Annotated in this window: 51 protein-coding genes and 2 tRNA genes (1 of these 53 only partly in view); 40 read left to right on the plus strand and 13 right to left on the minus strand. The window is 71.9% G+C overall.

The features are described 5' to 3' along the window. Window positions 1-157: the 3' end of a hypothetical protein gene (locus tag ACFZAX_RS20015; RefSeq protein WP_390963129.1), read on the plus strand. The gene continues 965 nt to the left of window position 1, outside the view; only the last 157 of its 1122 coding nucleotides appear in the window; its start codon lies beyond the left edge, outside the window; the stop codon is at window positions 155-157. Between the two features lie 9 nt (window positions 158-166). Here ACFZAX_RS20015 and ACFZAX_RS20020 read toward each other — a convergent pair whose 3' ends face one another. Continuing rightward, entirely contained in the window at window positions 167-1228 is a 1062-nt protein-coding gene (locus ACFZAX_RS20020) for a M48 family metalloprotease (RefSeq protein WP_390963131.1), read from the minus strand. 111 nt (window positions 1229-1339) lie between these two features. Here ACFZAX_RS20020 and ACFZAX_RS20025 point away from each other — a divergent pair, with 111 nt between their 5' ends. From ACFZAX_RS20025 to ACFZAX_RS20095, 15 genes are all read left to right on the plus strand, one after another. Then, window positions 1340-1492: a hypothetical protein gene (locus ACFZAX_RS20025; RefSeq protein WP_327175789.1), complete on the plus strand. Its 153-nt coding sequence runs from the start codon at window positions 1340-1342 to the stop codon at window positions 1490-1492. An 84-nt stretch (window positions 1493-1576) separates the two neighbouring features. Further along, complete coding sequence (locus ACFZAX_RS20030; RefSeq protein WP_327175788.1) at window positions 1577-1738, plus strand: hypothetical protein; 162 nt, start codon at window positions 1577-1579, stop codon at window positions 1736-1738. A 32-nt stretch (window positions 1739-1770) separates the two neighbouring features. Next, window positions 1771-2388, plus strand: coding sequence for a nicotinate-nucleotide adenylyltransferase (nadD, locus tag ACFZAX_RS20035; protein ID WP_327175787.1), 618 nt, complete (start codon window positions 1771-1773; stop codon window positions 2386-2388). 22 nt (window positions 2389-2410) lie between these two features. Continuing rightward, a complete protein-coding gene (locus ACFZAX_RS20040) occupies window positions 2411-4204 on the plus strand; it encodes a LytR C-terminal domain-containing protein (protein ID WP_390963314.1) in 1794 nt (597 codons plus the stop codon). A gap of 268 nt (window positions 4205-4472) precedes the next feature. Then, window positions 4473-4904, plus strand: a complete 432-nt coding sequence (rsfS, locus tag ACFZAX_RS20045) for a ribosome silencing factor (RefSeq protein WP_327175786.1) — start codon at window positions 4473-4475, stop codon at window positions 4902-4904. Then, window positions 4901-5554 carry a histidine phosphatase family protein gene (locus ACFZAX_RS20050; protein WP_390963315.1) on the plus strand — a complete coding sequence of 218 codons (654 nt, stop codon included), beginning with the start codon at window positions 4901-4903 and terminating at the stop codon, window positions 5552-5554. Before rsfS ends, ACFZAX_RS20050 begins: the two co-directional genes overlap by 4 nt. 146 nt (window positions 5555-5700) lie before the next feature. Then, window positions 5701-5773 (plus strand) — tRNA-Ala (locus ACFZAX_RS20055). 583 nt (window positions 5774-6356) lie between these two features. Further along, window positions 6357-6590 (plus strand): hypothetical protein, encoded by a 234-nt coding sequence (locus ACFZAX_RS20060; protein WP_275494237.1) that lies wholly within the window; start codon window positions 6357-6359, stop codon window positions 6588-6590. A 161-nt stretch (window positions 6591-6751) separates the two neighbouring features. Beyond that, window positions 6752-6824, plus strand: a tRNA-Ala gene (locus tag ACFZAX_RS20065). A gap of 408 nt (window positions 6825-7232) precedes the next feature. Further along, entirely contained in the window at window positions 7233-10106 is a 2874-nt protein-coding gene (leuS, locus tag ACFZAX_RS20070) for a leucine--tRNA ligase (protein WP_390963135.1), read from the plus strand. 252 nt (window positions 10107-10358) lie between these two features. Beyond that, on the plus strand, window positions 10359-11117 hold the full coding sequence (locus ACFZAX_RS20075; RefSeq protein ID WP_390963137.1) for a hypothetical protein: 759 nt from the start codon (window positions 10359-10361) through the stop codon (window positions 11115-11117). Between the two features lie 176 nt (window positions 11118-11293). Then, a complete protein-coding gene (locus tag ACFZAX_RS20080) occupies window positions 11294-12139 on the plus strand; it encodes a DegV family protein (protein ID WP_390963139.1) in 846 nt (281 codons plus the stop codon). 453 nt (window positions 12140-12592) lie between these two features. Continuing rightward, window positions 12593-13324 (plus strand): helix-hairpin-helix domain-containing protein, encoded by a 732-nt coding sequence (locus ACFZAX_RS20085; RefSeq protein ID WP_390963141.1) that lies wholly within the window; start codon window positions 12593-12595, stop codon window positions 13322-13324. After that, entirely contained in the window at window positions 13321-15897 is a 2577-nt protein-coding gene (locus ACFZAX_RS20090; RefSeq protein ID WP_390963143.1) for a ComEC/Rec2 family competence protein, read from the plus strand. Before ACFZAX_RS20085 ends, ACFZAX_RS20090 begins: the two co-directional genes overlap by 4 nt. A 344-nt stretch (window positions 15898-16241) precedes the next feature. Continuing rightward, the gene (locus ACFZAX_RS20095) at window positions 16242-17126 is read left to right on the plus strand and encodes a YceI family protein (protein WP_390963145.1); all 885 of its coding nucleotides are present in this window, start codon (window positions 16242-16244) and stop codon (window positions 17124-17126) included. A gap of 86 nt (window positions 17127-17212) precedes the next feature. Here the strand turns inward: ACFZAX_RS20095 and ACFZAX_RS20100 are convergent, their stop codons facing one another. Continuing rightward, the gene (locus tag ACFZAX_RS20100) at window positions 17213-17458 is read right to left on the minus strand and encodes a hypothetical protein (RefSeq protein ID WP_390963146.1); all 246 of its coding nucleotides are present in this window, start codon (window positions 17456-17458) and stop codon (window positions 17213-17215) included. Window positions 17459-17692: 234 nt separating this feature from the next. Here ACFZAX_RS20100 and holA point away from each other — a divergent pair, with 234 nt between their 5' ends. Continuing rightward, window positions 17693-18679: a DNA polymerase III subunit delta gene (gene holA, locus ACFZAX_RS20105; RefSeq protein ID WP_390963147.1), complete on the plus strand. Its 987-nt coding sequence runs from the start codon at window positions 17693-17695 to the stop codon at window positions 18677-18679. A gap of 412 nt (window positions 18680-19091) precedes the next feature. On the opposite strand, the gene rpsT is transcribed toward holA, so the two are convergent. Then, window positions 19092-19358 (minus strand): 30S ribosomal protein S20, encoded by a 267-nt coding sequence (rpsT, locus tag ACFZAX_RS20110; RefSeq protein ID WP_327175777.1) that lies wholly within the window; start codon window positions 19356-19358, stop codon window positions 19092-19094. 227 nt (window positions 19359-19585) lie between these two features. Between rpsT and lepA the strand changes: the two genes are divergently transcribed. The 3 genes from lepA (at window position 19586) to ACFZAX_RS20125 (ending at window position 26088) form a co-directional block, all read left to right on the plus strand. After that, complete coding sequence (lepA, locus tag ACFZAX_RS20115; RefSeq protein ID WP_390963148.1) at window positions 19586-21460, plus strand: translation elongation factor 4; 1875 nt, start codon at window positions 19586-19588, stop codon at window positions 21458-21460. 377 nt (window positions 21461-21837) lie between these two features. Then, window positions 21838-23730, plus strand: a complete 1893-nt coding sequence (locus ACFZAX_RS20120) for an AMP-binding protein (RefSeq protein ID WP_390963149.1) — start codon at window positions 21838-21840, stop codon at window positions 23728-23730. Window positions 23731-24021: 291 nt separating this feature from the next. Then, entirely contained in the window at window positions 24022-26088 is a 2067-nt protein-coding gene (locus ACFZAX_RS20125; protein ID WP_390963150.1) for a SpoIIE family protein phosphatase, read from the plus strand. 36 nt (window positions 26089-26124) lie between these two features. On the opposite strand, the gene ACFZAX_RS20130 is transcribed toward ACFZAX_RS20125, so the two are convergent. After that, window positions 26125-27597, minus strand: coding sequence for an MFS transporter (locus tag ACFZAX_RS20130; protein WP_390963151.1), 1473 nt, complete (start codon window positions 27595-27597; stop codon window positions 26125-26127). Between the two features lie 188 nt (window positions 27598-27785). Between ACFZAX_RS20130 and ACFZAX_RS20135 the strand changes: the two genes are divergently transcribed. Both ACFZAX_RS20135 and hemW read left to right on the plus strand, forming a co-directional pair. Continuing rightward, complete coding sequence (locus ACFZAX_RS20135; protein ID WP_390963152.1) at window positions 27786-28421, plus strand: TetR family transcriptional regulator; 636 nt, start codon at window positions 27786-27788, stop codon at window positions 28419-28421. A gap of 87 nt (window positions 28422-28508) precedes the next feature. Continuing rightward, entirely contained in the window at window positions 28509-29741 is a 1233-nt protein-coding gene (gene hemW / locus ACFZAX_RS20140; protein ID WP_390963153.1) for a radical SAM family heme chaperone HemW, read from the plus strand. Between the two features lie 81 nt (window positions 29742-29822). Here hemW and ACFZAX_RS20145 read toward each other — a convergent pair whose 3' ends face one another. The 3 genes from ACFZAX_RS20145 to ACFZAX_RS20155 form a co-directional block, all read right to left on the minus strand. After that, window positions 29823-32696: a hypothetical protein gene (locus ACFZAX_RS20145; RefSeq protein WP_390963154.1), complete on the minus strand. Its 2874-nt coding sequence runs from the start codon at window positions 32694-32696 to the stop codon at window positions 29823-29825. Window positions 32697-32831: 135 nt separating this feature from the next. Then, window positions 32832-33650 carry a DUF3097 family protein gene (locus tag ACFZAX_RS20150; protein WP_390963155.1) on the minus strand — a complete coding sequence of 273 codons (819 nt, stop codon included), beginning with the start codon at window positions 33648-33650 and terminating at the stop codon, window positions 32832-32834. A gap of 70 nt (window positions 33651-33720) precedes the next feature. Beyond that, the gene (locus tag ACFZAX_RS20155; protein ID WP_390963157.1) at window positions 33721-34455 is read right to left on the minus strand and encodes an MBL fold metallo-hydrolase; all 735 of its coding nucleotides are present in this window, start codon (window positions 34453-34455) and stop codon (window positions 33721-33723) included. A 165-nt stretch (window positions 34456-34620) separates the two neighbouring features. Between ACFZAX_RS20155 and hrcA the strand changes: the two genes are divergently transcribed. The 7 genes from hrcA (at window position 34621) to ACFZAX_RS20190 (ending at window position 41292) form a co-directional block, all read left to right on the plus strand. Further along, the gene (gene hrcA / locus ACFZAX_RS20160; RefSeq protein WP_390963316.1) at window positions 34621-35637 is read left to right on the plus strand and encodes a heat-inducible transcriptional repressor HrcA; all 1017 of its coding nucleotides are present in this window, start codon (window positions 34621-34623) and stop codon (window positions 35635-35637) included. Further along, entirely contained in the window at window positions 35638-36777 is a 1140-nt protein-coding gene (dnaJ, locus tag ACFZAX_RS20165; protein ID WP_390963158.1) for a molecular chaperone DnaJ, read from the plus strand. Between the two features lie 129 nt (window positions 36778-36906). Next, a complete protein-coding gene (locus ACFZAX_RS20170; RefSeq protein WP_390963159.1) occupies window positions 36907-37989 on the plus strand; it encodes a nitronate monooxygenase in 1083 nt (360 codons plus the stop codon). Then, window positions 37986-38729: a 16S rRNA (uracil(1498)-N(3))-methyltransferase gene (locus tag ACFZAX_RS20175; protein WP_390963161.1), complete on the plus strand. Its 744-nt coding sequence runs from the start codon at window positions 37986-37988 to the stop codon at window positions 38727-38729. Before ACFZAX_RS20170 ends, ACFZAX_RS20175 begins: the two co-directional genes overlap by 4 nt. A gap of 113 nt (window positions 38730-38842) precedes the next feature. After that, the gene (locus ACFZAX_RS20180; RefSeq protein ID WP_390963162.1) at window positions 38843-39202 is read left to right on the plus strand and encodes an HIT domain-containing protein; all 360 of its coding nucleotides are present in this window, start codon (window positions 38843-38845) and stop codon (window positions 39200-39202) included. A 14-nt stretch (window positions 39203-39216) separates the two neighbouring features. Beyond that, a complete protein-coding gene (locus tag ACFZAX_RS20185) occupies window positions 39217-40125 on the plus strand; it encodes a ribonuclease Z (protein WP_390963163.1) in 909 nt (302 codons plus the stop codon). A gap of 174 nt (window positions 40126-40299) precedes the next feature. After that, entirely contained in the window at window positions 40300-41292 is a 993-nt protein-coding gene (locus ACFZAX_RS20190) for an adenosine deaminase (RefSeq protein ID WP_390963164.1), read from the plus strand. On the opposite strand, the gene ACFZAX_RS20195 is transcribed toward ACFZAX_RS20190, so the two are convergent. Further along, window positions 41256-42614: an MFS transporter gene (locus tag ACFZAX_RS20195; RefSeq protein WP_390963165.1), complete on the minus strand. Its 1359-nt coding sequence runs from the start codon at window positions 42612-42614 to the stop codon at window positions 41256-41258. The two genes, ACFZAX_RS20190 and ACFZAX_RS20195, sit on opposite strands and share 37 nt — an antisense overlap. Window positions 42615-43070: 456 nt before the next feature. Here ACFZAX_RS20195 and ACFZAX_RS20200 point away from each other — a divergent pair, with 456 nt between their 5' ends. From ACFZAX_RS20200 to ACFZAX_RS20220, 5 genes are all read left to right on the plus strand, one after another. After that, on the plus strand, window positions 43071-44183 hold the full coding sequence (locus ACFZAX_RS20200) for a PfkB family carbohydrate kinase (RefSeq protein ID WP_390963167.1): 1113 nt from the start codon (window positions 43071-43073) through the stop codon (window positions 44181-44183). Window positions 44184-44331: 148 nt separating this feature from the next. Then, on the plus strand, window positions 44332-45348 hold the full coding sequence (locus ACFZAX_RS20205) for a PhoH family protein (RefSeq protein WP_390963168.1): 1017 nt from the start codon (window positions 44332-44334) through the stop codon (window positions 45346-45348). Between the two features lie 12 nt (window positions 45349-45360). Next, window positions 45361-45858 carry an rRNA maturation RNase YbeY gene (gene ybeY / locus ACFZAX_RS20210; RefSeq protein WP_327175758.1) on the plus strand — a complete coding sequence of 166 codons (498 nt, stop codon included), beginning with the start codon at window positions 45361-45363 and terminating at the stop codon, window positions 45856-45858. Beyond that, entirely contained in the window at window positions 45855-47168 is a 1314-nt protein-coding gene (locus ACFZAX_RS20215) for a CNNM domain-containing protein (protein WP_390963169.1), read from the plus strand. Before ybeY ends, ACFZAX_RS20215 begins: the two co-directional genes overlap by 4 nt. Window positions 47169-47211: 43 nt before the next feature. Next, a complete protein-coding gene (locus tag ACFZAX_RS20220) occupies window positions 47212-47565 on the plus strand; it encodes an MmcQ/YjbR family DNA-binding protein (RefSeq protein WP_390963170.1) in 354 nt (117 codons plus the stop codon). Window positions 47566-47633: 68 nt separating this feature from the next. On the opposite strand, the gene ACFZAX_RS20225 is transcribed toward ACFZAX_RS20220, so the two are convergent. Then, window positions 47634-47999: a hypothetical protein gene (locus ACFZAX_RS20225; RefSeq protein WP_390963171.1), complete on the minus strand. Its 366-nt coding sequence runs from the start codon at window positions 47997-47999 to the stop codon at window positions 47634-47636. 231 nt (window positions 48000-48230) lie between these two features. Between ACFZAX_RS20225 and ACFZAX_RS20230 the strand changes: the two genes are divergently transcribed. Then, complete coding sequence (locus ACFZAX_RS20230; protein ID WP_390963172.1) at window positions 48231-48764, plus strand: NUDIX domain-containing protein; 534 nt, start codon at window positions 48231-48233, stop codon at window positions 48762-48764. Here the strand turns inward: ACFZAX_RS20230 and ACFZAX_RS20235 are convergent. Continuing rightward, window positions 48742-50088 carry a helix-turn-helix domain-containing protein gene (locus tag ACFZAX_RS20235; RefSeq protein ID WP_390963174.1) on the minus strand — a complete coding sequence of 449 codons (1347 nt, stop codon included), beginning with the start codon at window positions 50086-50088 and terminating at the stop codon, window positions 48742-48744. The genes ACFZAX_RS20230 and ACFZAX_RS20235 overlap by 23 nt on opposite strands. A 416-nt stretch (window positions 50089-50504) precedes the next feature. On the opposite strand from ACFZAX_RS20235, the gene ACFZAX_RS20240 reads away from it, so the two are divergent. Together ACFZAX_RS20240 and ACFZAX_RS20245 are read left to right on the plus strand one after the other, a co-directional pair. Beyond that, window positions 50505-50735 (plus strand): hypothetical protein, encoded by a 231-nt coding sequence (locus ACFZAX_RS20240; RefSeq protein WP_390963175.1) that lies wholly within the window; start codon window positions 50505-50507, stop codon window positions 50733-50735. 132 nt (window positions 50736-50867) lie between these two features. Then, window positions 50868-51341 carry a hypothetical protein gene (locus ACFZAX_RS20245; RefSeq protein WP_390963176.1) on the plus strand — a complete coding sequence of 158 codons (474 nt, stop codon included), beginning with the start codon at window positions 50868-50870 and terminating at the stop codon, window positions 51339-51341. A 52-nt stretch (window positions 51342-51393) separates the two neighbouring features. Here the strand turns inward: ACFZAX_RS20245 and ACFZAX_RS20250 are convergent, their stop codons facing one another. Together ACFZAX_RS20250 and ACFZAX_RS20255 are read right to left on the minus strand one after the other, a co-directional pair. Beyond that, the gene (locus ACFZAX_RS20250) at window positions 51394-51870 is read right to left on the minus strand and encodes a GNAT family N-acetyltransferase (RefSeq protein WP_390963177.1); all 477 of its coding nucleotides are present in this window, start codon (window positions 51868-51870) and stop codon (window positions 51394-51396) included. A gap of 114 nt (window positions 51871-51984) precedes the next feature. Further along, on the minus strand, window positions 51985-53418 hold the full coding sequence (locus ACFZAX_RS20255; protein ID WP_390963178.1) for an MFS transporter: 1434 nt from the start codon (window positions 53416-53418) through the stop codon (window positions 51985-51987). Window positions 53419-53588: 170 nt separating this feature from the next. Between ACFZAX_RS20255 and ACFZAX_RS20260 the strand changes: the two genes are divergently transcribed. Both ACFZAX_RS20260 and ACFZAX_RS20265 read left to right on the plus strand, forming a co-directional pair. Continuing rightward, window positions 53589-54482, plus strand: coding sequence for a helix-turn-helix domain-containing protein (locus ACFZAX_RS20260; RefSeq protein WP_390963179.1), 894 nt, complete (start codon window positions 53589-53591; stop codon window positions 54480-54482). A gap of 32 nt (window positions 54483-54514) precedes the next feature. Further along, complete coding sequence (locus tag ACFZAX_RS20265) at window positions 54515-54868, plus strand: cytidine deaminase (protein WP_390963180.1); 354 nt, start codon at window positions 54515-54517, stop codon at window positions 54866-54868. A 75-nt stretch (window positions 54869-54943) separates the two neighbouring features. On the opposite strand, the gene ACFZAX_RS20270 is transcribed toward ACFZAX_RS20265, so the two are convergent. Beyond that, window positions 54944-55279, minus strand: coding sequence for a YnfA family protein (locus tag ACFZAX_RS20270; protein WP_390963181.1), 336 nt, complete (start codon window positions 55277-55279; stop codon window positions 54944-54946). A 113-nt stretch (window positions 55280-55392) separates the two neighbouring features. Here ACFZAX_RS20270 and era point away from each other — a divergent pair, with 113 nt between their 5' ends. Beyond that, complete coding sequence (gene era, locus ACFZAX_RS20275) at window positions 55393-56367, plus strand: GTPase Era (RefSeq protein WP_390963182.1); 975 nt, start codon at window positions 55393-55395, stop codon at window positions 56365-56367. Window positions 56368-56389 lie beyond the last annotated feature (22 nt).

The following is a 56389-nucleotide window of genomic DNA, read 5'->3' on the forward strand; positions in this document are numbered from 1 at the left end:
GGAGCGCGCCGACCCCGCCGGACCCGGGGGCACCGATCCGTACGCGACCGGGACCCCCGCGGGAGGGCTCTGCGGAACGCTGGAGATCAGCCCCCCGCTCGGCCAGGCCCCGCCGGCCCTCAGGGCCCCGGTGCACCAGAGGCCGGGGCTCACGTAGCGCCGGGTTCTACTCCGTACCGGCGGCCGGGTCCGGTGCGCCGCCGCGAGCGCCGCCGGTGAACCTGTTCCGGAGCTTGCCGCCCAGGTCCCCGGCGCCGCCCGCGACGTCGCCGACGAGCTTCATCAGCGGGTCCTTGCTGGTGCGGACCGTGTCGGCGTAGTGCGCGGCGGACTCACGGAAGGAATCCGTCACCGAGGTGTCCTTGTCCTCCTCGCGGCGCGGGTAGTGGCCGTCCATGATGCGCTGGTAGTCCCGGGTCTCCGCCCAGCTCTTCAGCTCGGCCGCCCGCACGGTGGTGAAGGGGTGCGAACGGGGGAGCACATTGAGGATCTTCAGCACGGAGTCCCGGAGATCGCCCGCCTTCTCGTACTCCTCGGCCTGGGCGAGGAACGCGTCGACGTTCATCTCGTGGAGGTGATTGCCACCGGCGATCTTCATCAGGCCGCGCATGGAGGCCCGGAGATCCTGCCCCACCAGCAGCCCGGCCCGGTCGGCCGACAGCTCCGACTTGCGGAACCACTCGCGCAGCGCCGTCACGATGGCGAGCACCGCCACATTGCCCAGCGGTATCCAGGCCACCTTCACCGCGAGGCCCGTCAGGAAAAGCAGGACCGTGCGGTAGACGGAGTGGCCGGAGAGGGCGTGCCCCACCTCGTGGCCCACGACGGCCCGCATCTCCTCCTCGTCCAGCAGCTCCACCAGACCGGTGGTGACCACGATGATCGGCTCGTCGAGTCCGATGCACATCGCGTTGGGCTGGGGATTCTGCGTGACGTACATCGCCGGAACCTTCTCCAGGTCCAGGATGTAGCAGGCGTCACGCAGCATCGTGTGCAGATGGGTGAACTGCTCCTCGCCCACCCGCACCGAGTCGGAGAGGTAGAGAAGCCGCAGGCTCCGCTCGGGCAGCAGGCCGCTGAGCGCCTTGAAAACAGTGTCGAACCCGGACAGTTTGCGCAGCGCCACCAGCGCCGAGCGGTCCGTCGGGTGCTCGTACGCCCGGGAGGAGATTCCCGGGAAACGCCTGCGTCGCCTGCTGGGTTCGTTCGTACGGGTGTCGCCGGTCATCCGATCCCCCTGGTCGCTGCGGGACGCCGCCCGTCCCCCTGACACCGGTCAGCCTAGGTGCTGGCGCTACGGTGTGCGGGGGGCTGTGGACAACCAAGAGGAGCACCCGGAATGCCGCACACCGTCGCACTGCTTGCCGCCGCCGCGGACGACCAGGGACCGGGCAACACGGTGCGCATCGTGTTGCTCGTCTCGCTCGTCGGAGCGGCCCTGATGGCCTGGCTGCTGCTGCGTGGCTACCGCAACAACGACTCCAACGACTGAGTCGCCGTGAGCGTGCCCGACGGACCCGCATACGATGTGCCCGACGTCTTCCTTCCGACTCCCGATCGATAGGTCCTGCCGAAGATGAGCCTCACGAGCACCGCCCACCAGCTGGTCCTTCTCGCCTCCGAAGGCGGAGAGGGCGGCAACCACGAAAGCCTCAACCCGTACGTGACCGGCGGCGGTGCCTTCATCGCCCTGCTGCTCCTGCTCTTCGTCACCACCCGTTTCAACCGCGACCGCTGAGCGGTGACGCCGTGCCAGTAGGGTCTGCACGCATGGGAGAGCAGGAAGTGCCTACCGGCCGCGGCAAGCGCCGAATCGGCGTCATGGGCGGGACGTTCGACCCGATCCATCACGGACACCTGGTGGCGGCCAGTGAAGTGGCCGCCCAGTTCCACCTGGACGAGGTCGTGTTCGTGCCGACCGGGCAGCCGTGGCAGAAGAGCCACAAGGAAGTCTCGCCGGCCGAGGACCGCTACCTGATGACGGTCATCGCCACGGCGTCGAACCCGCAGTTCTCGGTGAGCCGCAGCGACATCGACCGCGGGGGACCGACGTACACGATCGACACCCTGCGGGACCTGCGGGAGACCCACGGGGACGCGGACCTCTTCTTCATCACCGGCGCCGACGCGTTGTCCCAGATCCTCACCTGGCGAAACGCCGAGGAACTCTTCTCGCTCTCCCATTTCATCGGTGTGACCCGGCCGGGCCACGTGCTCACCGACGCGGGGCTGCCCGCCGGCGGTGTCTCCCTGGTGGAGGTCCCCGCCCTGGCCATCTCGTCGACGGACTGCCGGTGGAGGGTCGCGCAGGGCGATCCGGTCTGGTATCTGGTGCCCGACGGTGTGGTCCGTTACATCGACAAACGCCAGCTGTACCGAGGCGAATGAGCCACGGAGAGGGGCACCGGTGGTGAACGACCGACAGAACCCGTACGACCCGTACGGACAGCAGCCGCAGATCATCGGCTACGACGCGTACGGGCAGCCGGTGTACCAGCAGCAGCCCGAACAGCAAGGCTACGACCCGTACACCTCCCCGCAGGACCCGTACGCCTACGGGCAGCCGACGCAGGGTCAGCAGCAGGGCCGGCAGGTGGACCACGGCTACGACCCGTACGCCCAGCAGCAGCCGCAGCAGCTCTACGACCCGTACACCGGCGAGCCGATGCAGCCGCAGCAGCCGCACCAGGGCGAGCAGGGGTACGGCTACGGCGGAGGCTACGGTTACGACACCGGGCAGCAGCCCGTGGTGGTCGACGCGACGGCCCAGCAGTGGAACGTCCCGCAGCAGAACACGACGGCACCCCAGGCCGCATCCCAGGCCGCTGCCCCGGCGCGCGCGCCCCAGCCGGAGCCGGGGGCCCGGAGCGGGGCCCAGGGGGCCGGAGTCCAGGATCCCGGAGCCCAGGATCCCGGGGTTCCGGAGCAGCGCCGCTCCTCCCAGGACTACCGCACCGGCCAGTTCTCGTTCATCGAGGAGCCGGACGAGGACTCCGAGGACGTCATCGACTGGCTGGCGTTCACCGAGAGCCGCAGCGAACGGCGTGAGGAGGCCCGGCGCAAGGGCCGCAACCGGCTGATCGGGCTGATCGTGGTGGTGGCGCTCGTCGTCGTGGCCGGGGTGGGCTACCTCTGGTCGGCCGGCAAGCTTCCCGGCTCCTCCAACGAGGACGGCAAGGCCGCCACCGCCGGCGGCCCGCAGCAGCGCGACGTCATCGTCGTGCATCTGCACAACACCAAGGGCGGCGGCACGTCCACGGCGCTGCTGGTGGACAACGTCACCACCAAGAAGGGCGCCACCGTCCTGCTGCCCAACTCCCTGGCGGTCGCCAACGACGACGGCACCACCACCACGCTCGGCAAGTCGGTGGAGGAGGACGGCAGCACCGGAACCCGCGAGGCGATCGACACCCTTCTCGGTACGAAGATCAGCGGCACCTGGCGCCTGGACACCCCGTACCTGGAGAACCTCGTCGAGCTGGTCGGCAACATCGAGGTCGACACCGACACCGACGTCCCCGACACCAAGAAGGGCGCCGCACCCCTGGTCCACAAGGGCGAGGCGCAGACCCTGAGCGGCACGATGGCCGTGGCGTACGCCACGTACCGGGCCGAGGGAGAGCCGGAGGCGAAGCAGCTGACGCGGTTCGGGCAGGTGCTGCGCGGGGTGTTGCGCAAGATGTCCGAGGACCCCAAGGCGGCGACGGTCACCGTGCAGACGCTGGCCCAGATCCTCGATCCGTCGCTGCCCGAGGCCGACCTCGGCGCCTCGCTCGCGAAGCTCGCCGGCCACGCCAAGGTGGGGGACTACTCCACCCAGGTCCTGCCGGTGCAGGACGACGGCACCCTGAGCGACGCGGCGACCAGGAGCGTGGTGAAGGACGTCCTGGGCGGGGCGGTACAGGCCCCGGACAAGGACGCCGCGGTCCGGGTCGGAGTGAAGAACGCCTACGGGGACACCGACGCCCTCGACGCGGCCCGGGTGGTGCTGGTGAACGGCGGCTACTCCTTCGTCGACGCCGGGAAGACGGACACCCGGTCCACCTCGCAGGTCGTCTACGGCACGGCCGACGACAAGGCCAAGGCGGTGGAGGTGGCCAAGACGCTCGGCCTCCCCGAGACCGTCGTGGCCAAGGGGGAGGCCGCCGCGAACGCGGACGTCTCCGTGGTGCTCGGCCAGGACTACGTGTTCCAGAAGCCCTGACCCCGCTCTCGGGGCCTTCGGTCCCGAGCCCGTCGACCGGCCCGCAGGGGCCCCCGCGCCGAGGTGGCGCGGGGGCCCCTGCGGCGCACCGGGGGAATTCCCAGTCGGCGCTGTCGGCGGTCCGTGAGACCCTAAGGAAGAGTCCCGCGATTTCTGGCGGGCACGCGACGACGGCGACGGAACCCCGCCGCTCCGTCCGCGTGCCGAACCGCCAGGGACGACGGAACAGCTTCCAGGGACTGCCCCGACCGCCGACGAAAGCCTGCATGTGACCGCCACGGACCGCTCCATCGAGCTCATCACCGCCGCCGCCCAGGCAGCGGCCGACCGGCTCGCGCACGACATCATCGCCTACGACGTCAGTGACGTCCTGTCGATCACCGACGCCTTCCTGCTGGCCTCGGCCCCCAACGACCGCCAGGTCAAGTCGATCGTCGACGAGATCGAGGAGCGGCTCCTGAAGGAGCTCGGCGCCAAGCCGGTGCGCCGCGAGGGCGACCGCGACGCCCGCTGGATCCTGCTCGACTACGTCGACATCGTCATCCACGTCCAGCACAGCGAGGAGCGTGTCTTCTACGCGCTGGAGCGGCTGTGGAAGGACTGCCCGGAGATCGCGCTTCCCGAGGACGCGCTGAAGACCCGGGGCAAGGCCGAGGAGCACGCCCGGCTCAACGGCACCACGGAAGGTGACGCGAGCTGAACGGCAGCGGCAGCGGCCGGGGCCGCCGAGTAGTCCTCTGGCGGCACGGTCAGACGGCGTGGAACCTGGAGCGGCGCTTCCAGGGCACCACCGACATCGAGTTGACCGACACCGGAGTCGGGCAGGCCCGCCGGGCGGCCCGCCTCCTGGCGTCCCTGAAGCCCGACGCCGTCGTCGCCTCCGATCTGCGGCGCGCGGCGGCCACGGCCGCCGAGCTGTCCGCCGTGACGGGCCTCACGGTCACCCACGACGCCGGGCTGCGCGAGACCTACGCCGGCGAGTGGCAGGGACTCACGCACGAGGAGATCATCGGCCGGTACGGCGAGCAGTACGCCGCGTGGAAGCGCGGCGAGCCCGTACGCCGCGGTGGCGGCGAGCTGGAGACCGAGGTGGCCGACCGCGCCGCTCCGGTCGTCCTGGACCACGCCGACCGGCTGCCGGACGGCGGCACGCTCGTCGTGGCCAGCCACGGCGGCACCATTCGTACGACGATCGGCCGGTTGCTCGGACTGGAGGCCCACCACTGGGAGGGCCTCGGCGGACTCAGCAACTGCTGCTGGTCGGTGCTGGGCGAGGGCGCGCGCGGCTGGCGCCTGCTGGAGCACAACGCCGGAACCCTGCCCGAACCGGTGCTCGGCGACGACACCTGAGGAGCCGCCCGACCACCCGGAGGCACCTCCGGGAGGGCGGCACCGGCCGGATTTCACTTTCCGGCTGGTCACAGGCTAGAGTTCTTCTTGTTCGCAGCGCGGAAAACACCGAAACGGTGAGGACGCGGAGAAGGACAGCGAACAGCGGGGCTATAGCTCAGTTGGTAGAGCGCCTGCATGGCATGCAGGAGGTCAGGAGTTCAATTCTCCTTAGCTCCACAAATGAAGATCCCGTCCCCTTGGGGGCGGGATCTTCTGCGTATGCCGGTTCTGCGTCTGCTCCGTATGCCGACCCGATGCTTTTGCCGCCCGGTGCTTCCTATGGGCCCGGGGGCTGACGGGCCGTTCCGGCGGTGTGCCGAGCTGCCGTCCCGCACCTGTCCCGCTGCCGTTCCTCCCGTACCGGTCACCGCTCCTCCCGCCCCCGCCCGTCGGCGGCGGTCGCCTGCTTCTTCGTCCGTCGTGGGGCCGGGCGCTCGGGCTGACGTATCGTCAGTAGTCCCCCGGGCCAGGCTCGACGGGCTTCCCCTCTTGCGGGGTCATGGCAGAATCGGAGCGCCGGAGGGGGCGACGGACCGATCGGGAGGGAGTACGATGCCTGCGAGCCGCGTGCGGGTCCCCGGTCAGCCTTGTGTGTCCGGTGCCCCAGCTCCGCCTGCCCGTCCCGTAGTTACCGTGATTCCCGAACACAGGTCCGGTCCCGGCGGCCCGTCCCGCAGCTTCTCCCAGGTGGTCCAGACACCGGAGGGCGGCGGGATCAGGCGCGCGCGCACGGCCAGCGGCCACAGCTGGAGCTGACTGCATGGGTGCGCACAGGCGGAAATGCGACTGGTGTGGCAGCGGTACGCCCATCGTCAGGGACATGGATCCGATCAACGCGGACTACCAGTACTGGTGCGAAGAGTGCGCACGGGCGCTGATCATAAAAGGCGACCCCATCGAGACGTACCGCGAGCTCGAAGGGGAGCCCATCTACGGGCGGCTCCTGGAGGAGCACTGCACGCTCAAGAGGTTCTACTCCTTCGCCACGGCCTGACGGCGGGCGTCGGCGGCAGGGTCCGTGGGGGTGTGGCGGGACCAGCGGGTCGGAGTAAAACGGGCATAGCGGACCGGGCTGGAATGGATTTGGGGAGTACCGGGGAGGCCGTGTAATGTTCTCGATGTCGCCAAGGGAAACCGGAGCGGCAAGCGGGACAAGGGGCTATAGCTCAGTTGGTAGAGCGCCTGCATGGCATGCAGGAGGTCAGGAGTTCAATTCTCCTTAGCTCCACAGTGAAGAAGGCGGGTCATCCGAATCGGATGGCCCGCCTTTTCGTCGTCGGTCGTTTCCCGCGGTCCCTCGTGGGCTTCGCCCGGCCCGATCGGGCTCCGTCGCCGGGCTTCCTCCCCTCCCGCGCTTCCTGTGGCCGTCTCACCTGCAGGCCGTCCCCCGGCCGCCCCCCGGCCGTCCGGAAGGTGGCCGGTCCCGGTGAGGCTCCGGCCCTGTGCGGTACCCTGACGCCATGCGTGCCGTACGCCTTCTGCTTAGCGAGCCGCGCTGATCACTACCGACCGGTGAGAACGCCTGGTCGGACTCGGCGCGGCGTCCCCTCCTGTGCGAGGGGATTTTTCGTTTCCGTAGACGCGCGTCCTTCGACGTGGGCGCCGGCAGATGACGATCGATGGAGCTTTGAGGATCATGAGCGAGACGAATTCCGCAGCCGAGACGGCTGCGCCGCACCGCTACACGGCGGCGATGGCCGCCGACATCGAGGCACGCTGGCAGGACTTCTGGGACGCCGAGGGCACGTACGAGGCGCCCAACCCGACCGGCGACCTGGCGGGCGACCCGGAGCTGGCCGCCAAGCCCAAGAAGTTCATCATGGACATGTTCCCGTACCCCTCGGGCGCGGGTCTGCACGTCGGCCACCCGCTGGGTTACATCGCCACCGACGTGTACGCCCGCCACCAGCGGATGTCCGGCCACAACGTCCTGCACACCCTGGGCTTCGACGCCTTCGGCCTGCCCGCCGAGCAGTACGCCGTGCAGACCGGCACGCACCCGCGGATCTCCACCGAAGCGAACATGGAGAACATGCGGGCCCAGCTGCGCCGGCTGGGACTGGGCCACGACAAGCGCCGCTCCTTCGCCACGATCGACGCGGACTACTACAAGTGGACCCAGTGGATCTTCCTGCAGATCTTCAACTCCTGGTACGACACCGACGCCGACAAGGCCCGCCCGATCGCCGAGCTGGTCGCCCAGTTCGAGAGCGGTGAGCGGTCCACGCCGGACGGCCGCCCCTGGCAGGAACTGTCCGCCGTCGAGCGCGCCGACCTGCTGAGCGAGTACCGCCTGGCATACGCCTCCGACGCCCCGGTCAACTGGTCGCCCGGCCTGGGCACCGTCCTGGCCAACGAGGAGGTGACCGCCGACGGTCGCTCCGAGCGCGGGAACTTCCCGGTCTTCAAGGCCAAGCTGCGCCAGTGGAACATGCGCATCACCGCCTACGCCGACCGTCTGCTGGACGACCTGGACGGCCTGGACTGGCCGGAAGCCATCAAGCTGCAGCAGCGCAACTGGATCGGCCGCTCCGAGGGCGCGCGCGTCGACTTCCCCGTCGACGGCGCCGGTGCGATCACCGTCTTCACCACCCGCCAGGACACCCTGTTCGGCGCCACCTACATGGTGCTGGCGCCCGAGCACGAGCTGGTCGAGCGGATCATCCCGGCCGCCTGGCCCGAGGGCACCCACCCGGTCTGGACCGGCGGCCACGCCACGCCCGCCGAGGCCGTCAACGCGTACCGCAAGCAGGCCGCGGCCAAGTCGGACGTCGAGCGCCAGGCCGAGGCCAAGGACAAGACCGGCGTCTTCACCGGCGCGTACGCGACCAACCCGGTCAGCGGCGAGAAGGTCCCCGTCTTCATCGCCGACTACGTCCTGATGGGCTACGGCACCGGCGCGATCATGGCCGTTCCGGCGCACGACACCCGCGACTTCGCGTTCGCGCGCGCCTTCGAGCTGCCGATGCGCTGCGTCGTCGAGCCCTCCGACGACCGCGGCACCGACCCCGCCACGTGGGAGGACGCCTTCTCCTCGTACGAGGCGAAGCTGGTCAACTCCTCCAACGACGAGATCTCGCTCGACGGCCTGGGTGTCGTGGACGCCAAGGCGAAGATCACCGAGTGGCTGCGGGAGCACGGCGTCGGTGAGGGCACCGTGAACTTCCGGCTGCGCGACTGGCTGTTCAGCCGCCAGCGCTACTGGGGTGAGCCCTTCCCGATCGTCTACGACGAGGACGGCATCGCACACCCGCTGCCCGAGTCGATGCTGCCCCTGGAACTGCCGGAGGTCGAGGACTACTCGCCGCGCACCTTCGACCCGGACGACGCGGACACCAAGCCGGAGCCCCCGCTGTCGCGGAACGCCGACTGGGTCAACGTCACCCTGGACCTGGGCGACGGCAACGGCCCGCGCGCGTACCGGCGCGAGACCAACACCATGCCGAACTGGGCCGGTTCCTGCTGGTACGAGCTGCGCTACCTGGACCCGGACAACGAGCGGGCGCTGGTCGACCCGGCGATCGAGCAGTACTGGATGGGCCCGCGCGAGGGACAGCCGACCGGCGGTGTCGACCTGTACGTCGGCGGCGCCGAGCACGCGGTGCTGCACCTGCTGTACGCGCGTTTCTGGTCCAAGGTGCTGCACGACCTGGGCCACGTCTCGTCCTCCGAGCCGTTCCACAAGCTGTACAACCAGGGCATGATCCAGGCGTTCGTCTACCGCGACGCGCGGGGCATCCCGGTGCCGGCCGCCGAGATCGAGGAGCGCGACGGCCAGTTCTTCCACCAGGGTGAGAAGGTCAGCCGCGTCCTGGGCAAGATGGGCAAGTCCCTGAAGAACGCCGTCACCCCGGACGAGATCTGCGCCGAGTACGGCGCGGACACCCTGCGCCTGTACGAGATGGCGATGGGCCCGCTGGACGTGTCGCGCCCCTGGGACACCCGCGCCGTGGTCGGCCAGTACCGCCTGCTGCAGCGGCTGTGGCGCAATGTCGTCGACGAGGAGACCGGTGAGGTCACCGTCGTGGACACGGAGCCCGGCGAGGACACGCTGCGCGCACTGCACAAGGCGATCGACGGCGTCGCCCAGGACATGGCCGGAATGCGCTTCAACACGGCCATCGCCAAGGTGACCGAGCTGAACAACCACCTGACCAAGACGGGTGGCCCGCTGTCCCGCTCGGTGGCCGAGAGCCTGGTCCTGCTGGTGGCCCCGCTGGCCCCGCACGTCGCCGAGGAGCTGTGGCGCCGGCTGGGCCACGACGAGTCGGTCGTGCACCAGGACTTCCCGGTGGCCGACCCGGCGTACGTGGTGGACGAGACCGTCACCTGCGTCGTCCAGGTCAAGGGCAAGGTCAGGGCCCGCCTGGAGATCTCCCCGTCCATCACGGACGCGGAGCTGGAGTCGCTGGCCCTGGCCGACGAGGCCGTCGTCGCCGCCCTGGGCGGAGCCGAGATCCGCAAGGTGATCGTGCGGGCGCCGAAGCTGGTCAACATCGTCCCCGCGTGATCGTTTCCGCGTGAGGCGTCGGGGACCTGGGCAGGCAGCTCGTCATGAGGCGCCTCCCGGGCCCCCGGGCCACCGGGCACACGGTTGCCAGGGCTTTCCCCTACGGGCAGGTTGGGGGTTCCGACGGAACCCTCGGCCTGCCCGTTGCGTTTACGGTGGAGAGGGCGGCCGTCACCGGGCGGCCTCCGGAGCACCCGCTCCGAGCTTTCCGATCCGCATCCCGACCCGACCGCCGACTGCCGAGGGGCGTTCATGGAGATCCTGCTCTTGATCCTGGCGCTGCTCTTCGTCGCATTCGTGGGCCTCGGCGTGTACGCCGGGGTGAAGGCGGTCAAGGCCGCCAAGCGAGGCGTCGACCGGACACTCACCCAGGCCCGGCGGACGGTCGAGGAGACCACCCTGCGGGCGAAGAGCTACGGCCAGCCCGGGGTCACAGGCGAGCTGGCACAGCTGCGGCTCTCCCTGCGCACCGCGATGCGCGCGACCCAGGAGACGCTGGGGGCCGGGGTCGCCGAGGACGCCTCGCTCTCGGAGTCCCTGGGCCTCTTCCAGAGGCTCAGCGCGCACGGCCTGGAGCTGGACGACGAGCTGAAGCGGCTGGAGCGGGAGCCCGACCGCGCCACGGTGGCGACACTGATGCCCGGACTCCGGGAGCGCACGGAGCGGATCACGAAGTCCGCCGACTCGCTCCGCTGGGCAGCCCGTGACCGGGCCAGGCGGTTCGCCGACGACGACCTGGACGCCCTCAACGCGCAGATCGACGTGGAGGCCGGGGCGCTGCGGCACTGGACGACGGGTGGGGAGCCGACGGCTTCGGCTCCCTGGGGGCCGCACGGTCCCGGGGAGAGCAGGGGCTCCGGCGCGTCCCGTGGCTCCGGGGCGCCCCAGGGGTTCGGGGCGGCCGGGCCGGGGACGGGGCGGGAGGACCCGCGCGAGCTGCCGGAGTCCGGTCCCGCCGCGCGGATCGGGCCGCCGTGGCAGAAGTCCGCCCGGCCGGAGACGACGAACTGAGCGTCGGGACGCAGGGGGCCTCGCGCGGGACGTGTCCGCGCGTGGTGCGGCGTTGTGGGTGGTGGCCCCGGGCGGCGGCGCCGCAGGTGGCAAGATGCCTCCCGCACCGTCCGTAAAGGATCAGCGGCCCGGGGTCGGGCTGCCGCGCCACTCCACCGGAAGGTAATCTCCGGCTCATGTCCCGCCATGTCGCGATCGTTACCGATTCAACGGCCTACTTGCCTCCCCGGACGATGGAGCGGCACGGCATCACAGCGGTGCCGCTGACTGTCGTCCTCGGCGACCAGGCGTTGGAGGAGGGCACGGAGATCTCGTCCCGTTCGCTCGCGGTGGCCCTCCAGAAGCGCCGTTCGGTGACCACGTCCCGCCCCAGCCCGGAGGTCTTCGCCGAGACCTACCGGGCGGCGGCCGAAGCGGGTGCGACCGGTGTCGTCTCGCTGCACCTGTCCGCCGAGTTCTCCGGTACGTACGATGCCGCGCTGCTGGCCGCGGAGGAAGCCCCGGTGCCGGTGCGGGTGGTGGACACCGGGATGGTCGCGATGGCCCTCGGATTCTGCGCGCTGGCGGCGGCCGAGGCCACCGGGGCGGGCGGCGGACTGGACGACGCGGTACTGGCGGCGGAGCGGCGGGCACGTGTCACCTCCGCCTACTTCTACGTGGACACCCTCGACTACCTCCGCCGGGGCGGCCGGATCGGGGCGGCCCAGGCGCTGTTCGGGTCCGCGCTGGCCGTGAAGCCGCTGCTCCAGCTCGACGGCGGGCGCATCGAGCTGCTGGAGAAGGTACGGACGGCCTCTCGGGCCATCGCCCGGCTGGAGGAGATCGTCGCCGACCGGGCGGGTACGGGCGCCGTGGACATCGCGGTGCACCACCTCGCGGCCCCGGAACGGGCCGAGCGGCTCGCGGAACGCCTGCGGGAGCGGGTGCCCGGGCTGGTGGACCTGCACGTCAGTGAGGTCGGTGCGGTGATCGGCGCGCACACGGGGCCGGGGCTGCTCGGCGCGGTGATCTCGGAGCGCTGATCCCGGACCGGCACCTTCGGCCCGGTGGTCTCGCCGCGCTGACGCCAGTGGTGTCTTCCGTGCGCCGATCTCGTCGCGTCCTTGCGGTGTCTTCCCTCCTCCGGGTGACGGAGTTGTCCACAACTGTGTGGTTGTCCACGGAAATCGGGGCTGCTCAGCAGGTTTTCGCAGACCTGCCTAACGTCCTGGGACATGGCTCTTCGATCAGCTCATGCGCGTCCGTTCTCCTCCGCTCCCGTCCTCGATCTCCCCGCCCTTCCCGACTCCGGGCGCCCGCGGCCTGACGCCGCGTCCGGCACCGGGACTGCTCCCGGTGCCGTCTCCGGTGTTCGCCCGGGGCGGCGTGCGAGGGGGCGGCCGGAGGAAGAGGCGGCGCTGGCCGGGCGCCGCCGGGCCGACGCGTTGCTGGGCGAGGTCGAGGCGGGGCCGGCGGGGGAGGAGGCCACCGGGGCCGTGGCTCGTGCCGCTCTGCGCGAGCGGTTACCTCTCTGGTTCCAGCTCCGGTGCGCTCTCGAACCGAAGGCGACGGCCGCCCTGGGCGTGGTCCTGACCGGCCTCGCGGTCCTGGCCGGGGCACACTTCTGGACGGCCGGGCCGGAAACCGTGCGCGTCCCCGAAGCGGTGCGGGCTGCGGCCGAGGCGTCCGCCCTGCCGCGTACGGAGACCGTGGGGACGCTGTCGCTGTCGGCGCCCCCGTCGTCACCGCCGCGGCCGTCCGCCGCCGCTCCCGACGGCGGTGTCGCCGACCGGATCGTGGTCGACGTGAACGGCAAGGTGCGGCGGCCGGGAGTCCAGCATCTGAAGGCCGGATCGAGGGTCGCCGACGCGCTGCACGCGGCCGGCGGCGTGCTCGCGGGGACGGACACCACCGGCCTCAACCGCGCCCGGATCCTCAACGACGGCGAGCAGGTGGTGGTCGGAATCCCGATGGCCCCTCAGCTCCCGGGCGCGGCGGGCGGACCGGGCACGGGCGGCGGAGGGGCGGTGCAGGCAGGGCCCCTGAGCCTCGGCTCCGCCACCGCCGAACAGTTGGAGGCCCTGCCGGGGGTCGGGCCGGTCCTGGCCCAGCACATCGTCGACTACCGCACCGAACACGGGGGATACGGCTCCGTCGACGAACTGCGGCAGGTCACGGGCATCGGTGACCGGCGCTTCGCCGATCTTCAGCCCCTGGTGCGGCCATGACCCAGGACACCGGCGTCCCCGTCCGCACGGAGTGCCCGACGGCCCCCGGTACGAGCGGAGCCGCGCCCTCCGGCACGAGCAGGGGCACGCGTACGGCGACGGGCGCGGGCGCAGGGCAGGAAGGTCCGGCCGATCTGCGGCTGGTGCTGCCGGCTCTCGCCGCCTGGGCGTCCGCCGCGCTCTGCCTCGTTCTCCCCGGGGCCTGGACTGCGGCGGGGGTCGCCGTCCTTCTCGTGGCGGCCCTGGTGCTCCTGCGCCTGGCGCGGGGCAAGGGAAGCCGCCGGCCCACCGGAAGGGTCGCGGTCTGCGCCGTCCTGCTGTGCGCGGCGGCCGGGGCCGCTTCGGCGGGGCTGCACGGGGCCGACGTCCGCCGAGGTCCGGTACCGGAGCTGGCGCGGGCGCACACGGAGGTGGAGGCGGAGGTGACCGTCACCTCCGATCCGGTACGGACGCGGGCCCAGGTGCGCGGCAGCCGGAGCATGCCGGCCCTGCTGCTGATCGACGCCGAGATCACCCGGCTCGCGCAGCCCGGCCCCGGCCCCGGAGGGGTTTCCTTCGCCGCCGGGGCGGCCTACCGGCTCCGCACGCCGGTCGTCCTGATGGTGTCGCCCGGCGCCGCGACGCGGGCGTGGCAGAGCCTGCTGCCCTCCACCGGTCTGCGGATCGGCGGCCGGCTCGTCCCCTCCGCGCGCGAGGGCGAGCGGAGCGCGGCAACCCTGCGGGTGGCGGCGGGTACCGCGCCGCGGATCGTCACCGGGCCGAGCTTCGCGCAGCGCCTGGCGGGGGAGTTGCGCGAAGGGCTGCGCCGGGCCACCGAGGAGCTCGGTCCGGACGCGCGGGCGCTGCTGCCCGGCCTGGTGGTCGGCGACACCTCGCGCGTTCCGACCGAACTGCACGACGCCTTTCGGTCGACCGATCTCGCACATCTGCTGTCCGTGTCCGGTGCGAATCTGTCCATTCTGCTCTTCCTGCTGATCGGCCCTCCAGGGGCCGCTCTGCGTGCCGAACGGCGGGGTCTCGCGCCCCGGCTGGGGCTGACCTTGCGCACGACGGCGCTGACCGGTGGCCTGGTCGCCCTCGGGTTCGTGATCGTCTGCCGGCCGGAGCCGAGCGTGCTGCGTGCGGCGGCGTGCGGACTGATCACGCTCCTCGCCATCGGGACCGGTCGGCGCAGAGCCCTGATTCCCGCGCTGGCGGCGGCGGTTCTGCTCCTGGTCCTGTACGACCCGTGGCTGGCCCGGAGTTACGGCTTCCTGCTCTCCGTTCTGGCCACCGGATCGCTGCTCACGCTCGCGCCGCGCTGGGGGGCGGCGCTGTGCCGGAGAGGGGTTCCCACCAGGCTCGCCGAGGTGCTGGCCGCCGCGGCGGCGGCGCAAGCCGTCTGCGCGCCCGTCGTCGTGGTGCTGGCCTCCCGGGTGAGCCTGGTGGCGGTCCCCTGCAACCTGCTCGCCGAGTTCGCGGTGGCGCCCGCGACGGTCCTCGGGTTCGCCGTGCTCGCCGTGGCCCCGGTGTCGATGCCCGCGGCAGAGGTACTGGCCCGGATCGCGGGGTGGCCGGTGGAGTGGATCGCGGGCATCGCCAGAACGGGTGCCGGGCTGCCCGGGGCGGAGGCGGCCTGGCCCGGCGGCTGGGGAGGGGCCGCGTTGCTGGCGGGAGCCACGTTGCTGGGGGTGGTGGGCGCCCGCCGCCTGGGCCGGCACCCCTGGGTCTGCTCGGTGGCCGCGCTGCTGCTGGTCCTCGCGGTGTTCAGACCCGTGCCGTTGACCCGCCTGGTGACGGGGTGGCCTCCGCCGGGCTGGGCGTTCGCCCTCTGCGACGTCGGGCAGGGCGACGCGATGGTGCTCGCGGCCGGCGACGGGACCGGGGTCGTCGTGGACGCCGGGCCCGAACCGGCACCCGTCGACCGGTGCCTGCGGGAGCTGGGCGTCCGACGTGTGCCGCTGCTGGTGCTGACCCACTTCCACGCGGACCATGTGCGCGGGCTGCCCGGCGTGCTACGGGGCAGGACGGTGGGAGCGGTCCAGACGATCGGCCTCGAACAGCCGGCGGAGCAGGCCGCGTTCGTACGGCGGACCGCCGCCGCCTCGGGCGTACCGCTCGTTCCGGTGGAGGCCGGGGAACACCGCCGCATCGGGGCACTCGACTGGCAGGTCCTGTGGGCCGGGGCGGGCGCCGGGGCGGCGGCTGCGGCTGCGGGAGTGCCGGAGGAGCCGAACGACTCCAGTGTCACGCTGCTGGTCACGGCGCGGGGCGGTCTGCGGCTGCTGCTCCTGGGCGACCTCGAACCCCCGGCCCAGCAGGGGCTGATACGCGCGCACCCCGAACTGTCCGCAGTGGACGTGCTCAAGGTGGCGCACCACGGCTCGGGTTTCCAGGACCCGGGGCTGACGCGCCGGGTGCGGCCGAGGCTCGCGCTCATTTCCTGCGGTGCGGAGAACCCCTACGGGCACCCTGCCCCGCGCACCGTGGCCGCACTGGCGGCGGGCGGCGCGAAGGTGCTGCGTACGGATGTGGACGGGGCGATCGCCGTGAGCGGCGCGGGGGCCGGACAACGCGTGGTGGGCCGCCGGTAGGAGGCTCCGGTACCAGTGGCCCGGCACCGGGACCGGCACCCCCGGTCCGGCGCCGGGGACCGGTACCCCCGGTTGGGCGCCGGGGACGGGTACCCCCGGTCCGGCGCCGGGGACCGGTACCGGGAAGGAGCAGCTGGTGTCCGCAATACGGACCATTCTGTGAGAGGTGGCGTCAATAAGGATGTTCGGTAACAGCCCGTCACAGCACCGTGCATCCCCGCACGAGCAGCTCTGTTTGCCTCGAACGCGGCAGGAATGATCGAATGCATTTTCGTCGGCGGGCCGCTGCTCCGACAACGACGTCCAGCTGTAGGGGCCCCAGGTGATCGCCCCCAGGAGTGCGCATGTTCGGCCGTTGGTTTCGCAGCAATGGACAATCGGGTGCCGCCTCCGGTGGCGCCCTCGCCGGAGTCACCGTGCCGCAGTCCGCGGGCGTGATCAGCTGCCGGGTGCTCGATCCGGTCGACCAGCCGGTGCTGCAGGCCGAGTTCGTCGTCACGGACGCCGGAGGCCGCCGGGTCTTCGGCGGCGACACCGACCCGTACGGGAGGATCCTCGCGGCGGTCCCGGCGGGTGAATACCGACTGGGCGTCACCTCCGAGGGGTTCACCCCCTTCCACGGCCCGGTCACGGTGACCGAGAGGGGGCACGCGAACCTCGGCGACGTACGTCTCCAGCTGGCGCAGCCCCCGCAGCTCCCCGCCCCCGGCGACTGGGAGATCGAGCCGACCCACACCCAGATCGGCTTCACCGCCCGGCACATCGGCATGGCGCGTGTCCACGGCAGGTTCAACACCTTCGCCGGTGCCATCCGCATCGCGGAGCACATGGAGGACTCGGCGATGCACGTCATCATCGACGCCGCGTCGATCGACACCAACGTCCAGATGCGCGACGACCACCTGCGGTCGGCCGACTTCCTGGACGTCGGCCGCTTCCCGACGCTGGAGTTCTACAGCGAGCGTTTCGTGCACCGCGGCGGGAGCCGGTGGGCCGTCACCGGGGCGCTCACCCTGCACGGCGTCAGCCGCACCGTGACGCTGGAGACCCAGTACCTCGGTCTCGGCAACGGCCTGGAGGGCGAGGCGCGGGCCGCCTGCCGGGCCACCACCGAGCTGCACCGCGAAGACTTCACCCTCACCTGGCAGACGATGCTGGCCAAGGGGATCGCGGTCGTCGGCTCCAGCATCTCCATCGAGATGGACATCCAGATCGTCCAGAAGAGCTGATCCGCGGGCGGTGCCCGGGCCGCACGGGCGCCGTGTGGCCCCTGCCGCGCCCGGCGCCCTCTCGGCCCCGCTCCCGCCGCGGGCCTCTACGGGGCCTCCAGCCACCCCTCGTGCTCCGCCGCGAAGGCGTCGAGAGCGGCGGTGTCCAGCCGCCCGTCCGGGTCCTCCACGACCACCAGCCACTGGGCGTCCTCGGCGTCGTCCTCGCCCGCCAGCGCGTCCCTCAGCAACTGCGGTTCCTCGCCGACGGCGAAGCGGTCGGGGAGCTCCTCGGCAACCTCCTGGGCGGCATCGCGGTCGGGCAGCACCAGTACATGTCTCACATCGCTCACCCACCCATTCTCGCCCGCGTGCCACCGTGCCCGGGACCGGGGACCAAAGCCCGGCCGGGCCGGAGCCTGCACCGGCCCGACCCTGCACCGGCCGGGCCGGACCCTGCACCGCCTGGACCCGTCGGGACCCGCCGGGACCCGCCGGAGGGCGGCAGTCGGCACGACGGGCGGGCGGCAGCCGGACCCGGCGGCGGCAGACCGGGCTGTCGGTGGGGCGTGGGATGCTGGACGGCGATGGCCACCAGAAGGAACCCCACCGACGACCCGCTCGCCCCTCTCACGCTCGCCGTGGGCCAGGAGGACCTCCTCCTCGACCGCGCCGTGCAGCAGGTGGTGGCGGCAGCCCGCGCCGCCGACGCCGATACGGACGTCCGCGATCTCGCCTCGGAACAGTTGCAGCCCGGCACGCTCGCCGAGCTGACCAGCCCGTCCCTCTTCGCCGAGCGGAAGGTGGTGATCGTCCGCAACTCCCACGATCTCTCCGCCGACACCGTGAAGGACGTCAAGGCGTACCTCGACTCCCCGGCCGAGGAGATCACCCTGGTGCTGCTCCACGCGGGCGGCGCCAAGGGCAAGGGACTGCTGGACGCGGCCCGCAAGGCCGGAGCGCGTGAGGTCGCCTGCCCGAAGACGACGAAGCCGGCCGAGCGGCTCACCTTCGTGCGGTCGGAGTTCCGGGCGCTGGGCCGTTCGGCCACCCCGGAGGCGTGCCAGTCCCTCGTGGACTCCATCGGCAGCGACCTGCGGGAGCTGGCGAGCGCCGTCTCCCAGCTCGTCGCGGACGTCGAGGGCACCATCGACGAGGCCGTGGTCGGGCGCTACTACACGGGCCGCGCCGAAGCGTCCTCGTTCACCGTCGCCGACCGGGCGGTCGAGGGGCGGGCGGCCGAGGCACTGGAGGCGCTGCGCTGGTCGCTGTCGACGGGGGTGGCCCCCGTCCTCATCACCAGCGCCCTCGCCCAGGGCGTCCGGGCCATCGGCAAGCTGTCCTCGGCCCGGGGCGGACGCCCCGCCGACCTGGCTCGCGAGCTGGGCATGCCCCCGTGGAAGATCGACCGGGTGCGCCAGCAGATGCGCGGCTGGACCCCTGACGGGATCGCGGCGGCGACCCTGGCCGTGGCCGCCGCCGACGCGGGCGTCAAGGGCGGCGGGGACGACCCGGAGTACGCCCTGGAGAAGGCGGTCGTCGCCGTGGCGCGCGCGGCCCGCACCGGTCGCTGAACCCGGGCCGGCGGGTCGAGCCCCTCCGGCACCCAGCCCCCGGCCCGCGCCGGCCGCTGAACCCGGGCCGGAGTGCTGATCCCCCTCCGGCACCCAGCCCCCGGCCCGCACCGGTCGCTGAACCCGGCCGGGGGGTCGAGCCCCTCCGGCGCCCCCCCCCGGCCGGCCGCGTCCCTGGACGCCACGGGCGTACACGGGCGCCACCCGCACCGCACGCCCGCACCGCACGCCCGCACCCACGCGGAAAGGCCCCGTTCGTCGCCCCGGGGAGGGGGACGAACGGGGCCTTTCCGTTCACGCTGTGTGTGCCGCACCCGCGTGGCGAACGCAGGTTCGGTGTGCGGCACGGGGTGCCGGTCAGGAGCGGGAGAGAGGGCCCGCTGTGTCCGTTCCGGCGATCACATCAGGGTGCTCAGGCGCTGAGGGAGGCAACCTTGGAGGCCAGGGCCGACTTCTTGTTGGCCGCGGCGTTCTTGTGGATGACACCCTTGGAGACGGCCTTGTCGAGCGCGCGGGAAGCGTCGCGAGCGGCCGTGGTGGCCTTCTCGACGTCACCGGCGACGGCAGCCTCACGGGCCTTGCGGATCGCGGTCTTGAGCGACGACTTGACGGCCTTGTTGCGCAGGCGCGCCTTCTCGTTGGTCTTGTTCCGCTTGATCTGGGACTTGATGTTCGCCACGAGAGAGCCTTTTCAGGTTCGTTGGATCTTCTGAGTGCGCCGCGCGTCTCCGCGGTATCACCCAAGGAGCCACGAGGCACAGCTGCCCACGGTACCAGTCACCCTCCTACCGGCCCAAACCCGTGGCCCGGGCCCAGGCGTGGGACGATGGAAGCTACGTATAGATCCGACCGACCCGACATCGACCCGAGACACGGCGTTCGGCGTCTCAAGAATCAGGACCCTGCGTGCCCGCGACTCCCACCAACGTGCCTGCGCCGAGCCGTACCGACCCGGCGCTGATCCGCAACTTCTGCATCATCGCGCACATCGACCACGGCAAGTCGACCCTCGCCGACCGGATGCTCCAGCTGACGGGCGTGGTCGACCAGCGGCAGATGCGCGCCCAGTACCTCGACCGGATGGACATCGAGCGCGAGCGCGGTATCACCATCAAGTCCCAGGCGGTCCGTCTGCCGTGGGCGCCCACCACGGCGGAGGGCAAGGGCAGCACCCACATCCTCAACATGATCGACACCCCCGGGCACGTGGACTTCACGTACGAGGTGTCGCGTTCGCTCGCCGCCTGTGAGGGCACGGTCCTGCTGGTCGACGCGGCCCAGGGCATCGAGGCGCAGACCCTGGCCAACCTGTACCTGGCCATGGAGAACGACCTCACCATCGTCCCGGTGCTGAACAAGATCGACCTTCCGGCGGCGCAGCCCGAGAAGTTCTCCGAGGAGCTGGCGAACCTCATCGGCTGCCAGCCCGAGGACGTCCTCAAGGTCTCCGCGAAGACCGGTGTCGGTGTGGACGCGCTGCTGGACCGTGTGGTCCGGGACGTTCCGGCTCCCGTGGGCCAGGCGGACGCCCCCGCCCGCGCGATGATCTTCGACTCGGTCTACGACTCGTACCGCGGTGTCGTCACGTACGTCCGTGTGGTCGACGGCCAGCTCAACAAGCGCGAGCGCATCCGGATGATGTCGACCGGCGCCACGCACGAGCTGCTGGAGATCGGTGTCTCCTCCCCGGAGATGACCCCGGCGGACGGCCTCGGCGTGGGTGAGGTCGGTTACATCATCACCGGCGTGAAGGACGTCCGGCAGTCCAAGGTCGGTGACACCATCACCTCCCTGCACAGCGGGGCGACCGAGGCACTGGGCGGGTACAAGGACCCGAAGCCGATGGTGTTCTCGGGGCTCTACCCGCTGGACGGCTCGGACTACCCGGACCTGCGCGAGGCCCTGGACAAGCTCCAGCTCAACGACGCCGCCCTGGTCTACGAGCCGGAGACCTCCGCCGCGCTCGGCTTCGGCTTCCGCGTCGGCTTCCTCGGCCTGCTCCACCTCGACGTGATCCGCGAGCGCCTGGAGCGCGAGTTCGGCCTCGACCTCATCGCCACCGCGCCCAACGTGGTGTACCGCGTGACGATGGAGGACGGCACCGAGCACACCGTCACCAACCCCAGCGAGTTCCCCGAGGGCAAGATCGACTCGGTGCACGAGCCGGTCGTCCGGGCCACCGTCCTCGCGCCGAGCGAGTTCATCGGCGCGATCATGGAGCTCTGCCAGAACCGGCGCGGCACCCTGATCGGCATGGACTACCTCTCCGAGGACCGGGTGGAGATCCGCTACACCCTGCCGCTCGCCGAGATCGTCTTCGACTTCTTCGACCAGCTGAAGTCGAAGACCCGCGGGTACGCCTCGCTCGACTACGAGCCCACCGGCGAGCAGTCGGCGCAGCTCGTCAAGGTCGACATCCTGCTGCACGGCGACAAGGTGGACGCGTTCTCCGCCGTCACCCACAAGGACAAGGCGTACGCGTACGGCGTGCGGCTCGTCGCCAAGCTGCAGAAGCTCATCCCCCGGCAGAACTTCGAGGTGCCGATCCAGGCGGCCATCGGCTCCCGGGTCATCGCCCGTGAGACCGTTCGCGCGATCCGCAAGGACGTCCTCGCCAAGTGCTACGGCGGTGACATCTCCCGTAAGCGGAAGCTGCTGGAGAAGCAGAAGGAAGGCAAGAAGCGGATGAAGATGGTCGGCAACGTCGAGGTGCCGCAGGACGCGTTCATCTCCGTCCTGTCCACCGACGAGTCGGGCGCCGAGGCCAAGGGCAAGAAGTAGCCCCGCCCCGCGGTCCCACCCGCCGCGGTTTCTCCGTGTTCGAGGCGTCACACGTTCGGGCCCCTGTTCCTCCGCGCAGTGCGGAGGGCGGGGGCCGTTCGTTATCAACCGGCGGCCCGTGGCCCCTTACGCGGAAACCGGGCGCGCTTTACCCTGATCACGGCTCGTCTAGTTACTCGCCAGTTAAGCAAGCCGGTGGCGCACCGGCCGTACGGCCGGTGGTGAGCCGGCCGTTCAGGCGGGAACAGCCGAGCGAGCGGGACGAGCAGGACGCGCGGTGGATCAGGATCACGCGCAGAGCGGGAACGAGAAGCAAGCAGACACAGCAGGATCACCAAGCGGCCGGTCGTAGCGATGCCGCAGGCCCGGAGGACGTCGTGAGCGACACACCACAGACCCTGATCGACAACCGACCGCCCTCCGTGGCGAATCTCTTCATCGAGCGGGTGGCCGCCACGCCGGACGGCGAGGCGTACCGCTACCCGGTGCCCTCGTCCACGGGCGAGGGTCCGGACGACTGGAAGTCGCTGACCTGGGGCGAGTCCGCCGAACGGGTCTACGCCATCGCGGCCGGCCTGATCGCGCTCGGCGTGCGGCCCGAGGAGCGGGTGGCGCTCGCCTCCGCCACCCGGGTCGAGTGGATCCTCGCCGACCTGGGCGTGATGTGCGCCGGCGCCGCGACGACCACGGTCTACCCCTCCACCAACACCGAGGAGTCCGCCTTCATCCTGGCGGACTCCGAGAGCCGGGTACTGATCGCGGAGAACGCGGCCCAGGTCGCGAAGGCCCGCGAGTCCCGCTCCGAGCTGCCCGACCTCACCCGTGTCGTCGTCATCGACCCGGCCGCCGCCGAGCCCGCCGAGGGCGACCCCGAGGGCTGGCTGCTGACCCTCGCCGAACTGGAGACGCGGGGCGCCGCGTACCTGGTGGAGCATCCGGAGGCCGTCAAGGAGCGGGTCTCGGCCATCACCGCCGGCCAGCTGGCCACCCTGATCTACACCTCCGGCACCACCGGGCGGCCCAAGGGCGTGCGGCTGACGCACGACAACTGGTCGTACATGGCCAAGGCCACCGTCGCGACCGGGCTGATCAGGGCCGACGACGTCCAGTACCTCTGGCTGCCGCTCGCGCACGTCTTCGGCAAGGTGCTGACCTCCGGCCAGATCGAGGTCGGCCACGTCACCGCCGTCGATGGCCGCGTCGACAAGATCATCGAGAACCTTCCGGTGGTCCGGCCCACCTACATGGCGGCCGTTCCGCGCATCTTCGAGAAGGTCTACAACGGCGTCGCGGCCAAGGCCCGCGCCGGTGGCGGGGCCAAGTACAAGATCTTCCAGTGGTCCGTGGGCGTCGCCCGCGAGTACGCCAAGGCCGCGCAGGACAACTTCCGCCGTACGGGCACCGCCTCCGTCCCCTTCGCCCTCGGCGCCAAGCACCGGGCCGCCGACGCCCTCGTCTTCGCGAAGATCCGCGAGGCGTTCGGCGGGCGGCTGCGCGCCTGCGTCTCCGGCTCCGCCGCCCTCGCCCCCGACATCGGCTACTTCTTCGCCGGCGCGGGCGTGCACGTCCTGGAGGGGTACGGCCTCACCGAGTCCAGCGCCGCCTCCTTCTGCAACCCCGGCGAGGCCTACCGCACCGGCACCGTCGGCAAGCCGCTCCCCGGCACCGAGGTCCGCATCGCCGACGACGGCGAGGTGCTGCTGCGCGGCCCCGGCATCATGGAGGGCTACCACCGGCTCCCGGAGAAGTCGTCCGAGGTGCTGGAGTCCGACGGCTGGCTGCACACCGGCGACATCGGTGAACTCTCCGTCGACGGGTACCTGAGCATCACGGACCGGAAGAAGGACCTGATCAAGACCTCGGGCGGCAAGTACGTCGCCCCGGCCGAGGTCGAGGGCCAGTTCAAGGTGGTCTGCCCGTTCGTCTCCAACATCCTGGTGCACGGCGCGGACCGGAACTTCTGCACCGCGCTCATCGCCCTGGACGAGCCCGCGATCCTCGACTGGGCGGCCGAGAACGGCCTGGACGGCAAGTCGTACGCCGAAGTGGTGGCGGCACCGCAGACCGTGGAGCTCATCGAGGGCTACGTCAACGAGCTCAACGCGGGACTTCAGCGGTGGCAGACCATCAAGAAGTTCCGCCTCCTCCCGCGTGACCTGGACATCGAACACGGCGAGCTGACCCCCAGCCTCAAGCTGAAGCGGCCGGTCGTCGAGCGCGAGTACAAGTCGCTGATCGAGGACATGTACGCGGGGACGCGCGAGGCCTGAGCACGGGCGCGGGACCCGGGGCGGTACGGCGGACGGCCGTGCCGCCCCGCGCTCCTCCGCAGCCGCTCCGCGACCGGCGTCCCCCGGCAGGCGCGCCGGGCCGGGTAGGCCGCGCCGTGGCCGCGCTCCCCGCTGCCTACGTCATGCGCCCGCCGTGCGCCCCGGCGTGCGACCCGCGCGGAGTTGGCGTGTATTCCTTCTCCCAGTTCGGTAACTCCGTGCGCCTGCGCACGGCCGGTCTGTCACTCTGTCGGGTGTCGGCGGCGTTTCGAGATCCGGAGGAGCCGCACCGTGGGGCCAATTCCACTGCAACGGGCCACCATCCACCGGCCGGGTGGCACCGACGCGGACGGGACGGGCGGACCCCCGCTCGTCAGCACGACCAGCCTGCCCGCGACACCGCAGTCCCCGTCCGGGGCCCGTCGGTTCGTCCGTGCCGTGCTCGCCGAATGGGCCGGGCTCGGGGTGCCCGCCGCCGTGGGGTTCGGCGACCGGCTCGCCGACGACCTGGTGAACGTCGCCAGCGAGCTGGTCACCAACGCCGTGGTGCACGCCGGGACCGTGGTCGACGTGCTGGTGCGCCTGGAGCACGCGACCGGCGAGGAACCCGCCGCCCTGGTCCTGGAGGTCACCGACCACCACCCGGCTCGCGCGACCGGCGAGGAGGCGGGGGAGCCGGTCACCGCGCCCAAGGCGCTCCCCGGCGCGGGCGCGGCCACCCCGCCCGCCGTCACCGCCCCCGACGCCACGGCTCCCGCCCCCGCTTCCGGGGCGCCCGCCGCGGGCGACCCGTACGGTCTGGCCGAATACGGTCGCGGGCTCGACCTCGTCGCGGCGCTCTCCGTCGCCTGGGGCATCACCTACCGCACCGGGCACAAGACCGTCTGGGCCCGGCTCCCCGTCGACGACTGGGGAACCGGCGCCCCGGCCCGCGCGGACACCCCGGTCGAGCACCGGCAGGGCGCGGACCCCGCCGCGGCGGGGTCCGGCCACCCGGTCTTCGTACCCCCGCAGCCCGGCGCGGAGCATCTGGTGCCCGCCGCCCCGCCCGGGACGCGCGACGACAGCGTCTGGGACCGGCAGGGCGCGCTCGCCTTCCTCGCGGAGGCGTCCGACCTGCTCACCGGACAGCTCGACGAGGAGCTGGTGGCGACGACGGCGGGCCGGCTGCTCGTCCCCCGGCTGGTCGACTGGTGCGCGATCTGGCTGGACGAGGAGGGCTCGGGCGCCCGGGGCGCACCCCGCCTCACCCGCGTACGGCACGGCGACGAGCCGGGTACCGATCCGCTCGGCGGGGCGCTGGAGAGCGAACCGTTCCGGCTGCCGGGCAGCGCCGGCGAGGGACCCGTGCCGCTGCCCTGGCCACCGGGCGGCCGGGAGCCGGGCGCCCACGACGGGGCCGCCCTCGCCTGCCGCATCACGGCGGGCGGCCGCGGTCTGGGCACCGTGCTCGTCGGCCGCGACCACGACTCCGGCGCCGAGCTGCCCGCGGCCGTGGTCCGGGTCGTGGAGGACTTCGTGCGCCGCCTCGGACAGGCGGTCGGGGCCGCCCGCGCCTACACCCGGCAGGCCACCATCAGCCGCATCCTCCAGCGCGGGCTGCTGCCCAACAAGATCGCGGACATCCCCGGCATGAGCAGCGCCGTCGTCTACGAACCCAGCGACGACGGCGTGGTCGGGGGTGATTTCTACGACATCTTCCCGTGCCCGAAGAGCCGCTGGTGCTTCGTCCTCGGCGACGTCCAGGGCAGCGGCCCGGAGGCCGCCGTGGTGACCGGTCTGGCCCGGCCCTGGCTCCGGCTGCTGTCCCGCGAGGGCTTCGGCGTCGGCGAGGTGCTGGACCGGCTCAACCGGCTGCTGCTCGACGACGCCATGGAGGCCGCCGAGGCCGCGGCCCTGATGGTCGCGGCGGCGGGCGGGCAGCAGCTGACGGACGCCGGGCAGTCCCGGTTCCTCTCGCTGCTCTACGGCGAGGTCGTCCCGCTCCCCGACGGCGGCGCCCGGTGCACGGTGGCCAGCGCGGGCCACCCGCTGCCCCTGCTGCTCCGCCCGGACGGCACGGTACGCCCGGTCGCCGAGCCGCAGGTGCTGCTCGGGGTGGTGGAGGACGTGGCGTACGAGAGCCAGAGCTTCGTCCTGGAGCCGGGCGACAGCCTGCTCTGCGTCACCGACGGGGTCACCGAGCGGCGCTCCGGCTCCGCGCTCTTCGACGACGGCGACGGCCTCTCCCGGGCCCTCGCGACCTGCGCCGGGCAGAGCGCGTCGCAGGTCGCGGAGGAGATCCGCCGGGCCGTGCACGGGTTCGCCGAGCTGCCACCGGACGACGACGTGGCGCTGCTGGTGCTGCGCGCCGACTGAGCGGCCGGCGGCCGGGGCGCCCGGGGGCCTTTCGGCTCACTCCTGGCCGGCGGGCTCCTCGGTGACACGGGAGTCGGTGAGGGTGAGCGCACCGACTCCCGCGATCAGGCCGACGACGACGGCCAGCACGGCGTAGGTGATCCGCTCGCCGTGGAAGAACGAGGCCACCAGGGCGCCGCTCCAAGTACCCGCGGGCAGCTGCGTGGTGACCAGGGCGGCGATCAGGGTGCCGACCACGGCGGTGCCGATGCTGCTGCCGACCTCCTGGGCGGTGTCGTTGAGCGCCGTACCGATCGACGTGCGGTTGCCGGGCATCGCGTCGACGAGCGCGATGGCGCAGATGGTCATGACGGTGCGCAGGCCGATGGTCATCACGACCATGCAGACCGCGATGGCGAGGTACCCGTGGCTGACGCCCCAGGACAGGCCGGCCAGTGAGCCGGCCAGGCAGGCCGCGCCGACCAGGCAGGCGACGCGGTGGCCGAACCGTCCCGCGAGCCATTCGGACAGCGGGGTCGCGGCGATCATGGTCACGATGAGCGGCAGGTTGGCCAGGCCGGCCCGGACGGGGCTCCACCCGTAGGCGTACTGGAAGTGGAGGATCAGCCCGAACATCACGGCGGCCATCGCGATGGCCGTGCCGATCTGCGCGATCGCCGCGCCCCGGACCGTGCCGTTGGAGAAGAGGCGGAGGTCCAGCATGGGAGAGGCGCTGCGGCGTTCGTGCGTCACGAACGCGAGGCCGGCGGCGACGGCGCCGAGGACCGAGGCGAGCGTGGCCGCGGAGAGCCAGCCGTGCTCGACGCCGCTGGTCAGCGCGTAACAGGCGAGGCCGATGGTGGCGACGCTCAGCGCGGCGCCCGGCAGGTCGAGCCGGTCACGGGTCAGGTCCTCGGGACGGTCGGCCGGGACGCCGAGGCGGACGCCCACGGCGGCGATCAGCGCGATCGGGGCGTTGACGAGCAGGAGCCACTGCCACCGCGCGTGGGCCAGCGCGGTGCCGCCCAGCAGGGGGCCGAGGATGAAGCCGGAGAGGCCGACGGTGATCATCAGCGTCATCGCGCGCATCCGCAGCGCCTTGTCGTCGAAGAGCCGGAAGACCAGTGAGTTGGTGATGGGGGCCATCGCCGCCGCGGCGATGCCGAGGCCGGCCCGCAGGGCGATGAGCTGGCCGGAGGTGCTGACGGCGGCGACGCCCAGGCTCAGCAGGCCGAACACGGCCAGCCCCACCAGCAGCACCCGTCGGCGTCCGAGCCGGTCGGCCATCGATCCCGCCGTCAGCAGCAGGCCGCCGAAGGTCAGGGAGTACGCGCCGGTGACCCACTGGAGCGCGGTCGTGCCGCTGCCGAGGTCCCGGCCGATCGTGGGGAGCGCGATCGACAGCAGGGTGTTGTCGACCATCTCGACGAAGAAGGCCAGGCACAGTGCGGCCAGGGGTATCCAGGCCGCTCGCAGGGACGGGTAGGTGCGCGACGCGTCGGGCGGCGCGGTGGCGGCGGTCGTGGTCATGGTGGGCCTCCTCCTGGAACGCCGCCGACGATCGAACGACGTTCTATAGAACGATGTTCTACGATAGAACGATGTTCGATGAGGAAGCAAGCTGTGATTGGATGGGGCCCATGACAGGCCCGCGACCACGACCCGCCGACCGCCCCTCCCGAGGACGGCAACGTGCCTCGCACTCCATCGAGACCGTCATGTCCGCGGCGGTGGACCTGCTGGACGAGGCGGGCGAACCGGCCCTGACCCTGCGCGCCCTCGCGGCCCGGCTCGGCACCGGCGTCGGCAGCATCTACTGGTACGTCTCCGGCAAGGACGACCTGCTCGACCGCGCCATCGACCACGTGCTCGGCGGAGTGCTGGCCGCCGTCGAGGCGCAGCCCCGCAGCGGCGACGCGATCGACGACCTGCGTGTGATGGCACTCACTCTGTTCGACGCGATCGTGGACCGGCCGTGGCTGGGCGCGCACTTCATGCGCACCACCGTCGTCCGGGGCAATTCGCTGCGGCTCTACGAGGCGCTGGGGCAGCAGACGCTCCGCCTCGACCTCACGCCGCGACAGCGGTTCCACGCCGTGTCCGCGATCGTGGGCGTGGTGGTCGGCAGCGCCGCCGACCTGGGGCAGGAGCCGCCCGTGGAGGTGCTCGACGGCTCCGTGGACCGCGACGAGTTCCTCGGCCGCTTCGCCCAGACCTGGCGTGCGCTCGACGCCTCGGAGTTCCCGTTCGTGCGCGACATCGTCGAGGAGTTCGACGGGCACGACGACAAGGAGCAGTTCCTCGCCGCGCTGGAGCTGAGCCTGGCGGGCCTCCGCCTCCAGGCCGGAGCCTGAAGCAGCCTCCCGGGTGCCCGTCTTTCCGGCCGCCGCTGGGACGGCGTGTGGCCGGGGCCACTCCGGCGGCGAGCGACAATGGACGGTATGCCTTCCGTACTGCCCGATGGTGAACCCGTGCCCGACGACGGGGCGCTGCCCCGCCACGCCCTGGAAGGCGCCGCCGACCGCCCCCTCGGCTTCTACCTGCACGTCCCGTACTGCGCGACCCGCTGCGGCTACTGCGACTTCAACACCTACACCGCCACCGAGCTGCGCGGCTCCGGCGGCGCCCTGGCTTCCCGCGACAACTACGCCGCCCACCTCGTCGAGGAGGTCCGCCAGGCCCGCAAGGTCCTCGGCGACGACCGGCGCCCGGTGCGCACGGTCTTCGTCGGCGGTGGCACGCCCACCCTGCTGGCCGCCGCCGACCTGGTCCGGATGCTCGCGGCGATCCGGGACGAGTTCGGGCTCGCCCCGGACGCGGAGATCACCACCGAGGCCAACCCGGAGTCGGTGAACCCGGCCTATCTGGCCGAGCTGCGCGCGGGCGGATTCAACCGGATCTCCTTCGGCATGCAGAGCGCCAGGCAGCACGTGCTGAAGATCCTGGACCGCACCCACACCCCGGGCCGCCCCGAGGCCTGTGTCGCCGAGGCCAGGGAGGCCGGGTTCGACCACGTCAACCTGGACCTGATCTACGGCACCCCCGGCGAGTCCGACGACGACTGGCGGGCCTCTCTGGACGCGGCGATCGCCGCCGGACCCGATCACGTCTCGGCGTACGCGCTGATCGTGGAGGAGGGCACCCAGCTGGCCCGCCGCATCCGGCGCGGCGAGGTCCCGATGACCGACGACGACGTGCACGCCGACCGGTACCTCATCGCCGACGAGGCGATGGCCGCCGCCGGATTCTCCTGGTACGAGGTGTCGAACTGGGCCCGTACCCCCGAGGGCCGCTGCCTGCACAACGAGCTGTACTGGCGCGGCGCCGACTGGTGGGGCGCCGGACCCGGCGCGCACAGCCACGTCGGCGGGGTGCGCTGGTGGAACGTGAAGCACCCGGGGGCGTACGCCCAGGCGCTCTCCGAGGGCCGCTCGCCCGGCGCGGGCCGGGAGATCCTCACCCCCGAGGACCGCCGCGTCGAGCGCGTCCTGCTGGAGCTCCGGCTGCGCGAGGGCTGCCCGCTCTCCCTGCTCAAGCCGGACGGCCTCGCCGCATCCCGCCGGGTCCTCGGCGAGGGCCTGCTGGAGGCGGGACCGTACGAGGAGGGCCGCGCGGTCCTCACCCTGCGCGGGCGCCTGCTCGCCGACGCGGTCGTGCGGGACCTGGTCGACTGAGGCCGAGGCCGGCAGCAGTGCCGAGGCCGGAAGGAGGACCGAGGCCAGAAGGAGGACCGGGGCCGGGGCCGGGACGCGGGGTCACGGCTTGCAGAGCTCCGGGGTCAGTTTCGGCGCCGGGCCCGCGGGCTTGCCGCACACCACCGTGCTGACCGTCTGCTCCCCCCGGCGGGCGACTTTCACGACGTCGATCCCGTGCAGGTTGTCACTGACCGACGAGGGCGAACCGGCCAGCGAGATCGTCCCGGTGGGCATGTTCTCGCGGTTGACCGTGTGCAGCAGCGCCCAGGTCTCGGCGGCGCTCCTCGGGATGTCGCGCCGGGCGGCGGCGTCGTAGAGGGCGGTCGTCGCACTGTAGGACATGACGATCTGACCGCTCGCGAAGAGGGGGTTGCGGTATCCCGGCGGACCGGTCTCGGCGGCGGTCCGCTCGGTGCCCTCCGGGAGCAGCCCGGCGAGGGCGGCGGCGGCGCTCCGGTAGAAGGCGGAACCGCGCTGCGGGGCCATCGGGGCGAGAGCGGTGTAGTAGAGGGTGACCCTGCTCGTGTCGTCGAAGGTGGCCTTGGTCAGGTCGTCGCCCGTGAAGACGGTGATGTTCTTCTCCGAGCAGCCCGCGGTCTGCGACAGCTTGTCCAGCAGAGGGTTGATGTCCTCCGCGCGCCCCGCGAAATACAGCGCGTCCGGGACCGGCTGCTCCTCGCACATCTCGCCGACCGCACCGCCCAGCGCGGCCGCGCCGTTCTGGGCGAGCGGGTAGCCGACGTTCTCGCCGACGACGTAGCCCGCGGACTCGAGCATCGCCCGGCCCGCGTCCCGCTGGTCGATCGTGTACTGGTCCTTGTCCCCGTTCTCCTCCGTCCGGGAGAGCACGCGCGCGTGGCCGGTGCCGTTCCCGGGAAGCAGCTGACGGGCGATGAGCCCGAGTGCGTACGTCTGCTCCGTGTCGGTCGCCGCGAGCCCGAAGTAGTTCGACTCCTTGGGCAGCCTGCTGCTGGAGTTGGTGGTGTCCACCACGGCGAGCCCCGCCTCGCGCAGTGCCTCGGTGGCGGCCGGGCTCTCGGTGGTGTTCCGGCCCATGCCCACCACCCCCACGACGTGCGGGTCCCGGTGGGCCACCTCGATGATCTTCCGCACGGCGACCGTCTGCCGCAGCATGTCCTCACCGCCGTTGGCCAGGAGGACCTTCAGTTTGACGGGGTGCTCGTCGGTGGTGGTGCCGTTGACCGCCCGCTGCTCCAGGTAGACCCCGGTGAGCTCCTCCAGACCCTTGCGGGTGTCCGTCTCCTCCTCGGCGGTGAGCGGACCGGCGTAGACCACCGTGACGTACGACTCGGAGGGGCCGATCCTGGCGTTCTCGTCCCGGACCGCCTGCTCGACGCGTTCGAACGTGACCCTCGCGCCGAGCCCCTTCAGCTCCAGGCCGTTCCCCTCCGCGAACCGCACCTCGGGCGCCGTGGCCACCCCCACGCACTCCCGGGGGCCGTGGCCCGAACTGCTCCACACGGCGTCCGTGTTCCGGTCGGTCAGCGGCCCGTGGCAGTACGTCTCCTGCCAGTGCACGCTCCAGAGATACGTGCCGAGCAGGCTCCCGACGAGGACCAGCGCCACCGTGGTCCGGGACATCACGTACCAGGCCCACGTCCGGCGCACCCGCACCGTGCGCAGCTGGGCGTCCGCGTGGTCGTGGGTCAGCTGCGCGGTGGAGAGCGGCAGGCGCAGCACCCAGGAGAGCGCCGAGGCGCCGGCGGGGGACTGGCCGACGCTCAGCTCGTCCACCCACAGCCGGTAGCGGGCCTGCGCCCCCAGCCACGGCGCCCGGCCGCCCGCCGCCGGCCGGCCGGGCGGCTGCGAGGGGGTGTGGACCAGCTCCTCGGCGGCCGGCAGCGTGGCCAGGAGCAGCAGCGGATCGACCTCGCTGCGGCGCGAGCGCACGTTGTTGATCGCGTTGATCAGCAGTACGCCCCCGTTCTCGTTGGTGGCCGTCGGCAGCAGCACCACCGGGGGGACGGTGCGCTTGCTGCGCCGCCAGTCCAGCGCGCGGGGGCGATATCCGTGCCGCAGGTCCTCCAGGAGCGCCTGGACCCGCAGCTCCAGGTGGAACTGGCGGGCCGCCGCGTCGCCTTCGTCGGCCTCGGCCACTCGGAGCGCGACGGCGGCGGCGCGGGCCCGGATCACCCGCCAGGAACCCCGCGGCGACAGCCAGGACCAGCCGTCCGAGGGGTATCCGGTGCTGGAGGCGGCGAGGGAGGAGGTGGTGGCGAACCACCGGCTGGCCCGCCGCAGCCAGAGCAGCGGGGGAGCCGAAGCCGTCAGCAGCCGTACCACCGCCAGGACCAGCGTCGCGGCGGCGGTCAGCAGCAGGGTGGCGGTCCAGCCGATCTCGCCGAGCAGGACGCCGAGCACCGCGATGAACACGGCGCCCAGGAAGGTCTCGGGACGGACGGACGCGCGCAGCGAGCGGGACCAGTCGCCGGCCCCGGACCGGGTGGGCCGCCAGCGCAGCGCGCCCAGCTCCTCCAGGATGCGCTCGCCCCGGTCGATCCGGGTGGTGCCGCCCGGCTGCGCGAGCACCTGGGCCGTCGCCTGCTCGATGGCGCCCAGCAGTCGCGACCGGGGGAAGGCGAAGGGCTTGTACTGGCTGCGCTCCCGGGTCTCCCAGGGTCGCTCGCCCAGCCTGCGCACCATGTCGAGCGCCGAGTCGTACGGGGAGGTGCCCCGGCTCTCCAGCAGCCGCACCGGGACCCGGCGCGGCTCGTTGGCGCGGTGCACCAGGTGCGCGATCTCCCGGACCCGGTCGTCGATCTCGGGCGGGGCACCGCTGTCGTCCGCCTGGGCCACCACGATCGGCATCACCGGCCGGTTGATCCGGTACCGGTCGATGAGTTCCTGCACGAGGTGGAACACGGCGGAGGCCGCCTCGTTTCCGCCGCTCTCCTGCCAGTCCCCTTGCGGCATCCCCGTATCCCCCGTCGCAGACGAATCCCGTACTCCCAATTAACCGGTCAGGAGTGCGAACCGCAGCGCTTTGTCCGGATCGGTACCCGATCCGTTGGAACAATGTCCGGACGGCGCCGCGGGGAGAGCCCGGGGTCACCCCGGAAGCGTGACGAAGTCAATCAATTCCTCGACGCGGCCGAGGAGTTGAGGCTCAAGATCCTTGTACGAGCGGACCCCGGACAGAATGTGCTGCCAGGCCGCCCCGGTGTTCTCCGGCCACCCCAGCGCCCGGCAGACCCCGGTCTTCCAGTCCTGCCCGCGCGGTACGGACGGCCACGCGGCGATGCCCACCGAGGCGGGCTTCACGGCCTCCCAGACGTCGATGAAGGGGTGCCCCACCACCAGCAGGTGCGGATCGGACACCTCGGCCACGATCCGGGACTCCTTGGAACCCGGGACGAGATGGTCCACCAGCACTCCGAGCCGCGCGTCCGGCCCCGGCCCGAACTCCCGTACGATCGCGGGGAGATCGTCGATGCCCTCCAGGTACTCCACGACCACCCCCTCGATCCGCAGGTCGTCCCCCCACACCCGCTCGACCAGCTCCGCGTCGTGCCGGCCCTCCACGTAGATCCGTCCGGCCCGCGCCACCCGCGCCCGCGCACCCGGCACCGCCACCGACCCGGAGGCCGTACGCGCCGGAACCACCGGACCGCCGGACGACGGGCGCACCAGCGTCACCACCCGCCCCTCCAGCAGGAAACCGCGCGGCTCCATAGGGAACACCCGGTGCTTGCCGAACCGGTCCTCCAGCGTCACCACCGGCCCCTGGGCGGACTTCTCGCAGCGGATCACCGCACCGCAGAAGCCGGTGGACACCTCCTCCACGACCAGATCCGGATCGGCGGGCACCTCGGGCACGGGGGCGGACCTCTTCCACGGCGGGGTCAGGTCCGGCTGGTAACTGCGCATGGCACGACGATAATTCGGCTGCCGTCCGCCATGGGGGACCACCCGCCCCGGCGGACGGCCTTCACACGCTTCACCCGCCGAAACGCCCCGCCAGCAGCTCCCGCTGCGCCCGGACGAACGCCGCGTCCACCGCCGCCCCGTGCCCCGGTACGTACACCGCGTCCTCGCCGCCCAGCGCGAGGAGCCGGTCCAGGGCGGCGGGCCATCGGGCCGGCACCGAGTCCGGGCCCGTCTGCGGCTCACCGGACTCCTCGATCAGGTCCCCGCAGAGCACCACCGCGGGCGCCCCCGAGGTCCCGGACCCGGGCACCAGGACCGCCAAGTCGTGCCCCGTGTGGCCCGGCCCCACGTTGGCGAGCACCACCTCGCGCCCGCCGCCCAGGTCGAGCGTCCAGCGGTGGCACACCTCGCGGCCCGGGAGCACCAGCGCGTCCACCGCCTCGGCCGCGTCGTGCTCGGGCAGGCCGTTGCGCACCGCGTCGGCGTGCATCTCGTCCACCGACCGCCGCATCCGCGCCGCCGCCCCGTACGCCCCGAACACCTCCGTGCCCGCGAAGGCAGCGGTGCCGAAGACGTGGTCGAAGTGGGGATGGCTCAGTGCGACATGGGTCACCCTCCGGCCCAGCAGCCGCTGCGCCTCGGTCCGCAGCCCGACGCCCTCGCGCAGACTCGCGCCGGTGTCCACCACCAGCGCGCGGTCCGCCCCGGCGACCAGGGCGGCGGTCGCGTCCCAGCCGGGAAGCCGCCTGCGGCCCACGCCGTGCCCCAACCGCTCCCAGCCCAGCTCTTCCCAAGAGAGGTCCATGAGGAGACGCTATCCGCATCGATCTGCGCGGTCTCGCGGACCGCGGCCGGTCGCCCTTGCCCGGTGCCCTCCCCACCCCCGTACACTGGCCGGGGGAAAGCTGGCACTCAGACGCACAGAGTGCCAGGCAGAAGCCACCACGACGGACAGCTGGAGGTGTGCGCGATGCTCAGCGAACGCAGACTTGAAGTGCTGCGCGCCATCGTCCAGGACTACGTCGGCACCGAGGAGCCGGTCGGTTCCAAGGCGCTCACGGAGCGGCACCGGCTCGGGGTCTCCCCGGCCACCGTCCGCAACGACATGGCGGTGCTGGAGGACGAGGGCTTCATCGCCCAGCCCCACACCAGCGCCGGGCGCATCCCCACGGACAAGGGCTACCGCCTCTTCGTCGACCGGCTCGCGGGCGTCAAGCCCCTGTCGTCGCCGGAGCGCCGGGCGATCCACAACTTCCTCGACGGGGCGGTCGACCTCGACGACGTGGTGGGCCGTACGGTACGGCTGCTCGCGCAGCTGACCCGGCAGGTCGCCATCGTCCAGTACCCCTCTCTGACCCGCTCCACGGTGCGTCACGTGGAACTGCTGGCCCTGTCGCCGGCCCGGCTGATGCTGGTCCTGATCACCGACACCGGCCGGGTCGAACAGCGTATGATCGACTGCCCCGCGCCGTTCGGCGAGACCTCTCTCGCCGATCTGCGGGCCCGGCTCAACAGCAGGGTCGTGGGACGCCGTTTCAGCGACGTCCCGCAGCTCGTGCAGGACCTGCCGGAATCCTTCGAGAACGAGGACCGCGGGACGGTTTCCACGGTCCTTTCCACTCTCCTCGAAACGTTGGTCGAGGAGACGGAGGAGCGGCTGATGATCGGCGGCACCTCCAACCTCACCCGCTTCGGGCATGACTTCCCCCTGGTGATCCGGCCCGTGCTGGAAGCACTGGAGGAGCAGGTCGTCCTGCTGAAGCTGCTCGGTGAGTGCACGGACTCGGGCATGACCGTACGGATCGGGCACGAGAACGCCCACGAGGGCCTCACCTCCACGTCCGTCGTCACGGTCGGCTACGGTTCGGGCGACGAGGCAGTCGCCAAACTCGGCGTGGTCGGACCGACCCGCATGGACTACCCCGGAACGATGGGAGCGGTACGCGCAGTGGCACGTTACGTCGGACAGATCCTGGCGGAGTCGTAAGTGGCCACCGATTACTACGCCGTGCTCGGCGTACGGCGCGACGCGTCGCAGGACGAGATCAAGAAGGCATTCCGTCGGCTCGCCCGCGAGCTGCACCCGGATGTCAACCCCGACCCGAAGACCCAGGAGCGGTTCAAGGAGATCAACGCCGCTTACGAGGTGCTCTCCGACGCCCAGAAGAAGCAGGTCTACGACCTGGGCGGGGACCCGCTGTCGGCCTCCGGCGGCGGCGCCGGCGCGGGCGGCTTCGGCGCCGGCGGCTTCGGCAACTTCTCCGACATCATGGACGCCTTCTTCGGCACGGCGTCGCAGCGCGGACCCCGTTCGCGCACGCGGCGCGGCCAGGACGCCATGATCCGGCTGGAGATCGACCTCTCCGAGGCGGCCTTCGGAACCACCAAGGACATCCAGGTCGACACCGCCGTCGTCTGCACCACGTGCAGCGGCGAGGGCGCGGCCCCCGGCACCTCGGCCCAGACCTGCGACATGTGCCGCGGACGCGGTGAGGTGTCCCAGGTCACCCGGTCCTTCCTCGGCCAGGTCATGACCTCGCGGCCCTGCCCGCAGTGCCAGGGCTTCGGCACCGTCGTGCCGACCCCCTGCCCGGAGTGCGCCGGTGACGGCCGCGTCCGCTCGCGGCGCACCCTCACGGTCAAGATCCCCGCGGGTGTCGACAACGGGACCCGCATCCAGCTGGCCGGCGAGGGCGAGGTCGGCCCCGGCGGCGGACCGGCCGGCGACCTCTACGTCGAGATCCACGAGGTCGCGCACCCGACGTTCCAGCGGCGCGGCGACGACCTGCACTGCACGGTCACCATCCCCATGACGGCGGGCGCGCTCGGCACCAAGGTGCCGCTGGAGACGCTCGACGGCGTGGAGGAGATCGACATCAGGCCCGGCACCCAGTCCGGCCAGTCGGTCCCGCTGCACGGGCGCGGCATCACGCATCTGCGTGGCGGCGGCCGGGGCGACCTGATCGTGCACGTCGAGGTGCTGACCCCCAGCAAGCTCGACGCGGAACAGGAACGCCTGCTGCGCGAGCTGGCCAAGCTGCGCGGCGAGGAGCGGCCCACCGGGCAGTTCCAGCCCGGACAGCAGGGTCTCTTCTCCCGTCTGAAGGACGCCTTCAACGGCCGCTGAGGCCCGAACGGCTCCGTACGCATCCGCACCGCCCGCCGGGATCCGTCCCGGCGGGCGGTGCGTGCGTGCGGCCACCGGCCGGTCGCGCGCGGATTCGGCACGGCGGACCGGACATGGCACGATGCGGGGATGTCCTCCCTGACCGATCTCTGTCGATATCCGATCGTGCAGGCGCCGATGGCGGGCGGGACCTCCTCCCCCCGGCTCGTCGCCGCCGTCGCCGACGCGGGCGGGCTCGGCTTCCTCGCCGCCGGGTACACGTCGGCCGAGGAGATGCGCCAGGAGATCGAGCAGGTCCGCGCGGCGACCGCCGGGCCCTTCGGCGTGAACCTCTTCATGCCGCAGCCCCCGCCCGCCGACCCCGGTGCCGTGGCGGCGTACCGCGACCGCCTCGCGGCCGAGGCCGACACCTACGGCACCCCGCTCGGCGACCCGGACCCCGACGGCGGCGACGGGTCCGACGGTTACGACGCCAAGGTGGCCGCCCTGCTGGCCGAGCCGGTCCCGGTGGTCTCCTTCACCTTCGGCTGCCCCACCCGTGACACCCTGGACGCCTTCGCCCGCGCCGGTACGTACACGATCGTCACGGTCACCACCGCCGAGGAGGCGCGCGACGCCCAGTGGGCCGGGGCCGACGCCGTCTGCGCCCAGGGCGTCGAGGCGGGCGGCCACCAGTCCACCCACCACGACGACCCGCGGGCCGACCACACCGGCATCGGGCTGCTCACTCTCGTCACCCAGATCCGGGAGACCGTGCAGCTGCCGGTCGTCGCGGCGGGCGGGATGATGCGCGGCGCGCAGATCGCCGCCGTCCTCGCGGCGGGTGCCGACGCCGCGCAGCTGGGCACCGCCTTCCTCGCCTGCCCGGAGTCCGGCGCGCACCCGCTGCACAAGCAGGCGCTGACCAGCCCGATGTTCGTCCGTACCGCGCTCACCCGCGCCTTCTCCGGACGGCCCGCCCGGGGCCTGGTCAACCGCTTCGTCCGCGACCACGACCCGTACGCCCCTGCCGCCTACCCCCAGGTGCACCGCGTCACCGCCGGGCTGCGCAAGGCGGCGGCCCGGGCCGGTGACGCCCAGGGCATGGCCCTCTGGGCCGGGCAGGGCCACCGGATGGCACGCGAGCTGCCCGCCGGGGAACTCGTCGAACTGCTCGCGGAGGAACTGTCGGAGACGGCCGGCGCGGCCGTCGGCATGAGGAGTGAACAGTGACCGCACCGGTCTTCGTCGTCGAGAAGCTGCCCAGCGGGCCCGACTTCGTGCTGGAGGGCCCCGAGGGACGGCACGCCGTCTCCGTGAAACGCCTCCAGCCCGGCGAGGAGGTCGTGCTGACCGACGGGCTCGGTCGCTGGGCCGAAGGCGTCGTACGCGCCGCCGAGGGCAAGGACCGGCTGGTCGTCACCGTGCGGCCGGTCCAGGAGGAGGAGCTCCCCGCCCCCCGGATCACGGTCGTCCAGGCCCTGCCCAAGGGTGACCGGGGCGAGGTCGCCGTCGAGACGATGACCGAGACCGGTGTCGACGCGATCGTGCCCTGGCAGGCCGGCCGCTGCATCACCCAGTGGAAGGGCGACCGGGGGCTCAAGTCGCTCGCCAAATGGCGCTCCACCGCCCGGGAGGCGGGCAAGCAGTCCCGCCGGGTGCGGTTCCCCGAGGTCACCGAGGCGATGTCCACCAAGCAGGTCGCGGCCCTGCTGGCCGCCGCCGACTTCGCGGGCGTGCTGCACGAGGACCGCGACTGCGACAGCGAACCGCTGGCCACCGCCGAACTCCCCGCGACCGGCGAGATCGTGCTCGTCGTCGGCCCCGAGGGCGGGGTCTCCCCGCAGGAGGTGGAGGCCTTCGCCGCCGCCGGGGCCCGTACCTACCGGCTGGGCCGCAGCGTGCTGCGCACCTCCACCGCCGGGACCGCCGCGACCGCGCTGCTGCTGGGACGCACCGGCCGCTGGGGCTGAGACCGGTACGGGCGGCCGTCGCCCGTGCCGCCCGGCCGTGGGCGGCCCCCGCCCCGATACGATGGGCCGAACGGATCATCAGCGTCACCACCACCCACCGAGGAGGCCGGCCCATGGCGGGAGAGCCGCAGTCCGACTGCCTGTTCTGCAAGATCGTCTCGGGGGAGGTCCCGGCGACCATCGTCCGCGAGAGCGACACCACCGTCGCCTTCCGGGACATCAACCCGCAGGCACCGACCCACGTCCTGGTCATCCCGAAGGCCCACTACCCGGACGCCGCGTCGCTCGCCGCCGCCGAACCGCAGATCGCCGCCGACGTGCTGCGCGAGGCCGGAGCGGTCGCCACCGAGGACATGGTCGACGGCCACGGCTACCGCGTCGTCTTCAACACCGGCGCCGGCGCGGGACAGACCGTCTTCCACGCGCACGCGCACGTCCTGGGCGGCCGCGGCCTCCAGTGGCCCCCCGGCTGACCGGAGCGCCTTCCATGTCCGCACGTGAGCTGGTGGTGCTCGGCACCGCCAGCCAGGTCCCCACCCGCCACCGCAACCACAACGGCTACCTGCTGCGCTGGGACGGTCAGGGCATCCTCTTCGACCCCGGCGAGGGCACCCAGCGCCAGATGCTGCGGGCCGGTGTCGCCGCCCACGACATCGACCGGATCTGCGTCACCCACTTCCACGGCGACCACTCGCTCGGGCTGGCCGGGGTGATCCAGCGGATCAACCTCGACCGGGTCCCGCACCCCGTCACCGCCCATTACCCGGCGAGCGGGCAGCACTTCTTCGAGCGGCTCCGGTACGCCACCGCCTACCGCGAGACCGTCCGGATCACCGAGGCCCCGGTCGCCGCCGACGGGGTGCTCGCCACCACCGACGCGTACACCCTGCACTCGTTCCGGCTGTCGCACCCCGTCGAGTCGTACGGCTACCGCCTCACCGAACCGGACGGGCGCCGCATGGTCCCCACGCTCCTCGCCGCCCACGGCATCCAGGGCCCCGACGTGGGCCGCATCCGGCGCGAGGGCTCCCTCGGCGGCGTCCCGCTCGACGCGGTCTCCGAGCACCGGCCCGGACAGCGCTTCGCGTTCGTCATGGACACCAGGCTGTGCGACGGTGTGTACGGGCTCGCCGAGGGCTGCGACCTGCTGGTCATCGAGTCGACCTTCCTCGACGAAGACCTCGCCCTGGCCACCGACCACGGCCACCTGACCGCCGGCCAGGCGGGCCGGGTGGCCGCGGAAGCGGGCGTACGCCACCTCGTACTCACCCACTTCTCCCAGCGGTACGACGACCCGGAACTCTTCGCGGTCCAGGCCCGCGCCGCCGGCTTCGAGGGCGGACTGACCGTCGCCCAGGACCTGACCGTGGTACCGGTCCCCACCCGGCACCACTGACGTACCGGCGCCCACCCGGGCACCACCGAACCACCCGCCGGGGCCTACCGACCCCGGCACCACCGACCCACCGACCCACCGATCCGCCGGTGCCCACCCGGCACCACCCGAAGTACCGGTGCCGACCCGGCGCCACCGATTCACGTCACCACCCCCCTCCGTGAGCGAGACACCGTGCACCTCCCCAAGGCAGAACTCCACCTCCACATCGAAGGGACCCTCGAACCCGAGCTGGCCTTCGCGCTGGCCCGGCGCAACGGGGTGACCCTGCCCTACGCCACCACCGACGAGCTGCGCACCGCGTACCTCTTCGACGACCTGCAGAGCTTCCTCGACCTGTACTACGCGCTGATGGCCGTGCTCCGGACCGAGGAGGACTTCGCCGAACTCGCCGACGCCTACCTCACCCGAGCCGCCGCCCAGGGCGTCCGGCACGCGGAGATCTTCTTCGACCCGCAGGCGCACACCGCCCGGGGCGTGCCCATCGGCACCGTCATCGAGGGCCTCGGCCGCGCGCTGGAGCGCAGCGAGGAGAAGCACGGCATCTCCACCCAGCTCATCCTCTGCTTCCTGCGCGACCAGTCGGCCGACTCGGCCCTGGAGACGCTGGAGGCCGCCAAGCCGTACCTGCACCGGATCGCCGCCGTCGGCCTCGACTCCGCCGAGGTCGGCCACCCGCCGGCCAAGTTCCGCGAGGTCTACGAGGAGGCCGGGAAGCTCGGCCTGCGCAAGGTCGCCCACGCCGGCGAGGAGGGCCCGCCGGAGTACATCCGGGAGGCCCTCGACGTCCTCGGCGTCGAGCGCATCGACCACGGGCTGCGCTGCATGGAGGACCCCGAGCTGGTCGAGCGGCTCGTCGCCGAGCGCGTACCGCTCACCCTCTGCCCGCTCTCCAACGTCCGGCTGCGCGCCATCGACATCCTGGAGGAGCACCCGCTGCCCGCCATGCTGGCGGCCGGGCTGCACTGCACGGTGAACTCCGACGACCCGGCCTACTTCGGCGGTTACGTCGGAGACACCTTCCACGCGGTCCACGAGGCGCTCGCCCTCGACCACGAGCAGCTGCGCACGCTGGCCCGCAACTCCTTCGAGGCGGCCTTCCTCGACCACGACGAGGAGCGCAGGGCGCGCTACCTGTCCGAGGTCGAGGCGTACGCGTTCGACTGACCGACCCCGCCCGCCGGACCGGCCGTCCGGAACGCGCTCCGCCCCAGCCGCCTGCGGCGCAGGGCGGGTACGGCGAGTTCCGTGACGGCCTGCTCCGGCGCGCCGAGCTTCGGTACGGCCCCGGGCAGACCGCCCGTCGTCGCGGCGAGCAGCGCCGCCGGCGCGCCACCGCGGCGGCGCACCGAACCGGGCACCAGCGGACGCCCGCCGGCGTGCAGCGCCACCGCCGTGACCGGGGCCGCGACCAGCAGGGTCGCCGCCCCGAGGATCAGGCCCATCGCGGGGAACCCGGCCCCCTCGGAGAGCACGCTGCCCAGCACCGGCCCGCAGGCCACCCCCACCGACGAGGCGGACCCGGCGAGCACCGCCCAGCGGCCCCGTACGTCGAGCGAGGCGGCCAGGCCGATCAGGTACGAGAGGACCACCGGATAGACGGTGTTCCACAGGATCTCGCCGGTCGCGAACGAGCCGAGACCGCGCGCCGAGGCGCTCAGCACGATGCTGCCGGCGATGACGACCGTGCCGCAGCCGATCGGGACGGCGCGGCCCAGCCGGGAGCCCAGCGCCCCGGCGCCCATGACCCCGAGCAGTCCGGCGCCCAGCGCGGCGGCGAACACCGCGCCGACGGTGACCTCGGAGAGCCCCACCTGGTCCACGCCGATCCGGCTGCTGACGCCCCAGAGCGCGTTCTGCGCCATGGACCAGACGAGCATGCCGCCCGCCAGCAGGAGGCCCGAACGCCGGTGCGGCAGACGGCCGGTGACCGGGGTGCCGGTCGCGACGGGGACCGGTGTGCCGAGCCGGGAGGTGGCCGGCCAGACCAGCAGGGCGACCAGCGCGATGGCGGCGAAGGGCAGCCGGTGGCCGCCGCCCAGGTGCGGGAGCGTCAGGTAGAGGGCGCCCGCGGTCGCGGAGACGCTGAGCAGCCCGAGCGAGGAGGTGCGGTGCGGGTCGCTCTGCGCCGCGATGCCGGACGCGGCCACGGCGGTGGCCGTACCGGAGCCGAAGCCGCCGACCACCGCGCCCAGCACCACCAGCGGCACCGAGGTGGTCAGCGCGGCGCAGCCGTACCCGGTGACCGCGAGGAGCAGACCGAGCCGCGCGGGGCCACGGGCCCCGAAGCGCTCGACCCGGCCCGCGAGCGTGAAACCGGCGGAGGCCGAGCTCAGCAGCAGGGCGCTGCCGACGAGGCCGGCCTGAGCGGTCGTCAGGCCGAGGTGGGCGCTGAGCCGCCCGACGACGGTGGGGAGGAGGTAGGCAGCGAGGTAACCGGCGGTGAACACGGCGACCAGGGGCCACGCGGCGCGAGGGCGCGAGGACATGGGCGTTCCTGAAGACATGCCGGAGGCCGGCAGGGGGGTGGGGGGAGAGGTGGGGCAGGGGTGAAGAGAGGTGGGGAGAACCAGGGTGACGCGAGAAATGAGGGGAGAAGGGCTGTTCCCCGGTCTTCGTACCCGATCGTGTTCGCCGGGCAATTTGTATCAAGCGCGTACAGGTGATCGAAAGGCGGGATTATGTGATCCACGTCACTTATGCGTTTGCTGCCGTGTCGCCGGGGTAGCGGTGCATGTTCGCCCAGGTCGACCGCAGTGGCCCGAAGACATGGGGGGCCTGCGGAAGCACCCCTGAATCGGGCACACTGACCGGATTCCGCAGGCTCGCGGAGCACGTGGGCACAGACCGCCGACGGAGCGCACCGGGAACCCGCGGACCACGTCGACACGGCACGTCACCGCAGCACGGCACGTCAACAGGACCGCACGCCCGGGGAGCGCGAGATGAGCACGGAGAGCAGCCCAGCCGTCGATCCACTGGTGGGACTGCGCGTCCCCGAGGACCCGGCGTGCGACGTCTTCCTCACGGGCACCGTCTTCCTCGACATCGTCTTCACCGGCCTCGACAGCGCCCCCGTGCGCGGCACCGAGTCCTGGGCCCGGGGGATGGGATCCAGCCCCGGCGGCGTCGCCAACATGGCCACCGCCCTCGCCCGCCTCGGCCTGCGCACCTCGCTGGCCGCCGCCTTCGGCGACGACCACTACGGCGAGTACTGCTGGGACGCGCTCGAACAGGGCGAGGGCATCGACCTCTCCATGTCGCACACCGTCCCCGGCTGGCACTCGCCCGTCACCGTCTCCATGGCGTACGAGGGCGAGCGCACGATGGTCTCGCACGGCCACGAGGCCCCGCTCCCGGCCGCCGCCCCCGGCGCGGAGCCCCGCGCGTTCCCGCACTGCCCGCCGCGCGCCCGTGCGGCCGTCGCCTCGCTCGCCCCCGGCCGCAGCGAACCCTGGGTCGCCGCTGCCGCCCGGCACGGCGCGCAGATCTTCGCCGACGTCGGCTGGGACGAAACCGGCCGCTGGGACCTCGCCGCCCTCCCCGACCTCGCGCACTGCGCCGCTTTCCTGCCCAACGCGGAGGAGGCCATGCGCTACACCGGCCGCGACACCCCCCGCGCCGCCGCCCACGCGCTGGCCGAACACGTACCGCTCGCCGTGGTCACCCTCGGCGCCGAGGGCGCCTACGCCGTGGACGCGGCCACCGGCACCACCGCCGAGGTCCCCGCCATCGACGTGGCGGCCCTCGACCCGACCGGCGCGGGCGACGTCTTCGTCGCCGGATTCGTCACCGGCACCCTCGCCGACTGGCCACTCGCCGACCGCCTCGCCTTCGCCGGCCTCACCGCCGCCCTCTCCGTACAGGAGTTCGGCGGCTCGCTCTCCGCCCCCGGCTGGGCCGAGATCGCCGCCTGGTGGCAGCAGGTACGCACCTTCGAGGCCCAGGACCCGGCCGCCCTGGAGCGGTACGCCTTCCTGGAGCGCCTGCTGCCCGCCGCCAGCCGCCCCTGGCCGCTGCGCCGCGCGGTCCCCACCATCGGCTTCAGGGCGCCGTGAGCGGGCCTCTCCGGTGCGCTCACGGCCCACCGGAACGGGGTGCAAAACCCCTCGGCGTTGTCGGCGCGGAGTCGTAGGCTGGACACAGAGGTTGTCGACCGGCGAGAACCCCGCAACAGGAGGTATGCGCAGGCCCGAGGGCCGGCCCATGACTCAGTCACCCACACGGCCACAGGCGCGTGCCCACATCAGGATTCCGGCCGCTCACCCCATGGTGATGCTTCTGGGATCGGGCGACTCGCTGCTGCGCGTGATCGAAACGGCGTTCCCGGCCGCCGACATCCATGTCCGGGGAAACGAGATAAGCGCTACGGGCGACCCCGCCGACGTCGCCCTCATCCAGCGCTTGTTCGACGAGATGGTGCTGGTGCTCCGCACCGGACAGCCGATGACGGAGGACGCAGTGGAACGCTCGATCGCCATGCTCAGGGCAGCCGGCACCGGCGAGGGCGAGCCGCAGGGCGAGACCCCGGCCGAGGTGCTCACGCAGAACATCCTCTCCAACCGCGGGCGCACCATCCGGCCCAAGACGCTCAACCAGAAGCGGTACGTCGACGCCATCGACAAGCACACCATCGTCTTCGGCATCGGCCCCGCGGGCACCGGCAAGACCTACCTCGCCATGGCGAAGGCGGTCCAGGCGCTCCAGTCGAAGCAGGTCAGCCGGATCATCCTGACCCGGCCCGCCGTCGAGGCGGGGGAGCGGCTCGGCTTCCTGCCCGGCACGCTCTTCGACAAGATCGACCCGTACCTGCGCCCGCTCTACGACGCGCTGCACGACATGCTCGACCCCGACTCGATCCCGCGCCTGATGGCGGCGGGCACGATCGAGGTGGCGCCGCTCGCGTACATGCGCGGCCGCACCCTGAATGATGCTTTCATCATCCTGGACGAGGCCCAGAACACCAGCGCCGAGCAGATGAAGATGTTCCTCACCCGCCTCGGCTTCGACTCGAAGATCGTCATCACCGGTGACGTCACCCAGGTCGACCTCCCGAACGGCACCAGGAGCGGTCTGCGCCAGGTCCAGGAGATCCTCGACGGCGTCGAGGACGTGCACTTCTCCCGGCTCACGTCCCAGGATGTCGTCCGGCACAAGCTCGTCGGCCGTATCGTCGACGCGTACGAGAAGTACGACGACCGAGCCGGTACCAACGGGAAGTAGTTTCAGCGCACCATGTCGATCGACGTCAACAACGAGTCCGGAACCGAGGTCGACGAGCAGGCGATCCTCGACATCGCCCGCTACGCCCTCGCCCGGATGCGGATCCACCCGCTGTCCGAACTCTCGGTGATCGTGGTGGACACCGACGCCATGGAGCAGCTCCACATCCAGTGGATGGACCTCCCGGGCCCGACCGATGTCATGTCCTTCCCGATGGACGAGCTCCGTCCGCCGTCGAAGGACGACGAGGAACCCCCGCAGGGCCTCCTCGGTGACATCGTGCTCTGCCCGGAGGTCGCGAAGCGGCAGGGCGAAGAGGCCGAGACGCGGCACTCCATGGACGAGGAACTCCAGCTCCTCACCGTCCACGGAGTGCTGCACCTCCTCGGGTACGACCACGAGGAGCCCGACGAGAAGGCCGAGATGTTCGGCCTCCAGGCCGCCATCGTGGACGGCTGGCGGGGCGAGCGCGGCCTGACCGGGCCCTCCCCGGCGCCCACGGTCTCGTGAGCTTCCCGCTCGTCGCCGGCGCCGTCCTGCTGGTGATCGTCGGCTGGCTCGCCGCCTGCGCCGAGACCGCCATCGCACGCATGTCCAGCTTCCGGGCCGCCGAGGCGGTCCGGGCCGGACGGCGCGGCAGCGCGAAACTCGCGCAGGTCGCCTCCGACCCGACCCGCTATCTCAACGTCGCCCTGCTCGTGCGGGTCGCCTGCGAGATGGCGGCCGGGGTCCTCGTCACGTACGCCTGCCTCCAGGAACTCTCCGAGACCTGGGAGGCGCTGGCCGTCGCGATGGGGGTCATGGTCCTCGTCAGCTACGTCGCCATCGGCGTCTCGCCCCGCACCATCGGCCGCCAGCACCCGCTGAACACGGCGACCGCCGCCGCGTACGTCCTGCTGCCGCTGGCCAGGATCATGGGCCCGATCCCGCAGCTGCTGATCCTCATCGGTAACGCCCTCACCCCGGGCAAGGGGTTCCGCAAGGGACCGTTCGCCAGCGAGGCGGAACTGCGCGCGATGGTCGACCTCGCGGAGGCGGAGTCGCTGATCGAGGACGACGAGCGCCGCATGGTGCACTCCGTCTTCGAGCTGGGCGACACCCTCGTCCGCGAGGTGATGGTGCCCCGCACCGACCTGGTCGCCATCGAGCGGTACAAGACGATCCGCCAGGCGCTCACCCTCGCGCTGCGCTCCGGGTTCTCCCGGATTCCGGTCACCGGGGAGAACGAGGACGACATCGTCGGGATCGTCTACCTCAAGGACCTGGTCCGCAAGACCCACATCAACCGCGACTCCGAGGCCGACCTCGTCTCCACGGCGATACGGCCGGCCGTGTTCGTCCCCGACACGAAGAACGCCGGCGACCTGCTGCGCGAGATGCAGCAGGACCGCAACCACGTCGCCGTCGTCATCGACGAGTACGGCGGCACGGCCGGCATCGTCACCATCGAGGACATCCTGGAGGAGATCGTCGGCGAGATCACCGACGAGTACGACCGCGAGCTGCCGCCCGTCCAGGAGCTGGAGAACGGCTGCTACCGGGTGACCGCCCGCCTCGACATCGGCGACCTCGGGCAGCTCTTCGGCTTCGACGAGTACGACGACGAGGACGTCGAGACCGTCGGCGGCCTCCTCGCCAAGGCGCTCGGCCGCGTCCCGATCGCCGGAGCCACCTCGGTCGTCAGCCTCCCCGACGGCCGCAGGCTGCGGCTGACCGCGGAGGCCACGGCGGGGCGCCGCAACAAGATCGTCACGGTGCTGGTGGAGCCGGAGGCCGAGAGGTCGGAGTCGGAGGCGGACGCTGAGGTGAAGGCGGAGTAACCGGCCAAGTGAGACAAGTCGGAGCAGGGGAAATGGAGTCGGAATGAACGGCGCACAACTGCGGGCCTTCTGCCTGGACTTCAACGAGGCCGTGGAGGAGTTCCCCTTCACGCCGGAGACCTCGGTCTTCAAGGTGCTCGGCAAGATGTTCGCGCTCACCGCCCTGGACGCCCGCCCGCTCACCGTCAACCTCAAGTGCGACCCGGACGAAGCGGTGCGCCTCCGCGAGGAGTACCCGGCGGTCGTCCCCGGCTGGCACATGAACAAGCGCCACTGGAACACCGTCACGGTCGGCGACCTGCCCGCCAAGCTCGTCCGCGAGCTGATCGAGGACAGTTACGACCTGGTGGTGGCGGGCCTGCCCCGGTCGGAGAGGCTCCGGCTGGACCGGGCCTGAGAGCGGTGTGGTCTTCGGCGCCCCCGGTTACGTAATCGGGGGCGCCGGCATTCTCCGCCGAGCAGCTCTCAGCTCAGCGCCTTCTCGATGGCCTCGAAGATGTCGGCGTCGGTCTCCTGCTGCCAGGACGGAAGGTCCGGCCAGTCGGCCACATAGCCCGGCTTCGGGTCCTCGAAGTGCTTGAACATCTGGGCCGTCCAGCACAGCGCGACGAAACGGCTCTTCTGCTCGCGGGACAGCCGCGCCGCCGATCCGCCGCTGACCTCCACGAACTGGCGGACCTGCGTGTAGACGGAGGCGGCGGCCTCGCGCTCCCACTGCGGGGTGCCGTCCCACGGCGTGACGTAGCCCGGTTTCGGCTCGCCGGGGAAGTGCCGGTGCACTCCCGCGATCCAGGCTTCCCGGAACACACGTGCACCCTCGGTCTGCGACATGCTCGTCCCTCTCGTCCCTCTCGTCACGGCGAACTCGGAGCGGCGATCTCGGCCCCCAGCTCCGCTGCACGGGGGTCGCGGCTCAAGGGGCCGAACTCGTCGCACAGGGCCTGGAGTCCACGGGCGACGTATCCGAAATTTCCTTTCGTCACCCTGACGTGAATTGCGCGAAGCTCAGTCTCGCCCGGAACGCTCTGCGATGCTTGAGGCCGATCGAGAGGGGCCGCAGCAATGCAGTGGAAGATCCACGGGGAACGTCCGATCTACGAGAATGCCTGGGTGAACCTGTGGCTCACCGACGTCGAGACGCCTGACGGGAACCGCTGGGAGCACCATGTCGTCAAGCTCCGGCACTTGGCCGTTGCCGCTGTGGTCAACGAGCGCCGCGAGGTCTTGATGATGTGGCGGCACCGCTTCATCACGAACGCCTGGGCGTGGGAGCTGCCCATGGGGTTGGTCGAGGAGGGTGAGACACCGGCGGAGGCTGCCGCGCGTGAGGTGCTGGAGGAGACCGGTTGGCGGCCCGGTCCGATCAAGCCACTGATCTACGCCGAACCGGCCAACGGCATCACCGATTCACAGCACCACGTTTTCCGGGCCGACGGGGCGACGTACGAGGGACCACCGACCGAGAAGAACGAGTCGGACCGGATCGAGTGGATCCCGCTGGCGGACGTACGGGGCATGATCGACCGGCGCGAGATCGTCAGCAGTGGCGCCCTCGTCGGGCTGCTCTACGTGCTCATGGATGAGGCGATCCGCTGATCCGAAAGGGCAGCGCTTCCCGGAGCCGGGACTCGAAGGCCATAGCAGCCGGCTCCCGGCGGAAGGGCTCCAGCTGGTCGTAGAACTCTCTCAAGTGGCCGGCGACTCGTTGCGATCCGACGGCTGCTGCCGGGGCCAGTGCGTCCGTGGCCGTGCGGCACGCTTCGTCGAGCTTGCCGCGCTGCAGCTGGGTGCGGGCGAGCCAGAACGCGTGGAATGCGCGGCCCCGGTGGTTCGCTTCGTTTTCGCGGCGCAGGGCGTCCGCGATCAGTGGTTCAGCGAGGGCCACTTCGCCGAGTCGGCCGTGTGCGATGCCGGTGTCCGCGATCAGTTTCGGCTCGTCGAAGTAGGACACCCACGCCGGTTCCGGATCGCCTGAACTGATACGACCAAAAAAGGTGTGGGCTTCCGAGATCGCGGTGTGGGCCGCGCTGCGATTCCCGAGGGAGGCGTGGGCGAACGCTTCTCGCATTGCGAGCATGGACAGCACGCGAGGCGTGGTCCCCGTGGCGGCCCGCGCCTGGTCCTGGGCTGCGGTGACGAGCGCGAGGGCGTCCCCGGGCTTGTCCTGGTAGGTGGCCTGGAGGCTCATGCAGGCGAGTACGTTGGCCATGAACTGGTGGTCGTCGATGGCTCTGGCAAGGCCGAGGGCTTCGGTGAAGTAGGCGCGTGCCTGGTTGTACTGGCGGGCGTCGAAGTACGTCCACCCCGTGAGCCGGGCCAGTTCGGCCGCGATGCCATGAAGGCCGTCCCGCATGGGTGCGGGGCGTTGCTCCTTGAGGAGATCGACGACATAGCGGAGCTGGCCGACGACCGCCGGCCGTAAAGTTTCGCCGCCGTGCTCGTCGTCCCGGCGCCAGTAGTCCGCGATCGACGAATGCAGCGCGTTCAACGTCGATCGGCTGAGATCCCGCTCGGACGCCAGAGCGAGGATGCTGTCCACGTCTGCTCCGGGGAGCCCCGCGGCCAACTGAGTCTTGAAGCCGCCCGGTTCCTGCGGGGCCACTGGCGGCGTCGCGGCCAAGGTGTTCGGAGTTTCCCACGATCGCCGGGCCAGCCCGAGCATGTGTCCGGGGATGCGTAGGCCGTCCGAGATGCGCTCGACCACATCCATGTGGAGCAGTTGGCGTCGTCCGGCGATCACCTCACCCACGCGGCTGGGGGTGAGGTCGCAACGGCGCGCGATCATCGACGGGTAGATGCCTGCCCGCGCCTTTAACAGCTGAAAGACGCGGCCGAAGTCCCTGGCTCGGCATGCGTTGATCATCGCCGGGTCGGTGAGCAGGCCGACAGGCAGCTCCTTCGAGCGAGACGGCTCGGGCATCGGCACGCTCCGGCGCGAGGGGTTACGGATCGCATCACATGGTCAACCGAGGGTAATGCTATCCACGTTGGGTAATCCGCTTGGCCTTTCCGGCGCCGCCTGAGGATCGCGATGCTCCTGCCCATGATGAACGGACAGGACGACGTACGGATGACGCTGCGGGTTTCGCGCGACTCCGGCCGAACTTGGGGGCCTCCCATCGAAGTACGAGTGGGGGAGGACACGGTGATCCCGGACGACCTGGGCTGGTATCCACCGTGCATGTGTCCCCGCTGTGCGGTGCGGAACTCCACCGACGCTCTGCGAAGGGTGTCGTGATGCGGTGTCCGAAGTGGCGCCGGGTGCCCTTGGACCTGGTGCGGGACGCGCGGGAGAGGTCGGTCGACACGTGTGTGGACTGCGTTGTTCAGTGCCAGTTGTCCGTACACGAAGACGAGATGCACTACGGCTTCGCCTGCGACCTCAGTGAGTACGGAACCGCGCTGTGGCTCCGCTGGGCGGAGATGACCGTCGTTGACCTGGTCGTGCTGCCGGACTGCCCTGCAGTTGCTCCGGGGGCCGATGGCGACGCCTGTTGCCTGTTCGCCGGCCACCCCGAGCGGCACACCTGGAAGGAGGCGCTGGAGGAAGTGGCGCACGGCAGTTGATGTTCAAGGACCATCGTGGAGAAGGCCCGCCGCATGCGTACGATGCACGTCGATTCCCGACCATCGAGCGTCGTGCGGCGTGCGTGACTTCGACGCTCAACTCCACACCGCCCACCTGTAGAAGGAGCACCAGTGCGGATAGGGATCACCGGCCATCGTAGGCTCCCTGACGACGTTGCAGCGCAGGTCAAGCAGGAGTTGCGGGCGCGGCTCGAAGGTGTGAACAGCGCCGACCTGGTGGCGATCAGTTGCATCGCCGACGGGCCGGACAACTGGTGGGCCGAACTCGCGCTCGACGCCGGAGGCCGACTCGAAGTCGTCCTTCCCGCTACGGAGTACTGCGAAGGTCTGCCCTCGGAGTTCCATGCCGGATACGACCGACTCCTGGGGAGAGCGGTCGAAGTCCACCGGACCGGTCTCACTGAGTCGACGTCCGAGGCGCACCAGGCGGGCAGCGAGATTCTGGTGGGACTGTCCGATCATCTGCTTGCGGTCTGGGACGGGCTCCCCGCTCGCGGGTTCGGAGGAACCGCTGACGTAGTCAAGTACGCACACGAGGTGGGCGTACCGGTCACCGTGATCTGGCCCGCTGGGGCGACCCGATAGTTGCCCGATCACGTGTGGGGTGCCGACTGGCCTGCCGAAGCCGGCCCCGAAGCTAGGACTCGGCCTGCTCGGGGCTCCCGTCCAGCACCAGCATGATGTGCTCGTTCTCGCCGTACCGGACCGTCCCGGAACGCCGGAAGCCGTGCTTCTCCAGGAGGCGCACGGAGCCGGTGTTACCGATGTAGGGATCGGCGTACAGGGGGCGGGCGGGTTCCCGCTCCAGGAATAGGGCCAGCGCCCGGGTGCCGATGCCCCGGCCCCAGTACGCCCTGCCGAGCCAGTACCCGATGAAGCGCTGCTCCTCGTGCCACCAGGCCACCGCGTTGCCCGCCAGTTCGCCGTCGACCGTGATGGCCTGTACGAAGTTGGCGGGGTCCCCGAGAACCTTCGTCCTCCAGTGGGTCATGAAGGCCTCCCGTTCCCGGGGCGGGAACTTCGACCGCCGCACGGCCTCGGGATCGTGCTCCTGGGCGAGGAACTCCTCCAGATCGGCCGGTTCGACGTCTCGCAGACGCACCTGATCACTCATACCGGCGGAGTCTGCCAGGTGGCACCGACACCCCGACGGCCCCTGACCGTCGACCTGGTCAGGGGCCGTTCAGCCGCGGTGGGTGGGCCCGCGACACCCGCCGCCCACCCCGGCTCAGCCGCGCCGCCGCAGTCCCGCCGCCACGACCACCGCGCCCACCAGGAGCAGCGCCGCGTCCAGCGCCATGACCGTGCGGACCCCCGTGAACAGCTCGTCCTGCGTCGTGGCCAGCACGCCCAGCAGCGGGATGCCGAGGGTCAGGCCGACCTGCTGGGTCGTGGTGACCAGGCCGGTCGCCAGGCCCTGTTCGGCGTCCGGGACGCCGGAGGTCACCGCGAGGCCGTAGCTCACGATCGCGCCCAGGTGGCACATGCTCGCCAGCGAGACGCCGGCCGTGGCGACCAGCACGCCGCCGTGCTCGCCCAGGGCCAGCAGCAGGGCGACGAAGGCGCCCTGGCCGAGCAGCGAGCCGACCAGGGTGCGGCGGGCGCCGAAGCGGCCGATGACCCGGGGGGCGTACGTGCCGGCCACCGCCGACAGCAGGCCCTGCACCCCGAAGACGAGGCCGGTGGCGAAGGCCGACAGGCCCAGGACGTCCTGGAGGTAGAGCGTCAGCACGAAGACCACGGTGGACATCAGGGCGAAGGTCAGCAGCCCGCCGAGGTTGCCGAACGCCACGGTCCGGCGGCGCAGCATCGGCAGCGAGACCAGCGGTTCGGCGGCCCGCGACTCCACCACCGCGAACGTCACCAGCAGCGCCACTCCGAGCACCAGGGTGAGCAGGACGTCGGTGTGCCCGAAGCCGTCCTGGGCGGCGGTGGACAGGGCGTAGATCAGAGCGAGGAGCCCGCCGGTGACGCTGACCGCGCCGGGCACGTCCAGCTTGGGCCGGTGCGGGGTACGGGACTCCGTCAGCGCCTTCGGGGCCAGGGTCAGGACGCCCGCCGAGGCGAGCGCCAGCAGGCCCATGGTGGAGCGCCAGCCCAGCGTGTCGGTGAGGACGCCGCCGGCCACCATGCCCACGGTGAAGCCGAGGGAGAGCAGCGTGCCGCTGATGCCCAGCGCCCGGTCGCGCTCCGGGCCCTCCCGGAACGTGGTGGTCAGCAGAGACATCCCGGTGGGCACGATCGCGGCGGCGCCGAGGCCCTGCAGGGCGCGTCCGGCGAGGAAGGCAGCCGGGTTCCAGGCGAGCGTGGCCAGCAGCGAGGCCGCGCCGAACACGACCAGACCGGCGAGGAAGAGCCGGCGCCGCCCGTACAGGTCGCCGATCCGCCCGAAGAGCAGCAGGAATCCGCCGGAGGGCAGGGCGAACGCGGTGATGGCCCACTGGAGCTGGGAGGTGCTCAGCCCCAAGTCCGTGCCGAGGGCGGGCAGCGCCACGTTCAGTACGGAGAAGTCGAGCGCCACCATGAACTGGGCGGCGCAGAGGACCATGAGGATCAGCCGGGACCGGCCGGAGAGCCGGGCGGGACGGGGTGCGGCAGGAGCAACGGTGGGAGAAGCGGGACCGGGAGTGCCGGTGGCCTCGGGAGGGGATTCGATCGCCATGTCCCAACCTTCGGTCGCACGGGACGGGGGTGGGGAGACGCTCCTTATCCTGTTGGCGAGAACACCAGTTGGCGTCGGACAGCGGGTGCCGATCAGTTCGAGCCGATCAGTTGGCGTCGACCGGTCGGTGCCGACCGGTCGGCACCGTGCGCAAACCCAGGGGGAGTGACGTGGCGACACCGGCCCGCTCGACGACGGACAACGCCAAGGCCCACCGGCTCGCCGAGCTGCGGGAGTTCCTGATGAGCCGCCGGGCCCGGGTCACCCCGGCCCTCGCCGGCCTCCCCGACGGCGGCGCGCGCCGCCGCACCCCGGGGCTGCGCCGGGAGGAGGTCGCCGTCCTCGCGGGCGTCGGGGTCTCCTGGTACCAGTGGCTCGAACAGGGGCGCGACATCACCGTCTCCCCGCAGGTGCTGGACTCGGTGGCGCGCGTCCTGCGGCTCACCAGCGCGGAGCGCCGCCACCTGTACGCCCTGGCCGGGCTCAACCCGCCCGCCCCCGAGGTCGATCCGGCCGACGCCGACATGTGCGACGGGCTGCGGCGGCTCATCGACGCCTGGATGCCGTTCCCGGCCCACATCATGGACCGGTACTGGAACGTCGTCCTCTACAACGACGCGGCCTCCCTGGTCCTCGGGCTGCGCCCCGGCATCGTGCAGAACTGTCTGATCAGCTTCTTCACCGACGACGTCTACCGGTCCCGCGCCACGACCTGGGAGCAGATCGCCCCGCAGGTGGTCGCCCAGTTCCGCGCCGGCTGCTCGGAGAACCCGGAGGACGACGGCTTCCCGGCCGTCGTCGCCGAGGCGAAGGAGGCCAGCCCCGAGTTCGCCGCGCTCTGGGAGCAGCGCGACATCGCACCCGGCGGGCAGATGCGCAAGGAGCTGGAGCATCCGACGGCCGGAACGCTTCAGGTGGAGTCCACCCAGCTGCAGGTGCCCGCCCGTCCGGACCTGGCGATCGTGCTGCACACCCCGCTGCCCGGGACCGGTACCGAGGAGCGGCTCAAGTGGCTGGCGTCCCCGGAGGGGCGGCGCGACGCGATGTACCCGGTCCCGGGATGAGGCGCGCGCCACACGGTTCGTATGCTCGGCACATGACAGACAGCACCGACCTCGGGGCCGAGGACCGCAAGATCGTCACGCTGGCGCGCAGCGCCCGTGCCCGCAACGGAGTGCCGGAGGGCGCGGCGGTACGGGACGAGACGGGACGTACGTACGTGGCGGGCACGGTGGCCCTGGAGTCGCTGCGGCTCACCGCCCTGCAGACGGCCGTGGCGATGGCCGTGGCCAGCGGTGCCACCTCGCTCGAAGCCGCCGCGGTGGTCTCGGACGCCGAGGCCCCCTCCGACGCGGACCGGGCGGCGGTGCGCGACCTCGGCGGGGCGGACACCCCGGTGTTCCTGGCGGGCCCGGACGGGACCGTGCGGGTGCGGGTCACCGCCGGGTGACCCGTGACTTCGCCCACGTCCCGCACGTCCCCGGCACCCACGGACCCCGGCTGGGGCGGGCCGGCCGTGACCGGGTCAGTGCCCCCGGGGCGCGTACATGATCAGGGCCATGCCGACGAGGCACACCAGCGCACCGGTGATGTCCCAGCGGTCCGGGCGGTAGCCGTCCGCGACCATGCCCCAGGCGATCGAGCCGGCGACGAAGACCCCGCCGTAAGCGGCGAGGATGCGGCCGAAGTTGTCGTCGCTCTGCAGCGTCGCCACCGCCCCGTACACCCCGAGGGCGATCACCCCCGCGCCGATCCAGGCCCAGCCCCGGTGCTCGCGGATGCCCTGCCAGACCAGCCAGGCGCCCCCGATCTCGAAGAGGGCGGCGACGACGAAGAGGGCGGCGGAGCGGGCGACGAGCATGGAGGGAAGGCTATCCCGAGCGCCGTCACGGGTGGCGGTGCGAGGGTCCGGGCGTACGCGTCGCCGGGCCGGGCGGGCGACCGTTGTGCGCCGGGCCGCCGCGATCGGGGACAATGGGCGCCATGAGCGCTCGACCGAACCCCGAAGCCGCTGCGCGGCAGGCCACGGACACCGCCCCCCACCGGGCCGGTTTCGCCTGCTTCGTGGGCCGCCCCAACGCGGGCAAGTCCACCCTCACGAACGCTCTGGTCGGGCAGAAGGTGGCGATCACGTCCAACCGCCCCCAGACGACCCGGCACACCGTGCGCGGCATCGTGCACCGTGACGACGCGCAGCTGATCCTGGTCGACACCCCGGGACTCCACAAGCCGCGCACCCTGCTCGGCGAGCGGCTGAACGACGTCGTGCGGACCACCTGGGCCGAGGTCGACGTCATCGGCTTCTGCCTGCCCGCCGACCAGAAGCTCGGCCCCGGCGACAAGTTCATCATCAAGGAACTCGCCGCCATCAAGAAGACCCCGAAGATCGCGGTCATCACCAAGACGGACCTGGTCGACTCCCGGGCGCTCGCCGAACAGCTGCTCGCCGTCTCCCAGCTGGGCCAGGAGCTCGGCTTCGAATGGGCCGAGATCGTGCCCGTCTCGGCGGTCAAGGACGATCAGGTCGGGCTGCTCGCCGACCTGATCGCCCCGCTGCTGCCGGTGAGCCCGCCGCTCTACCCGGAGGGCGACCTCACCGACGAGCCCGAGCAGGTCATGGTCGCGGAGCTGATCCGTGAGGCCGCGCTCGAAGGCGTACGCGACGAGCTGCCGCACTCCATCGCGGTCGTCGTCGAGGAGATGCTGCCCCGCGAGAACCGCCCCGCGGACAGGCCGCTGCTGGACATCCACGCCAACGTCTACATCGAGCGCCCCAGCCAGAAGGGCATCATCATCGGCCCCAAGGGGCAGCGGCTGAAGGACGTCGGGACCAAGTCCCGCAAGCAGATCGAGGCACTGCTCGGCACGCCGGTCTTCCTCGATCTGCACGTCAAGGTCGCCAAGGACTGGCAGCGCGACCCGAAGCAGCTGCGCAAGCTCGGTTTCTGAGGGCCCCTGAGCGAGGTCCGAG

Origin of the sequence: Streptomyces sp. NPDC008125 (assembly GCF_042957125.1) — a bacterium.
Lineage (GTDB): Bacteria > Actinomycetota > Actinomycetes > Streptomycetales > Streptomycetaceae > Streptomyces.

What these genes read in the sequence shown, in the direction of transcription:
- ACFZAX_RS20020 (WP_390963131.1), bottom strand. Translation starts at nt 1,228, where the DNA reads ATGACCGGCGACACCCGTACGAACGAACCCAGCAGGCGACGCAGGCGT.
- ACFZAX_RS20025 (WP_327175789.1), top strand. Translation starts at nt 1,340, where the DNA reads ATGCCGCACACCGTCGCACTGCTTGCCGCCGCCGCGGACGACCAGGGA.
- ACFZAX_RS20030 (WP_327175788.1), top strand. Translation starts at nt 1,577, where the DNA reads ATGAGCCTCACGAGCACCGCCCACCAGCTGGTCCTTCTCGCCTCCGAA.
- nadD (WP_327175787.1), top strand. Translation starts at nt 1,771, where the DNA reads ATGGGAGAGCAGGAAGTGCCTACCGGCCGCGGCAAGCGCCGAATCGGC.
- ACFZAX_RS20060 (WP_275494237.1), top strand. Translation starts at nt 6,357, where the DNA reads ATGGGTGCGCACAGGCGGAAATGCGACTGGTGTGGCAGCGGTACGCCC.
- leuS (WP_390963135.1), top strand. Translation starts at nt 7,233, where the DNA reads ATGAGCGAGACGAATTCCGCAGCCGAGACGGCTGCGCCGCACCGCTAC.
- ACFZAX_RS20075 (WP_390963137.1), top strand. Translation starts at nt 10,359, where the DNA reads ATGGAGATCCTGCTCTTGATCCTGGCGCTGCTCTTCGTCGCATTCGTG.
- ACFZAX_RS20080 (WP_390963139.1), top strand. Translation starts at nt 11,294, where the DNA reads ATGTCCCGCCATGTCGCGATCGTTACCGATTCAACGGCCTACTTGCCT.
- ACFZAX_RS20090 (WP_390963143.1), top strand. Translation starts at nt 13,321, where the DNA reads ATGACCCAGGACACCGGCGTCCCCGTCCGCACGGAGTGCCCGACGGCC.
- ACFZAX_RS20095 (WP_390963145.1), top strand. Translation starts at nt 16,242, where the DNA reads ATGTTCGGCCGTTGGTTTCGCAGCAATGGACAATCGGGTGCCGCCTCC.
- holA (WP_390963147.1), top strand. Translation starts at nt 17,693, where the DNA reads ATGGCCACCAGAAGGAACCCCACCGACGACCCGCTCGCCCCTCTCACG.
- ACFZAX_RS20130 (WP_390963151.1), bottom strand. Translation starts at nt 27,597, where the DNA reads ATGACCACGACCGCCGCCACCGCGCCGCCCGACGCGTCGCGCACCTAC.
- ACFZAX_RS20135 (WP_390963152.1), top strand. Translation starts at nt 27,786, where the DNA reads ATGTCCGCGGCGGTGGACCTGCTGGACGAGGCGGGCGAACCGGCCCTG.
- hemW (WP_390963153.1), top strand. Translation starts at nt 28,509, where the DNA reads ATGCCTTCCGTACTGCCCGATGGTGAACCCGTGCCCGACGACGGGGCG.
- ACFZAX_RS20145 (WP_390963154.1), bottom strand. Translation starts at nt 32,696, where the DNA reads ATGCCGCAAGGGGACTGGCAGGAGAGCGGCGGAAACGAGGCGGCCTCC.
- ACFZAX_RS20150 (WP_390963155.1), bottom strand. Translation starts at nt 33,650, where the DNA reads ATGCGCAGTTACCAGCCGGACCTGACCCCGCCGTGGAAGAGGTCCGCC.
- ACFZAX_RS20155 (WP_390963157.1), bottom strand. Translation starts at nt 34,455, where the DNA reads ATGGACCTCTCTTGGGAAGAGCTGGGCTGGGAGCGGTTGGGGCACGGC.
- hrcA (WP_390963316.1), top strand. Translation starts at nt 34,621, where the DNA reads ATGCTCAGCGAACGCAGACTTGAAGTGCTGCGCGCCATCGTCCAGGAC.
- ACFZAX_RS20170 (WP_390963159.1), top strand. Translation starts at nt 36,907, where the DNA reads ATGTCCTCCCTGACCGATCTCTGTCGATATCCGATCGTGCAGGCGCCG.
- ACFZAX_RS20180 (WP_390963162.1), top strand. Translation starts at nt 38,843, where the DNA reads ATGGCGGGAGAGCCGCAGTCCGACTGCCTGTTCTGCAAGATCGTCTCG.
- ACFZAX_RS20185 (WP_390963163.1), top strand. Translation starts at nt 39,217, where the DNA reads ATGTCCGCACGTGAGCTGGTGGTGCTCGGCACCGCCAGCCAGGTCCCC.
- ACFZAX_RS20195 (WP_390963165.1), bottom strand. Translation starts at nt 42,614, where the DNA reads ATGTCCTCGCGCCCTCGCGCCGCGTGGCCCCTGGTCGCCGTGTTCACC.
- ACFZAX_RS20200 (WP_390963167.1), top strand. Translation starts at nt 43,071, where the DNA reads ATGAGCACGGAGAGCAGCCCAGCCGTCGATCCACTGGTGGGACTGCGC.
- ACFZAX_RS20205 (WP_390963168.1), top strand. Translation starts at nt 44,332, where the DNA reads ATGACTCAGTCACCCACACGGCCACAGGCGCGTGCCCACATCAGGATT.
- ybeY (WP_327175758.1), top strand. Translation starts at nt 45,361, where the DNA reads ATGTCGATCGACGTCAACAACGAGTCCGGAACCGAGGTCGACGAGCAG.
- ACFZAX_RS20220 (WP_390963170.1), top strand. Translation starts at nt 47,212, where the DNA reads ATGAACGGCGCACAACTGCGGGCCTTCTGCCTGGACTTCAACGAGGCC.
- ACFZAX_RS20225 (WP_390963171.1), bottom strand. Translation starts at nt 47,999, where the DNA reads ATGTCGCAGACCGAGGGTGCACGTGTGTTCCGGGAAGCCTGGATCGCG.
- ACFZAX_RS20230 (WP_390963172.1), top strand. Translation starts at nt 48,231, where the DNA reads ATGCAGTGGAAGATCCACGGGGAACGTCCGATCTACGAGAATGCCTGG.
- ACFZAX_RS20235 (WP_390963174.1), bottom strand. Translation starts at nt 50,088, where the DNA reads ATGCCCGAGCCGTCTCGCTCGAAGGAGCTGCCTGTCGGCCTGCTCACC.
- ACFZAX_RS20250 (WP_390963177.1), bottom strand. Translation starts at nt 51,870, where the DNA reads ATGAGTGATCAGGTGCGTCTGCGAGACGTCGAACCGGCCGATCTGGAG.
- ACFZAX_RS20255 (WP_390963178.1), bottom strand. Translation starts at nt 53,418, where the DNA reads ATGGCGATCGAATCCCCTCCCGAGGCCACCGGCACTCCCGGTCCCGCT.
- ACFZAX_RS20265 (WP_390963180.1), top strand. Translation starts at nt 54,515, where the DNA reads ATGACAGACAGCACCGACCTCGGGGCCGAGGACCGCAAGATCGTCACG.
- ACFZAX_RS20270 (WP_390963181.1), bottom strand. Translation starts at nt 55,279, where the DNA reads ATGCTCGTCGCCCGCTCCGCCGCCCTCTTCGTCGTCGCCGCCCTCTTC.
- era (WP_390963182.1), top strand. Translation starts at nt 55,393, where the DNA reads ATGGGCGCCATGAGCGCTCGACCGAACCCCGAAGCCGCTGCGCGGCAG.